Genomic DNA, 57,671 nt, shown 5'->3' with positions numbered 1-57,671 from the left:
CACGCCCCAGTCGACGAGGCCGACGAGCCACTCGTCCAGGCCGCTGGCGCCGACGCCGTTGCCGAGGGCGATGCCGCCGGCGACCAGCCAGAGCACCGGCCACTGCAGGGCGCGCAGGTCGTCGCCGGTCATCACCTGGGTGGCCAGCAGCACGACGACGGGCAGGAACCCGACCGTGGTGGACGGGATGCCGTGCAGCGGCTCGCTCAGCCACAGCAGGACGGTGAGGGCGGCGGTGGCGTAGAAGACGAGGGCCGGCGGGGTCCTCTTGAACTTGACCTGCAGGTCAAGGTCGAGCGCGGTGCGGCCGGGGACGTAGCGCCAGGACAGGAACAGCCACCCGACGACGAGCAGCAGCAGCGCCAGCGGGACGGCGGCCATCATCCACTCGACGAAGGAGACCCGTTCGTCGCGCTGGATGAGGGCGGCGAGGGCCAGCGCGTTGGGCGGGGACCCGACGGGGGTGCCGATGCCGCCGACGTTGGCCGCCAGCGGCACGGCGAGGGCGAAGCCGGTGCGGGCGGCCAGGGTCGGCAGGCTGGAGAGCACCGGCAGCAGGACGGCGAACATCGTGGCGGTCGTAGCGGTGTTGGACATGAACATCGACAGCACCGCGGTCATGAGCATGAGCGCCAGCAGCGCCGAGCGGGCGCTGCCCTTGAACGGGGTGAGGATGAGGGCGGCCAGGTTGCGGTCGAGGGCGTACTTCGCGGCGCCGTCGGCGATGAGGAACCCGCCGAGGAAGAGGATGATCACCGGGTCGGCCAGGCTGGCCCACACGTCCCGGGCGGACGTGGCCGGCTCCCCGAGCGGCACGAGCGCCTGCTCGCTGAGCGTGAGCACCTCGAGCAGGATGATGACCACGGCCGTGGCCACCAGCGGGATCGCCTCGGTGACGAAGAGGACGATCGCCATGAGGAAGATGCCGAGCATCCGCTCGCCGGGCTCGTCCAGCCCGGGCACGTCGACCAGGAGCGGTACGACCAGCGCGAGCGCCGCGAGGGGCAGCCCGAGTCGTCGCACGAGCGTGGCGGAGGGCATGGCGCCAGCCTAGACCGGGGGCCTTCCGCCCCCTCCGGGCGACCGGACCGCGCGTGTAGGGTCCGACAGGTGAACCCCGTGACCGTCGCCATCGTCAACGACTACGACGTCGTCGTCCGCGGGGTGGACGCGATGCTGCGGCCCCACGTCGACCGGGTGCGGGTGGTTGAGCTCGACATCGGCACCGAGCCCAGCAGCCCGGTGGACGTCGCCCTCTACGACACCTTCGCCCAGGCGCAGGCGGACGCCGACGACATCGACGCCTTGGTCGCCAACCCGATGACGGGCAAGGTCGTCGTCTACAGCTGGAACACCCAGCCCGCGCTGGTCCGCAAGGCGCTGGAGCGGGGGTGCGCGGGCTACGTGGCCAAGTCGGCCACCGCCGAGGAGCTGGTCCGCGCGCTCGAACGGGTGGCCGCGGGCGAGACCGTCACCCCGGGCACCTTGGACATGGAGGCCAGCGCCCAGCAGGTCGCCGCCGGAGCCGCACCCGACGACGACCACGGGCGCTGGCCGGGGCAGGAGCACGGCCTGTCGGCGCGCGAGGCGGAGATCCTCGGGCTGATCACCCAGGGGCTGACCAACGACGACATCGCGGCCCGGGCCTACCTGTCGATCAACACGGTGAAGTCCTACATTCGCAGCGCCTACGCCAAGATCGGCGTGACCCGGCGGCCGCAGGCGGTCCGCTGGGGGATGGAGCACGGCATGCTGCCGACGAAGGGCCGCGAGCTGCGGTGAGCGTGCGGCCCGCCCACCTGGGCGCCCTGGAGATGGCGGAGGGGTATGCCGGGGGCCGGCTGAGCCCGGTCGAGGTCGCCACCGACGTGCTCCAGGTCGTGGAGGGGGGGGAGCCGGAGCTCAACGCGTTCTGGGTGCGGGACGAGCCGGAGCAGGTGCTCGCCCGAGCTCTGGCGGCGCAGGAGCGGTGGGCCGCCGGGGCCCCGCTGAGCCGCTGGGACGGCGTTCCGGTGACCCTGAAGGAGAACATCGCCCGGGCCGGCGTGCCGATGCCCGCCGGGTGCGCGGCGGTCGACCCGGTCGTGCCGGAGGTGGACTCGCCGGTGGCGCGCCGCTGCGACGAGGCCGGGCTGGTCGTGCTGGGGTCCACGACGATGCCCGACTGGGGGATGCTCTCCTCCGGCCACTCCAGCCGGCACGGGCAGACCGTGTCGCCGTTGAACCCCGACTGGACGACGGGCGGCTCGAGCTCCGGCGCGGGGGTGGCGGCCGCTGCCGGCTACGGGCCGCTCCACGTGGGCACCGACATCGGCGGGTCGATCCGCCTGCCGGCGACCTGGCTCGGCCTGGCCTCGCTCAAGCCGAGCGCGGGACGGATCCCGCTGAACGCGCCATACCTGGGCAGGGTCGCCGGGCCGATGGCCCGGCGGGTGGAGGACCTGGCGGCGCTCATGGACGTCCTCTCCGGCCCGGACCCGCTCGACTGGACCAGCCTTCCCGCGCAGGACGTGGCGTGGACCGACCTGGACGTCGGGGCCGATGGGCGATCGTGGTCGCCGCACGGACTGCGGGTGGGGGTGTGGACCCGTGCCGGGTACGGCGTGGAGCCCGAGCCCGAGGTGGTCGCCGCCACGAGGGCGGTGGCCGACCGGCTCGCCGACGAGGGCGCCGAGGTCGTCGAGGTGGCGCCGTGGCTCGACCAGGGGGTACTGGACGGGGTCAACCGGTTCTGGCAGGTGCGGTCATGGGCCGACCTGTCCCGGCTCAGCCCGGAGCGGCAGGCGCTGGTGCACCCGTTCGTCGCAGAGTGGGCTCGTCAGGGCGAGGGGCTGAGCGGGGTGGACGTCATGGACGCCTACCACGCGTTCGCCGACCTGCAGGCCCGGACGGTCGCCGCGTGGGCACGGGAGGGTGACCTCGACCTGCTCGTCAGCCCGGTGGCCCCGTGCCCGGCCTACCCGGCCGAACTGCCGATGCCCTACCCGGAGGAGGGGCGGGGCATGTGGCACATCAACTTCACCCTGCCGTGGAACATGACCGGTCAGCCGGCCGGGACGGTGGACGTGAGCCGGACGGACGACGGGCGTCCGATCGGGGTGCAGATCGTGGGGCGGAGGTTCGACGACCTGGGGGTGCTGAAGGCGTTGCGCCGGCACAGCCGCTAGCGGGCTCCGCCGCGGGACGACCGCACGCCGGCCGGCATCGTCGCGCCCTCGGCCAGCTCCTCGACGATCTCGCGGATCCGCCTTCGGAACGCGTCCTCCCCGAAGCTGCGGACGTGCTCCAGCAGCGCCTCGCTCGACCACTCCTGCCGAGCTGCGGCGTCGACGGCCCGGCTGATGTCCACGGGCGTGCTGCGCTCGAAGAAGACCCCGTTGAGTCCCGGCACGACCGTGTCGAGATAACCCCCGGCCCGCAGCGCGACCACGGGCAGTCCCCAGGAGTTCGCCTCCAAGGGCGTCAACCCGAAGTCCTCCTGGCTGGGCGCGACAAGCCCGACGGCATGGCGGTAGGTCCACCGCAGTTCGGAGTCGGTCAGGCCTGAGACCAGCCGCACGTTGCCGGGGAGGTCCGCGAGCAGGGCCTGCCGGTGGGGGCCGGCCCCCACGACGACGAGGTGCTCCGACCGTCCGCGGAACGCCTCGACGGCCTTGTCGACGTTCTTGTAGGGCAGGAGCCGGGAGACCACCAGCCAGTAGCCCTCGTCGACCAGGTCGGCGAGCTCGGGGTGCGGGACCTGGTCACCGTCGGTCCTCAGCCCCGGCGGCGGCGGCAGAACCTCGGCGTCGATGGAGTAGGCGTCAGCGATCCGCTGCTTGACAACCCGCGAGTTGGCCAGGTAACGATCGGCGCGGGACGCGGCCGCCTGGTCCCACCGAGCCAGCCCGGGGGTCAGTGCGGCCAGGCCCGCCTTGACGAGAAAGCTGGCGTCTTCGCCGAGGTACTCGTCCGGCTGATAGAGCCAGCGCGCGGGGTTGTGGCAGTAGACGAGCATCTTGCCGGTCGCCCGGAAGCCGTGGGCCCACCCGCTGCTGGAGGCGATGGTGACCTCGGCATCGATCTTCGTCGCACTGACCGCCGGCGCGAGGCCGGGCAGGGCCCGCCTATGGTCGCTGCCCAGGCCGGGCATCCGATCGAGAGGGGTGGTGATGATCGTGCGGTCGGCGAACGCCGGGTAGGTCGCCGCCGGGTCGTACATCGTGGTGTAGATCGGGGCGTCGGGGAACTCGCGGCTCAGCGCGAGCACCACCCGCTCGGCCCCGCCCCGCTGCGTCAGGTAGTCGTGGGCGATCGCCACCGGATACCTGCGTGCTCTGGCCACCGTCTCCTCGTCCTGTCGCGCCTGCCCCCGAAGCAACTCCACGGTAACCCAGGAGCCTGCCCTCCGCCTTTTCGTCTAGGCTGCTCCCGGCCGCCGGGGGCGGGCGGCACACCACTGAAGGGAGGCACCGTGACCACCACCAGGCCGTTCGACCACGTCCTGCTGACCCGCTTCAGCGCGGTCCTCGACCCGGCGGGCCGGCCACCCGACGAGGACTGGCTGCACTACCGGCTCGGATTCTTCTACGACGCGTGCCTGCCGTCGGTCGCCGGCCAGCAGGGGGCCGACTTCACCTGGCTGGTCATGCTCGACGACCGCTGCCCGGACGACTTCCGCGCCACCGTCGATGAGCTCGCCGAGGGCACCTTCACCCCGGTCTGGACGCACGAGCGTTTCCGGCGCGACTCCTTCGCCCGGCACGTCACCGGGCGGACGCGCGCGCCATACCTGATCACCACCCGTCTCGACAGCGACGACGCCCTGGCCGTGGACTTCATGGCCCGCGTGCAGGCGCAGTTCGCCGGGCAGGACGGGCTCTTCGTCAACTTCCCCCGGGGGATCCAGATCGACCGGTCGGGGGCGGTCTACCGCAGCGACATCGTCTCCAGCCCGTTCCTGTCGTTCGTCGAGCGACGGCGTGAGGACCGGTTGCCGCAGACCGTCTACGTCGCCAAGCACGCCCGGGCCCGCGCCCACGCACCGCTGCTGCAGGTGGACGCGCCGGTGATGTGGGCGCAGGTGGTGCACGACGACAACGTGTCCAACATCGTCAACGGACGGCAGGTGCACCCGAGGGTCGTGGCGCAGCGGTTCCGGTTCGACCTGGGCTACGACAAGGGGCTCGGGGGTATGCGGTTGTGCCGCGCCCAGGTGCGCCAGGCGGTCGACCTGGGTCGGCTGTGGGCGGCGCACCCCGGTGAGCTCACAAAGTGGGCTGAGGCCACCGCCTGGACGCTCCGGGGCGACCACCTGCATCCGCGCACCCCCGGCGCCCCGACCGTCACTGACACGGTGCAGCGGTGGGAGCGGAGGACGCGTGCGCGCCTTCGGGACCAGCGGTGGTGGGCCAGCGACGTCGCCAACCGGCTCCTGCCCCGCCGGGAAGGGGTTGTCGCCGGCGACATCGATAAGGTGCTCGACCGGGACGGCGTCGTCCTGCTCGCGGAGTGGTCACCGGCGCGGACGGTCCGGGACGACGCCCTGCGGGCGGCAGCGGCGTATGCCGCTGCCGGGCTCGGGGTGCTGGTGCTCGCCGCCCGCGACCCGTGGCACCGGGTGACCCCTCCCGACCTCCCGGAAGGTGTCGCCGTCGCGCGGCGACCCAACACGGGCTACGACTTCGGTTCGTGGGCCGCCGCCCTGCGCCTCTGGCCCCAGGTCGCGGCCAAGGACCTGGTCGTCCTCACGAACGACTCGCTGGTCGGACCGCTCGGACCGGTCGAGCCGCTGCTGACACGGGTCGGGCGGTCGACGGCCGACGTGTGGGCAGCCACGTCCGCGTCGGCCCCGGCCGACCATCCCCAGAGCTTCTTCCTCGCCTTCCGCAACGGTTCGTTGGAGCACCCGGGCCTGCGGGACTTCTTCCCTGCCGTGCGACCCCAGCGGTCGAAGCGGGACGTCGTGACCACCTACGAGATCGGGTTGACCCACGTGATCGACAAGGCGGGCCTGAGCCGGGAGACCGGCTGGTCGCAGGCAGACCTCGGGCTGCCGCCGTCGACGGTCGTGCCGTTCGGTGGGTGGAGGGAGCTGGTCGAGGCGGGCTTTCCCTTCGTCAAGCGGGTGCTGCTGACCGGGCCACAGTTCGCGGCGGCCCGCCCAGCTGTCGAACGCGTCGTCCGAGAACGGCTCGTTCAGCCACCGTCGGACACGAGCCGTTCGAGGTAGGTGCCGTAGCCGGACTTGCGCAGGGGTTCGGCACGTTCCAGGAGTTCCTCGTCGGTGAGCCAGCCTTGGCGCCAGGCGACCTCCTCGGGGCAGCCGACCTTCATGCCCTGGCGGGCCTCGAGGGTGCGGACGTAGTCGGCGGCGTCGTTGAGGGAGTCGAAGGTGCCGGTGTCCAACCACGCCGTGCCCCGTGGTAGGGCCTCCACGTGGAGCTGGCCGGCGTCCAGGTAGCGGCGGTTGAGGTCGGTGATCTCCAGCTCCCCCCGCGCCGAGGGTGTCAGCTGGCGGGCGTGGTCGACGACGGTCTCGTCGTAGAAGTACAGGCCTGGCACCGCATACCTCGACCGGGGTTCGGTGGGTTTCTCCTCCAGGGAGACCGCGACGCCGTGGTCGTCGAACTCGACGACGCCGTAGGCGGTGGGGTCGGCGACCTGGTAGGCGAACACCCCCGCACCCTTGAGGTTCTCGAACCTTCGTAGGCGGGTGCCCAGGCCGGGCCCGTAGAAGATGTTGTCGCCCAGCACCAGGGCGCTCGGTCCGCCGGCGACGTGGTCGGCGCCGATGAGGAACGCCTGCGCCAGCCCGTCCGGGGAGGCCTGGACGGCGTAGGTGAGGTTGATGCCGAACTGGTCCCCGTCGCCCAGGAGGCGGGTGAACTGGTCGGCCTCGTGCGGGGTGGTGATGACCAGCACGTCCCGGATCCCGGCCAGCATGAGCGTGGACAACGGGTAGTAGATCATCGGCTTGTCGTAGACCGGGACCAGCTGCTTGGACACCCCCAGGGTGATCGGGTGCAGCCGCGACCCCGTCCCCCCGGCCAGGATGATCCCCTTCATGGCTTCGTCCTTCCTTCCAGGTATGCGGTCAGCCCGGTCATCTGGTCCACCGGTGCGAACCCGGTCTCCTGGATCTTCGTGAGGTCCAGGACCGATCGGGCCGGGCGCGGCGCGACCGGACCCGTCGCCCCGGCCGTGTACTCCTGTGTGGTCACGGGGGCGACCCGGTCCGGGTCGTGCCCGGTGAGCTCGAACACCTTCCTGGCCAGGTCCGCCCACGAGGTCGGGTCCCCGGTCGAGGTGACGTCGTAGGTCCCGTACGGGGCACCCGTGGCCAGCAGGTGGCTGGTCGCGGCGGCCAGGTCGGTGGTGAACGTGAGCCGGCCGACCTGGTCGTCCACCACGCGCGGATCGACGCCGCGCTCGGCGAGGTCGGCCATCGTGGACACGAAGTTCTTGCCCTGACCCACGACCCAGGAGGTGCGGATCAGGTAGTGCCGGGGGGCCACCGTCACGGCGAGGTCGCCGGCGGCCTTGGACGCCCCGTACACGCTGGCAGCGCACAACGGGTCGTCCTCGACGTAGGAGTCCTGGGTGCCGTCGAAGACGTAGTCGGACGAGTAGTGCACCAGGGTGAACCCGTGCACCACGGCGGCGCGGGCCAGGGCCGTCACGCCGTTGGCGTTGGCCGCCCACGCCGACCGGCGGCCCTCCTCGGTCTCGGCAGCGTCCACAGCGGTGTACGCGGCGGCGTTGACGACCACGTCGACGCCGGTGAAGTCGAACGCCTCGACCGCGGCCGGGTCGGCCAGGTCCAGCTCGTCACGGCTCAGCCCCACGGCGCCGGGCAGCGTGTCGATGAGCACCTGACCGAGCTGGCCGCCCGCACCAAGGACCAGGGTGCGGGGCGGAGCGACCGGTGTGACGTGGGCCAGGGTGGGGTGGGTCTTGTCCTTCTCGGAGATCTCGGCGTCCGCGAGGGGGATAGGCCAGGGGATCGCGACGGTGTCGTCGGCCAGGTTGAGCATCGTGTAGGCGGCGTCCGGTGACCAGTGGTCGTTGACCAGGTAGGAGTAGACGGTGTCCTCGACCAGGGTCTGGTAGGAGTTGCCGACCCCGCGGGGCACGAACACCGCGGTGCGCTCGTCCAGCTCTTCGGTGTGCACGGTCCCGAAGGTCGGGCCCTCGCGCAGGTCGACCCAGGCCCCGAACGCCTTGCCGTGCACGATGGAGACGAACTTGTCCCAGGGTTCGGCGTGGATCCCGCGGGTGACGCCGGCACGGCCGTTGTGGGCGACGGAGTGCTGCACCGGCCCGAAGTCGGGCAGCCCCAGGCCGGTCATCTTGGCCCGCTGCCAGTTCTCCTTGAACCAGCCCCGGGCATCCCCGTGGATAGGCAGGTCGACCACGAGCAGCCCCGGGATCGTGGTGCGCCGCACGGTGGGGTCACTCATGGTTGGTCACTGGCCCTTCTCGGCGTAGGCCGCCTCGACCTGCGCCTTCTTCGGCTCCCACCAGTCCCGGTGAGCGGCATACCAGTCGATCGTGCGTGCCAGGCCTTCCTCGAAGGAGGTGAAGGTCGGCTCCCAGCCCAGCTCGGTCCGCAGCTTGGTCGGATCGATCGCATAGCGCAGGTCGTGCCCCGGCCTGTCCACCACGTGGTCGAAGTCGTCGGGGTCGTGCCCCATGTGCTCGAGGATGAGGCGCACGACGTCCAGGTTGGACTTCTCCCCGTCGGCGCCGATCAGGTAGGTCTCCCCGATCTTCCCGTGGTTGATGATCGTCCACACCGCCGAGGAGTGGTCGTCCGCGTGGATCCAGTCGCGCACGTTGGCGCCGCTGCCGTAGAGCTTGACCCGGCCACCAGCCAGCAGGTTCGTGACCTGCCGGGGGATGAACTTCTCCACGTGCTGCCACGGCCCGTAGTTGTTCGAGCAGTTGGACAGCGTCGCCCGCACCCCGAACGAACGCACCCACGCCCGCACCAGATGGTCCGCGCCCGCTTTGGACGCCGAGTACGGCGAGGAGGGCTTGTAGGCGGTGGCTTCCGTGAACCGTTGCGGGTCGTCCAGCTCAAGGTCGCCGTAGACCTCGTCGGTGCTGATGTGGTGAAAACGCACGTCGTGTCGGCGCACGGCCTCCAGCAGGGTGAAGGTGCCCACCAGGTTGGTCGTCACGAACGGCGACGAATCACGCAGACTGTTGTCGTTGTGCGACTCCGCCGCGTAGTGCACAACCGCACCGTCCCGCCCTATCCCTTCGACCAGCTGGTCGACCAGGAACGCGTCGCAGATGTCGCCCCTCACGACCTCGACCCGATCCGAGGGTAGCCCTCCGAGTGCCTCCGACGAGGCGGCATATGTGAACTTGTCCAGGACCGTCACGTGGACGTCAGTATGGGCCAGGACGTAATGCACAAAGTTCGAGCCGATGAACCCAGCCCCACCAGTTACCAGGATCTTCGCCATGAAGCCAGCCTATGGGAGCCGTCCTCCACGTCGAAACCGTCGCACGACTTGGCGAGCGACATAGGCGGGCCACAAGGCGAGCGACCAAGCCAAGTCGGTGGGGTTCCGAGACGACCGGAAGGAATCGAAAGCCTGGGCCCCGTAGATCTGTCCGATCCGTCGGAGACCCTGCAAAGGAACGGCAGCCCGGTGTCGCCAGAGGACACGAGCCGCTCCCTGCCACATTCGCCGGTAGTTGCGGCTGGCGTTGTCGTCGTGCAGTCGGTAGCGGACTAGCACCTCCGGTATGTGCGCCAGACGGCTTCGGCGTGCGATGTCCAACCACGTCCCCCAGTCCTCGCCGTGGGTGAGCGACTCGTCGAAGCCCCCGACCTCAAGGATGAGTGTCCGGCGGACTATCGCCCCAGACGTGTGCACGCTGTTCCCGCCGAGAAGCTGACGGTAGTTCCCACCGTGGCCACCCCACCCGGCACGGACCGCGCCGTCCTGATCGAGAACGTCAAAGTCACAGGAGCACAGCCCCACCTGCGGATCGCTCATCGCGGCTGTCTGGGCGGCCAGCTTTCCCGCGTACCACAGGTCGTCGGCGTCCAAGAACGCGACGAGCTCGCCCCGAGCCTCGCGTATGCCGCGGTTGCGGGCTGCACTCGCCCCTCGATTGTCCTGACGAATGACGCGTACGAGAGAATGGTCTGGAGCCTCCAGAGCGATCGTCGAGCCATCGTCAACGACGAGCACCTCCAAGGGCGGGGGATCCTGGCTCACGGCAGAGAGGACGGCCGCTCGAAGAAACTCGGGCCGCGTGTTGAAGGTCGGAACCACCACGCTCACCGTCGCTGAGCCCATATTCGGATCCTATCCAGCCAGCTGGCTGGGCACCTCCTGCACCGCGATGGCGAGTGACAGTGCGCTAGCGTGGAGGCATGGATAGGCGGGCGCGCGGGGCCAACAACTCCGCGCGTGCTTCGAACCGATGGCGGTTAGCCCCCCTTGGCTTCCGCTTCCGCTGATTCCGTGCGCCCGCTCCACGTCATCACCCCCGGCGACCATTACTCGCCTCAGACAGGGAGTGCCATCCCAACGGTCGTTCATGGCCTCTGCGCACATGGCCCTGCCGACGCGGCGAAACCCCACGTTGCGGTCGCGCGAGGCACCAACCCCATCCGCTACACCAGCGCTGACATCATCGAGTACGAGAGTCCAACTCCCATCCGGTACCCCCTGGGTCTCTCGTCGACCCGCGCGGACGCTGCTACCGGCCGCGTCGGGCTGCCGCGGTTCTCGGCTAGGCGTTCGTACCGCGCAGTTCTCCATGATCAGGACGCATGGGCATCATCCCTCATCTTCGGGCACAACGCTCCTCAACTGGTTCCCCTCGTGGACACCTATCGACACATACCTATCCTCTATGCGCACAATCAGTTGCTCCGCACGTACAGCAAGCGTGAAGCTGGACGCACCTTGAGTCCCGCTGCTGCAGTGATCTGCGTGAGCGATTTCTTGGCCCAACAGACCGTGGCTCATCTGCCCCCGCATCTCCACGGTCGGGTCCGTGTGGTCCCGAACGGTGTCGATACCGGCCTCTTTTTTCGACGGACGCCACTGCGGAGCTCCGACGTCCTCACAGTGACATTCGTAGGGAGAATGATCCCTGAGAAAGGAGCCGATGTCGTGCTGGAGGCTCTGGCTATGCTCAACCGGGATGATATTAGACTCACCTTAATCGGATCAAGGGGCTTCAGTGCCACCGATCCCGTCACTCCATTCGAGCGAGCAGTTCGAGCACGCGCATCGGAGTTGGGAGGAAGGGTTGAAGTGCAGCCATTTCTCCCGCGTGATCAGGTCGCCGAGGCGCTGGGCTCAACCGACGTCGTCGTGGTGCCATCCCGCTGGCCGGAACCCTTCGCGCTGACTGTGCTTGAGGGCATGGCGAGCGGAGCGGCTGTGGTCGGGTCGGCAGTCGGCGGCATACCGGAGTCCGTCCGAGGAGATCATGGGTTCCTGGTGCCTCCGGGGGACGCTGTCGCCCTGGCAGAAACTCTGGAAGCGCTGGCCGACGATGAAGCGTTGCTACGCCGTACCGCAGAGTTCGGAGTCCGCTACGCCACCGACCACGATTGGCGCTACGCGGCTAGGACGCTGCACCGGCATGTTTTGGAGCTGGTCTGATGCACCGCGTGCGTCCGCTGGATCCTCTCGTTTCGCTCGTGATGGTCACGAACCGCCGGTCAAGGTTCATGCAGGAGAGCCTCTCCAGCATGAAGAACCAGTCTTACCCCCACGTGGAACTCATTGTTGTGGACGATGGGTCTCCCGAACCAGGCGCGCTCCAGGACGTTCTGGGACAGGACGTTCGCTACCTGAGACAGCCCCCTTCGGGGGTCTCGGTCGGACGCAACCGTGGCGTCGCACTCGCCCGCGGCGAGTTAGTCGGCTTCTTCGATGACGACGACCGCTATCCGTCCGACTGGGTGAGCAGTCACGTCGTCCGTCACGTTCAGGAGCCTGAGACTGTCTTGACCTATACCGGCATGCGACTGATCGACGAGCACGGTGAAATCATGGCGATTGACCCTCAGCGGCAAGGCGATATTCACGACACCTATCGAAGGACGGTCGGCATCCTGGCCGGGTCGATGATCGTGAAGCGGGAGGCGTTCTGGGCTGCCGGCGGATTCAACCCCCTCATCAGATTTGCGGAGGACCTAGATCTCGTCCTGCGGCTAGCCCATGTAGGGGCTTTCAGATATGTGGACGGGGTTCTCCGCGACTACCGAACCCATGAAGACAACGTGACTCGTCGGCACCACGACCTCGCGGGCAGTATCAGGACGGTCATCGAGTTTCATAGCCACCTCATGGAGATCGCCGGCCGACTAGACCTCGTCGAAGATCTCCGTGTGAGCAACGAGGCGAACGACCGATACGCAGGCTGGCGGGCGTTGCGCGCGTCTCGAGATCACCTTCGGTCTGGGAGGCCAGGAGGGGCAGCGTCCGAGCTGGCCTGGCTGGCCGCGTTCGCGCCCAAGGCGCCCATCACTGCGATACGCAAGAGGATCAGGACCGCTCGCGCGCGTCAGGTCGATGAGACCGCACGGAAGTAGTCGCCGGCCCGATCACGTTCGATCTGGAGGATCCGCGCCGTTGCGGCGTCGTCGGCCTGGAGCGCGCCCGGCAGCCCGCGGGCGGCACCACTTGGGGCTTCTACCTGGAACGTTCCCAACAGCGTCCGGACCCGAGACCCCGTGGCGTCAACGCCTTGCCGCGGAATCACGATGAAGGGGGTTCCGAACAGGATCGAGAATGCTGCAGCGTGGAAGGAGTCGGTGATGACCAGAGCCGCCCTGTCGATCTCCCTGACGAACCGGACCGGCCCGCTCACATAGTGGTGGGGCTGGCTGCGGTCCAGGAAGCTCACCACGCGGGCGTGCAGGCGATTGGCCGCCCTCTCAACTAGCGCCCCCCGCTCTGCTGACTCCGTCCCCAGGAAGTAGGTCACCACGGACCGCCCCCGAGACCGAGCACGCCCCGCACCGGTCAGGCGTCGCCACCGCTCCCGGCTCAGCAACAAGACTGGATCGACATGCACTGGGACCTCACGGCCGGTCATCCTTCGCACCAGTTCGGCGCCCTCTATCTCTCGGACCGAAATTGCCCGCAACTGTGAAAGGTGGTGAGCGTAGCGACTTTCGACCTCTGGCGCCAGGGCGGAAACTCCGAAACTTGCCGCGTACGAGACACGCTTCTCGGGCGGCGCAAAGGTCAGGAAGTCTAGGTCGGTACCTCTCCACCTGGGGTTCCAGACCTGGTCGCTTCCTACAACAAAAAGATCGTATGACTCAGCCAGGCGAGCAGGATGGTCAGCGTCTTGGTCGATCCAGTTCTCCGTCGCCTGCAAGTATCGGCGGTCGAACCGTCGCATGCCTGCACCACGGAGATAGCGGCCTATTGTGCGAGAGGATTCTTTGATATGGATCGGCGAACCAACGAGGTATCGAAGCGCAGGTTTGGACCTAGGGACCGAAGCTGAGGCTTCCGCGCGGTTCAACAGCGTCGTGGGAGTGAATCCCTGGTCTCGTAAGAACTCCTGGAGTGCGTAGTTCTGTAAGCGGTTCCCGTAGTTCTGGTCATCATTAATCGTAACGATTCCGACGCGCGTCAACGCTCCCGACTTCCTTGACGGACACGAACTCGCATATTTTGGGCGGTCGAGTCTCGCACGTGAGAAGATCGTCGAGAGAGACGGTCAAGCGTTCTGTAGGCGACGATGAGGGCGCGCATGGGAAGGAGATACGCACCGAGCCGCTCGGTGCGCGTTGCGACGGTGAAGCACGCCCGGCTAGCGGTTGCCATAGTGCGTCTGAACGCCACAAGCTGTCGTCGAGCGCCTTCATACGCGAAGAGATCGAGGGTTGACGCTCGCGTCGGAGGCACCCAGCGTCCGCGGGCCCGGTCCATCGTCACACGCGTGGCCAGGCCTGAACGTCGGTGCCTGAAGTTGCCGCCCTGAGACGCGAGCGCCTGGTCGGGGGATGAGTGGTCCAGGACGATCTCACCGCGATCACGCCCTTCCCGAAGTATCGAATCGAGCACATTGTCGCGCGACACAACCATGTTTGTGCCCTCCCAGTCAGAGCTGAATTGCGGCAGCCAGGCGTCACCGAAGGTGATGTCTGCGGCTTCGGCGAAGATGTCGTCACAGAAGTCGCATGCCTTCAACTGGAAGGCCGTATGGCCCCAGTTTGTACCGACAAGTTCCCGATTTTTGATAACCCGTAGCCTGTCTTCGCCGCGTCCACGCGCGCCGAAGGCGTAGCTCGACACGGGCGCCCCTGCAACCTTGACCCTGAAATCTACTTGGTCGAGGTCAGCTGGCGAGACGCCGACCTGCCAGGCCAAGGATGCTGCATATCGCTGGGTTTTGAGGTGGCCGCAGACGAGTCCGACGAAGAAGGGCAGTTGAGCGCGAAGCACACTGTCCTGGGCCGTGAGCTGTCGGAGACTTGAGACGAAACAAGAGACACCTACGAAGGCATATCTCTTGCCGTTTCCGCGGATGGCTCTGACGGCGTCGACATAGTTCGTCGCCGAGTAGTGCGACTTGCGGCAAACCTCGAGTTCCTGGACCGTGGTCGAGACGCGGTAGGAGAAGAGCACGCCTTCAGCATCGCGCTCTTGTGGACCCACGTGTATGACGCCGTCTACCAGACCTTTTTCCAGCAGGCTCCGCAGCAGCCAGGTCGTCAGACCGCCCGAACTACTGTCGACGATCTGCGTCCTCGACCGGATACGCCCCGTATAGACGGCCAGCCGGTGACCGACCGCCGTGTCCTTAGGGAGTGCTCTCCACTCCTGGAGCGAGGCCAAAGCGTCGACATCCTGACGGTCATAGCTGAACGGGCACACTGAGGAAGCAGTCAACTCCTGGGCGAGGTCCACCGCTGACAGGTCGGCGACGTAGCGGCCATCTTCGGTGAGCCGCAGCCTCGCCCCATCGCCCGCAGCGAGGACGCAGGCGCCGCATCCCACGCACACGTCATGTTCTATGACGTCAAGTATCGAGGAGGCCATGCTGCGCTCCTTCCCGCTTCCTGCGCTCGCCTTGAATGAACTCTTGCTTTCGAGACGCACGTTGCTTCGACCGCCTGTGGGTGACGGCCCCCATGATGCCACGCCCAGGAGTGAAGCAGAGGAATGTCATGCCCGGTCGACTGCCGCGCGGGATGGTCACCTCCCGGCCCTCTGATAATGCGCGGTCAGCCCCAGCGCACCTCGGGCTGGGCGGCGGATCCAGCTCGGCAGCCCACGGACGATGGCGTGAACGTCCTCAGGTGACATCCCGACGCGCGCGAACCGCACCACAAGAAGGTGCGCCACTGCGGCCGCCGACCCTGCTCCGATGGCCACAGGAACCGGTGAAAGTTCGGCATCCCGTACGACCAGCCACACCAGGGTCGAGACGAGGATGCCGACCACCATCCCGCCGACGTTGTGGAGGATGTCGCCTAGGGATAGTCCAAGAGCGCGAGCTTCGCCCATGCTCACCAACACGGTCCGCGCGAGCATGGCCGCGACGCAGCATATGGTCGCGCCCCACACCCCGATCAAGGGAATGAGGAGCAGACCCAGCCCGATGTTGACGACCAGGGTGACGACGCTGATCCAGAGCACGCGACGGCCTCCGAGCCTGGCCATCAGGAAGGCGTAGTGAGGGCTCCCGACGAGAGTGACCCCGCTGGCGACGCCGAGCGCCATGACATGGTCACGGGCGAGCGTGAAGTCGACGCCATAGATCAGAGGGACCAAGACCGCCAGAGCGGGAAGGGCACAAGCCACCAACAGGCCACCGATTGCGCTGGTGACTCGCGAAGTCCGCAGGAAGGCGTGCCGCACGGCGGGGCGGTCCACCTCAGACAGTCCTGATACGGCCGGCAGCAAAGGACCCACCAGGGCCTGCGCGGGTGCGTAGACGTGCCCGGCCAGCCCGAAAGCCAGACTGAAGACTCCCATCGCTACCGGGTCTGCAAACCAGTCCAGGAGGACGACTTCGATCCGGTTGCTCGTCAGCGCGCCGAGGATCCCTGCGATACCGGTGGGCACGGCGAAGCGCCAAAAGTTGCGGGGCAGTGTCCAGGGTCCTCGCGGTCTGAGGACGGCTCGGCGGTAGCGGCGCGAGATGCTGAGCAGAGGTAGAGCAAGCAGGACACCGCTGGCGATCACCCGAGCGCTCCAGACGGAGTCCGCCGAGCCGATTGCGAGGACGGCGACCACCACGGCCGTCTGCGTGAGAAGGTTGCCGATCATCGTGAGCTGGGCGGTCCGGTCGGTGCGGTTCTCGATGGTCAGGGCGGGCCTGGCATTCCCGAGGAGTGCTGGTGCTCCCACCCCGAAGACGAGAGCAACCACCAGCAGCCAGAGTTCCACCTTGACCAGGGCCACCACGGCGAGCGCGACCAGGGGGCCCGACACCAGCAACCGGAAGCCTTGTGCGCCGGAGAGGTAGCGCTGGACGTGAGAGACACGGCCGGCTGCGTGGTCCTTCGCTCCGAACTGGATCAATGCCGTGGTCACCCCCATCCCGGCGATGACACCGGCGAGCGTGATCACCGTCGTGAGGTAGGCAAGTCGGCCGTACCCTTCCACGCCCAGGACGCGCGCCAGGAGGATGTTGACGGCGAACGCGATGGGGAGTGAAACGAGGGTGTGAAGCCCGGTCCAGAGGGCCCCGCGAATGGCACGGTGCTGGAGCTGGCCCCGATCGAGGGGAGGGCTTCCCGAGGACGTCTCTGTCACGCGGTCCTCTCTCGCCGGGTCACCCGTCTCGCCTCGGTCGCCCGTGCGCCCGACAGCAGGTTTGTCGTGTGGTGCCCCACCGATCGATGCCTCCATCAGGCACCAGTATGCGGCCGGACCTGGCCAATACCCCGATACAGCCTGAGGTACTGGTCCACCACTGCCTCCCAGCTGTAGCTACGGACCGTCCTCGTGCCCCCCTCAGCCAGCGTGCGCCATAACGCGTCGTCGTCGAGCAACTGTGTGATTCCAGCGGCCAGCTCGCGAGGGTCCCGTGGATCGACGAGAAGCCCGTCGTAGCGGTCCGTCACGAAGTCTGCTGGCCCAGCGATCGACGTCGCCACCACGGGCGTACCTGCCGCCCACGCCTCCAGAACGACCAGGCCGAAGGCCTCCTTGCGACTCGGGACAACCACGACGTCAGCGTCTTCCATCGCTTCCATGACCTCGTCGGGGCCGCGTGCTCCCACGAGATGGATGCGGTCCGCCACGTCCAGCTGTCGGGCCAGTTCCACCAAGGCCTGCCGCCGGCTACCGTCACCGACGATCGTGAGCACGGTCCGCGCGGGCAGCAGCGGGACGGCACGGATGAGCAGATCAAAGCCCTTGTTGTCCTCGAGCCTTCCGGCGGCGATCACCGCTCGACGTTCCTCTCGGGGTGGTCGGGACGTGGGTCGGCCGAGGCGAACACCATTGGGCACGACCGTCACCTTCACCGCCTCGAACCGCTCCCGCAGGTCTCCGGCCACGCCGGGTGCACAGGCTGTGACGACCTCAGAGCCGCGCAAGGCTCGTTTCAGGCCGGTGCGAAGGACGACGGACCGCTCGAACACGTTGTGGTCGTCGGCGAGAGTCTCGCCGTGACTAGAGACAACCATGGGAGTCCGTGTCAGCCCGCTGAGCAGGTGCGCGTAGATGCCGTTGGGCCCGAAACACTGCACGTGCAACACGTCTGGGCGCAGCGACCGATACGCCTGGACCCATCGTCGTAGCGCGACCGGGATTTCGACCGCCCACCGCAGAAAACCCCGAGGGGAACTCCTGGGCAGTGGGCTGGGGAGGTATCGGACCTTCACGCCGTCGAGCGTCCTGATACCAAGCGCCTCACCACGGTCGACCGTCCACACCTCCACACGGTGCCCGCGTGCGAGCAGCTCCTGCGCCACCTGTGCGGTGTGCTGCTCGACCCCTCCGATGTGAGGAAAGAACGAGCTGGAGATCAACGCGACGGTCGGCTGCTCCTGCACCGGCCAACCTCCTCATCACATGTCTTCGGCGCGCTCCACGGTACTGTGCGCCCGAGGGAACATGGGAGGTTGGACGGATGACCGCATCTGTCGTGATCGCGACGACCGCCGTCGACACCCCCATGGGCGCACAGGCATACCAGGAGGCGATCGCCGCCCGCGCGCAGTCAGCGCTCACAGCCCGGTGCCCCGAGGGGCGCGTGATGCGGAGCGTCGCCCGGTCCCTCCGTTCCCCGTTGCCGGGCACCGTGCGCCTCCCGATGGGACTCCTCGGTCGCTCGACGGCGAGGACGAGGCGGGCCATCGGCCGGGTCGTCTACCCCCGTCGCGCCGTCGTTCACCGGATGGACCTGCTCCTTCCACCTCCTCCGGGCCCAGACGTCCTCACCCTCCACGATGTCGTCGCCTGGCTGCTTCCCGACGAGGAACGACCCGCTGACGCGGCCCCTGCCGAGCTCCGGTCGGCCGACACCGTGATCTGTGTGTCTGCCTTCACCGAGTCCGAGGCGCAGCGGCTGCTGGGGCTGGAGAACACGGTCGTCGTCCACAACGGAGTGGACGCCAGGTTCTTCGACCCGCAGCCACTCGACCATGGTCGACGGACATCGCTCGGCCTGCCTGGCCCCTACCTGCTTTATGCGGGCGGCTCAGCCTCACGCAAGAACCTGCCCGGGCTCGCGGCCGCATGGCGTGCAGCGGCTGGGGCGCGGCCCGACTGGTCCCTCGCCCTCGCCGGGCCCAGGTCCGCCGACCGCTCCGCGCTCTTTGCCGAGGTCCCTCGGGTCATACATCTCGGACGTCTGCCGGACGACGTGATGCCAAGTCTGGTGGCGGGCGCCGGGGCCGTTGTCGTTCCCTCGACCTACGAGGGATTTGGCCTCCCGGCACTGGAGGCGATGGCAGCAGGCGTCCCCCTCGTGAGCAGCAATGCGTCATCGCTCCCGGAAGTGGTCGGGGACGGCGGTCTCCTCGTGGACCCGACGCCCGACGGGCTCGCCCAGGGGATCCTGCACGTCACGTCCGGAGATGCCGAGCTCACCCGCATGGTGCAGCGCGGGTCCGCCCGAGCGCGCGAATTCACCTGGGAACGGTCGGCGGCCGAGCACGCAGCCGTGTGGGCCCGCTACCTCTGAAGAGCAGTTGGCCGCGCCGCGGCTCGTGGAGCGAGAGCCGACATCTAGGTCGACCTCACCAGTTGAGAACGCAGCGCCGAGGCAAGACCCTCACCCACCCGCGCCAGGTCGAAGTCCGAGCGGGCGCGGGATCGACCTCGCTCGCCGAGCGTGTGCCGCAGGGTGCTATCGCTGGCGAGCTGACGGATCGCGCGCGCCAGCGCATCAACATCGTATGGCTCGACGAGCAGTCCCGCGTCAGAGACGACGAACGGCATCGAGCCGCTCAGCGTCGAGAGAATCGGCAGACCCGCGGCCATCGCCTCGATGAGCACGTAGCCGAGCTGCTCCTCCCAATAGGGAGTCGGCAGGCTTGGCATCGCCAGCACGTCGGCGGAGGCGAGCACCGCGGGCACGTCCTCCTTCGCGACCCACGGAGTGAAAGTCACGATGTCGTCCAGCCCCAACGCCGATACCGCACGACGTAGCTGACGCTCCGCTCCGCCTGAGCCGACCATCGCGAGACGCGCACGCCCGGTGTCCGGACGAGCCCTCGCAAGCGCGCTCAGGAGGGGGACCAGGCCCTTTTCGGGCAAGAGTCGGCCGAGGTATACGAACACCACGTCGCCCTCGTTGGCCTTCCAGCTCTGGCGGAGGTCGAGCCGCGGGGAGACCCGGTCGAACCGCGACGTATCCACTCCGAACGGCTGGACGACGATCCGGTCTGCCGGCACGCCCTCGAGCTGGAGCGCCTCGGCCGTCCGGGGTGTGCGCGCCAGGAAGAGGTCCGCAGCTGCGTGCACGGCAGCCTTGCGCGTTGCGGCACGGTGTTCGTTGTCATAGTTGAAGGCGATGTTCTCCGACTGCGTCACCACCATCTGGAACGATCCGCCCGCCGATCGAAGCTGCGCCACCTGGGCCGAAGAGGCCAGGTGCGACTCATTGACGACGACGACATCGACGTCCTCGACCAACCCGCGCAGCCCGAACGCGTAGTCCGGGTCGATGCGCCTGTCGATCGCCCTGCGCAGGCGACGGCTGAAGGGATTGCCACCTCGCGCACCCGGAATCCGGCGAAGCACAGTGCGATCGTCAGTAGCGTCCATGACTGCGTAGCCTTGCCGCGACATCGTGCCGGCGAACTCTACTTCGATGTCGTGCTCGCGCATGGCGGCGTAGTTCACCACCATGCGCTCCTCCAGACCCTCGAGTACCACGAGGGACCTGACCTTGGTCATCTCTTCGGGCCCTCCTTGATGGGATGCGTTCTCTGCCCAATGCGTGGATCTCGGACCAGCGCAGCCAGGACGGCGTCCGTCCGAACTGCAGCGCGTTCATCGGAAAAGTTCCGAGCACGCTGGGTCGCCCAACGACTCAGGCGTGCGTACTGTCCGACGATCCGCACGACACCCGACGCGAGCGCCGCCGGTTCACCGGCGCGATACGAGAGGTCGGTAGCGCTCCCCGCCAACAACTCGTGCGGGCCGCCACCGGCGGTGGCTATTGGGGGCACGCCCGCTGCCAGCGCCTGCACGATCACCTGCCCGAACGGCTCAGGCACCGTCGAGCAGTGGACGAGCACGTCGTGCGACGCCAGCAGTGCCTGTACGTCGTCCACGTGCCCAAGCAGGCTCACGCCCGGCTCCTCGGCAGCCAAGGCGGCCACCTTCGCCGCATACCCGTCCTCTCCGAAGTGGGACCCTCCCGCGATCGTGAGCGTGGCTTCGATGCCGAGTTCGCGCAACGACGCCAGGGCCCGGATCGCGACGTCGGGAGCCTTCCACGGCGACAGACGCCCGAGGAAGAGGAGCCGCACCGGCGTGTGAGGCCGCGTTCGCGCCGGACGATCGAGCATCTCCTCGGTCACCCCGCACATCGAGTAGACGACGTCGACCTTGTCGATACCGACCCGCAAAGCCTCGCGTACCGTGCCTGCGGTCCACTCCGAGTTCGCGATGTAGTGGCTGACCCGCCGTCGAGTCACATGCTTGGTGAGCGCCAGCGCCAGCGGCGACATGGCGCTGTCGGTGAGCCCGTCCCGCACCCAGTAGACGAGACGAGTCCTGCGGGGCGCGACTAGGGCGGTGAGGAAGGCTGCGCGCATCGAGTTCGCGACCACCAGACCGCCGCCTCGCAAGGCTCTCCGCAGCCCGCGCACTCCCGGCGCGTGCACCACCTCGCGGTCGAGCCCCTGCCAGACGCCGCCGGTCTCCATCGTCACCAGCCGGACCGGCAGCTCGGTGGCCTCGAGATAGCGGCGGAGCGCCAGTTCCCCACCGCCAGGCTTGTTGGTGTGCGAGACGAACGTCACGGGTCGAGCGTCACGCACGGCTGCCTCCCGCAACCCGCTCGATCACGGTCGCCATCTGCTCCACCCGCAGGCCCCACGTCGGTGTGTCGTCAGGTAGCCCGCGCGTCCACGTCACCGGCGCTGCGACCGCCCTCGCCACAGCGTCGGGAAATTCATCTGCTGACACCGCCGCCACGAGGGGATCCTCGGCGTCTACGAAACCTGGCACCGGCGTCGACACGATGGGGCGGCGCGCAGCCCTGTATTCGTAAGCCTTGATCGGATCGAGCGAGGCGGTGAACTCGGTGAGGACATGGGGCACGAGCAGCACGTCGGCGTGCTGCAGGTAGCCGGGAACCTGCTCTCTCGGGCGGGGGCCGAGGACGAGCACATCTGCGTCGCGCAGTGCAGCGAGATCGGCGAGCGGCAGGGGTGCCGGTCCGACGAGGACCACAGACCCCGCTCCGTCCGGACGACTGCCTCGCTCCGCCAGCCTGCGGGCAGTCGCGAGGCACAGCTCCACGTCAACCCTGTCCCGATGCGCGGTGCCCAGGTAGAGAGCGACCGGGCCGGACGGCAGGTCAGCGGGCCGCGCCTGCAGAGACCGGTAGGGCTCGAGATCGACCGCATTGGGGATCAGCACGACTTCCCGCTGCCCCGATTTGGAGCGCCGCAGACCCTCGGAGCACACGACGACCTCGCGGCACTCCGCGAAGAGCTTTCCCTCCTGGCGACGCAACCGGTCCAGCTCTGCCGCCGGACGGTCGGCAACCAGCCAGTCATCCGTGATGTCATAGAGCGCGGGCCACCCGGTCAGCTCGAGCACCTCGACGCCCCCGGGGTCGTTGACCCAGAGGGCGGGGCTCTTCATCCCCAGCCGACGGGCCGTCCGCGCGATGGCCCTGGCGCGCCGCAGGTCCCCGCCACGGTCGATCCTGCGCGGCAAGGACTTGACCGGACGCAGGGCCCAGACCTCGCCGGCCACACCCTCCAGGTGGACCTGTCGCAGGCCGGGCCGCTCCGGGCGGCGACGGTGCCGCAGGCTGTGCAGGACATCCACCGCGGGCTCGACAAAGAGGACGCGGTCAACATACCCAGCCCGCAGCAGCCCGGCGACGAGGTGCTGGTTGCGGCGCCAGACCTCGTCCCACACCTCGAGCGAGATCACGACCAGGTCCGTCACCCCAGCACCGCCCGGTAGACCGCCTCGGTGCCGGCCGCCTGAGCCTCCGGGGTGAAGTCGGCCCGCTGCACCTGCGCGAGCTGCTCGCCATACCCGTCCCTGAACGCTGCGTCTGTGCAGAGTCGGGCGAGCATCGCGCCGGCGTCCTCGACGCTCCCCGGCGCGAAGAGCTGCGCGTCGTCGGCCAGCCCGACCGTCTCGGGGTGCGCGCCGGCGTAGCTGGCGAGCACGGGCAGGCCGTGCGCCATGGCCTCGAGGACGCTCAGTCCCAGCCCCTCGACCGCGCACGGGGCGATCAGGGCGGACGCGGCGCGCATCAGCTCGGGAACGTCATCACGAAAGCCCAGGAAATCTGTCCGGCCAGAGATGCCGAGCTCCTCGGCCAGCGCCTCGAGCGCGGGGAGCTCGGCCCCTCGACCCACGACCTGCAGCGTCCACCCGGACGGCGCTCCGGCAGCGAACGCTCGGAGGGCGACGTCGGTGCTCTTCTCCGGCTGCAGACGCTGCACCACGAGCACCACCGGCCGCCGATCGACCGAGGTCGTGGCCACCGGCTCCACCCCCGGGTAGACAACCGTCGCCTCACCGTCGATGCGGTCGGCGACGTAGCGGCTGATGGCGATCTGCGCACCCACGCGTCGGCGGATCACGACGCCGGACAGCCGGCCGACCGGGGTAGCACCTCTGGCTCGCGCGAAGTGGCGGGTCACGACGATCGGGCTGGTGGCCGCGACGCTGGCCGCCAGCTCGCCAGCCGTCATGTGGGCGTGCACGATGTCGGCACGACGGATCCGGCGCAGGTTCCGCGCCACCTCGGTCACCGTGCGTCCCTGGATGGTCCGGACAGAAGTGTCGGCAAGGGCAGAGTGCATCATCGACTCGTCGCCACCGATCACGATCACTGCGTGTCCGACCCGGCACTGTGCCGCCGCCAACGTCGCGACATGGCGCTCGACCCCAGAGAACCCGTCCGACCGAACGGCGTGCACGATCCGCACTCAGGACACCTCTGCGCGCACGAGATCTGCAAAGAGACCGAGGTAGGTGTCGGAGATGCGGTCCCAGGTGTGGCCGGCAACGCTCTGGCGAGCTGCTAGTCGCATGGCGGGAAGGTCCGCGACGCTGAGCCGAGCCAGAGCTGCCGCGATGTCCTGCGCACTTCCGTCGGTGAGGAAGCCGTTGCTTCCGTCGTCGATCACGTCCGGGGCGACCCCGACCGGTGTCGACAGCACGGGAACCCCAGCGGCGAGCGCCTCGGTGACAACGAGTCCGTAGGACTCGTAGGCACTCGGCTGGGCGAGGAGATCGGCCGCCCAGAGGTAGGGCAGCGGGTCGTGGGGACCGACGGCGTGCAGCCGGCGGTCGAGGCCGTGCTGTCGGGCCACTCTCCCCAGATGGTCGAGCATGTCTGGAGTTCCGCCGACGACGACGAGATGATGACGCTCGTGTGCCGCTGAAACGGCCTCGACGAGCGGGAACAAGCCCTTCCGTTCGAACTCGTTGCCCACGAAGACAGTGACGAGCGACTCGGGGTCGAGATCGAGACGAGACCGTGCCTCGAGCCGCTCCTCGGGGGTAGGCGGCCGGAACCGACCTATGTCGACACCGTTGCCGATGACCACGGTCCGAGGGGCAATCCTCGAGTACACCCGACGCAGCGCGTCCTCGTCGGCGCGCGTCAGGTTGACCACGACCCGATGGACGTTCGCCCGGTAGCGCACCCGATCTCGGGCCGCCGTGAAGAGGTGCAGGGGATTGCGGACCATCCGCCACCGGTAGTGACCGCGGGCCCGCATCGCCATCTCGAGAATCCCGTGGTTCACATACACATCACCGACGAGCGCGTCGTTGTGGCAGATCACCACCGCGTCATCCGGGAGCTGGGTGATTGCCCTCTTCGCTCGGGCGGTTCCGACGGTGCTGAACGCGATCACCCGCACCATGTGGCGCAGTCGGCCGACCATGCCGCTGCCTGTTCCGGTCAGCCAGTGGAGGCCCGCCTCCTCCGGGCCGAAACGCCGCACGTCGTGCCCCTTGCCACGCCATGCCTCCTCGAGGCAGTGCACCACGCCCCCGACACCGGTCCCTGCCTCGAACTCCGGTGAGATCTGCAGGATGATCATCCACCCACCCCGACAGCATCGCTCTGCTTGGACGCCGTGCCCCTGACCCCGTGCCCATGACCGACACCCAGGCACACACCGATCAGCAGGAAGGGCACGGAGACGGAGATGCTCACCCAGAACAGGTCGAACTGCGCCACCGCGATTCGGGACAGGGCCAGCGCGAGGGCGAGGGTGCCGAAGGCCGCGTCCATCCGGAAGAGCACGACAAGGGTCCCGACCCACAGCACCACGAAGCCGGCGAGCCCGACCAGGCCCGCCGAGGCAGCCACCTCCAGGAAGGCGTTCGGCGGCTGGAACGCTCCCGGGGCGCCAGGCTGCGTCCAGTAGCGCAGCCCGTGCCCGACCCAGGGCGACTGCGTCCAGATCTGGAAGGAGTCGACATACCACTCCAGCCTCTGGAACCACGAGTTGTGCTCGTTGCCCGAGGCGATCTGGTCCCTGATCATGGTGAGGATCACGTAGCCGATGGGCACGATCGCAGCGATCGCGATCGTGGCCCGCCGTCGTTCGTCGTGCTTGCGCAGGGAGACGACCAGCAGGCCGACGGCCAGCCCGACCATGGCCTGACGCGACTGGGAGACCGCGATCGCTCCGAGGATGACCAGGAAGGCAGGCAGCGCCCACCGCTTGCCCCAGCCCAGCCAGGACGGCCGGGCGTAGAGGATCAGGGCCGGCGAGACGAGGAGCGTGCCGATGAAGTTCTTGTGCATCGGCCACGGGTAGCGGGGGTAGACCGCGCTGAAGTTGCCGCTCGCATACTGCAGCAGCCCCTGGGCGATCGTGGGGACAGCCAGCAGCAGACAAGCCACCAGGAAAAGTGACAACCCGAGCCTGGCGTGCCCGCTCGCACCGACCGCCCACCCCACGAGCAGCGCGCCCGACACGAGCAGCCAGGCGTGGAACCACTCGACCGTGTTCGCCGTGAACGGATTGGCGATCAACGTGAAGAGCGTCAGCACCTGATAGATGACATTGAGCCACAGCAGGGAGCGCAGCTCCGGGCTGAAGGGTCGCGGCGAGAGCAGCACCGCCGGCCAGAACGCGAGCGCGAGCATCGCGTCGGACACGGTGAGGTCGACGCCTCCACCAGCCGCGCGCGCCACCACCACGATCATCGGCATCGCGAGCAGCGGCAGCGTCACCGGCTGCACCAGGGCTGCGATCCCCACCAGCACGAGCGCCGCGACACCGAGCGCCACTATCGGCTGCTCCGGCACGAGCCAGGCGACGCCGAGCGTAAGCACGAGGGCGCCGACGACGAGGGCGCCGACGCCCACGCGCTCCAGAATCTCGCGCCAGCCGACGGTCATGGACCCACCATCTCGCGTGCGGGCCGCTCAGGTCGAGGGAAGCGCTCCCGCTCGACCCGTCGAGGACCCTGCCGCAGCAGCGCCGCACGCTCCCGCGCGGCACGTCCGCGCTCGCCGGGAAGCACCACAGACCGCACCGCGGCACCCGCCCACTGGGCCGCCCTGGCCGCCTGCCAGCCCGCCTCGCCGAAGTGCTTGCGCAGGTAGCGCTCCTGGCCGGCATGGAAGTACGTCTCCCGCCGCACCGGGTCGTTCGAGGTCGCGGCCCCCACGTGCATCGCCGTCACCTCCGGGACCAGCCGGTGCCGCCAGCCCATCAGCGCGGCGCGGCGCGCCCAATCGGTCTCCTCGGCGTAGAGGAAGAAGTCCTCGTCCATGCCTCCGACCTGCGCCAGCGCCTCTGCGCGCAGCATCAGCACCGAGCCGATCACGTAGTCCTGCCGCCGGTCGTTCACACTGCCCAGCCCCACCGCCTCGACCCACGAGCGCACCGGCGTCGGGAACGGCCACGCCACCCGCGCCGCCCTCCCGTCGTCGTCCACCTGGCCGGGCGCGACGCTCGCCAGGTCCGGCTCCGCCCTCAGTGCACGGTGCAGCGCGCGCACGCCCTCGACCGAGACCACCGCGTCGGGGTTGAGCAGCAGCACGTCGGACCCGGGCCGCACCCGGTGCGCCAGCGCGTGGTTGACGCCCGCGCCGAAGCCGCCGTTCCACCCGGGGTCGAGGTAGCGCACCCCCAGCTCGTCGCACAGCTCTCGGATCTCCGGCAGCGAGGAGTTGTCGACCACGGTCACGTCCAGCTCGCGCACCGGCTCCAGCGCCGCGCGGAGCAGCCCGGCCGAGCCGTAGGCCACGACGACCACCTCCGGGTCGGTCGTGTCAGCCACCTCGCCGCGGGCCGAGTGCGTCATACGACGGTAGACCTCGTCGTAGCGCTGAGCCACCTGCTCCCAGGAACACTCGTGCGCCCGCTCCAGACCAGCCTGACGCAGCCGTTCCCAGAGCCCGGGCTCACGGCCTACGCGCAGCAGCGCCTCCCCCAGGGCGGCCGGGTCGCCCTCCGGCACCACCAGTCCCGCCTCCCCGACGACATCGGGCAGCGCCCCGCTGTCGCTCGACACGACCGGCACACCAGCCGCCATCGCCTCGACGACGACCCGGCCGAACTGCTCGACCCACCCCGGCGTGGTCAGCGACGGCACCGCCAGCACGTCCATCTGCTGCAGCAGACCGGGGAGCTCCTCCTGGGTCGCAGTGCCGGCGAAATGCACGCGTTTTCGCAGCCCAGGCTCGTCACCCCGCTGCCGCAGCTCGTCCTCCTGGGGTCCGGCACCGACCACGGTCAGCTCCAGCTCGGGGTGGGCGGCCACGGCGTCGAAAAGCACGTCGACCCCCTTGTGCGGGGCGAGGCGACCGACATACCCGACCTGCACCGGAGCATCGGCAGCCGGGGGCTGCCGGTCGGCCGGGGAGAACCGGTCGACGTCGACCCCCAGCGGGATGATGTCGGGCACACCGGGGAAGCCTTTCCGCCGGCAGATCTCCCCCGCTTCGGTGTTGCACACGATGACTGCACGTGCGTGCCGCAGCGCCCACCGCTCCCACCAGCGGAAGGGGATCGGGTAGCGCTTGTCGATGTTCTGCGCGGAATAGAGCGCGTAGGGCGCCCGGTTGCGGCGGAGCCGGCGCATCACGAGCGTCATGAACGTGCTGACGGCGAACGGCTCCTCGTGCAGGTCGAGCACGTCCCACCGCTCCCCCAAGGCCAGCCAGATCGGCCGCGGGTCGTAGGCGAACAGGGCCGGGTGGCGTCCGACCGTGGCGACCGGGACCACATCTACGTCCTTCTCCCGGGGGTCGGGTCGGAGGGTGACGACGGCGCCCCCCTCGTCCCACCGACGGGCGGAGAGCAAACGGACGTCGTGCCCCAGCCGACGCAGCTCGCGCTCCCTGGCTCTCCAGGCTGTCATCACCCCGCTGTGGAAAAGGCGGAGGACGCGCATACGGGTAGGATACGGGTGATTTCGTCGACGGGAGGAGGGCCCCGTGACCGTCCGTGACTTCCTCACCACGCTGCGCCAGCGGTGGAGGTTGGTGCTGGCGACGATGCTGGTGGTGGTCGCGGCCACGGCCCTGGCGACCCTGCAGACCCGTCCGATCTACGAGTCCTCCACCCGCGTCTACCTCTTGGCGAACAACCAGAGCGACTCGGCCAACGTCTACAACATGCCGGCGGCCGAGCTGGCCACGGTCATTCAGGTGGCCACCTCCCCGATCGTGCTGGACCCGGTCCGCGAGCAGCTCGGGGTCGCCCCCGGCACCATGCTCAACGTCTCGGCCGAGCGCTCCGGCGACACCCCCCTGCTCGACGTACGGGTGCGGGCGCACGACGCCCAGGTCGCCGCCGACGCCGCGACCGCGGTGCCGCAGCAGCTCGCGGCGGTCGCGCGCAACTTCTCACCCATGCTCGCCACCAGTGGTCAGTCGGTCAGCGCCGAGACGATCGTCCCAGCATCGGTGCCGAACCGCCCGATCGAGCCCGACCCGGTGCGCAACCTCGCCCTCGGCGCGCTCGCCGGACTGCTCCTCGGAGTCGCCTTCGCCGTGGCCCGCCAGGCCCTCGACCAGCGGGTCCGAGAGGTGCGCGACATCGACGCCCTCTCCGACCGCCCGGTCCTTAGCAGCGTGCCCTACCGCAAGGACGACGACCCCCACGCGCTCTACCTCGACATCGACCCCTTCGGGCCGCAGGCCGAGGCCGTCCGTCGTCTGCGGACCAACATGATGTTCGTCGACGTCACGACGGGCAAGCACTCCTTCGTCGTCAGCTCGACGCTGCCCGGGGAGGGCAAGACGACGACGGCGATCAACTTGGCCCTGGCGATGTCCGACGCCGGGACCAAGGTGCTGCTCATGGACGCCGATCTGCGCCACCCCTCGGTCGCCACCAACATGGGCCTCGAGGGGGCCGTCGGCCTCACCACCGTGCTCCTCGGCGACGCCGAGCTGGAGGACGTCGTCCAGCGGTGGGGCGGCACGAACCTGCACGTGCTGGCCTCCGGCGAGACCCCGCCCAACCCCAGCGAGCTTCTCGGGTCGACCAAGATGCAGGACCTCTTCGACCGGCTCAGCGAGGACTACGACTTCATCCTCGTCGACACCCCGCCCGTCCTGCCGGTCACCGACGCGATGGTCATCGAGAAGCTCACCGGCGGGATGCTGCTGATCGTCGCCTCGGGCGAGACCCGCAAGCGGCATCTGTCCGAGGCGCTGCGCACCCTGGAGACGACCGAGACCCACATCGCCGGGTTCGTGCTGACCAAGTCCCCTCCGCAGCCGAGCGCCTACTACAACTACTACAACGGGGACGACGCCCCCACCCGCCCCGAGGGCGCCAGGAAGCGCCGCCGTCGCCCTAGCCGGCGCGACCGGCGCATGCAGGCGTCCCGTCCGCACGCCGAGGCGGCGGCCCGGGCCCGGGCCGACCGGGCCAGGCTCACGGAGAGCAGCGAGGGGCTGGAGTTCCGCGCCCGCAGCCGCCGGCGCATCGACGAACGGGCCGACCAGAGCTAGACCGGCCGACCGACGACCGCGCCCAGACGCTGCAGGTCGTCGAGCACCTCGACCAGGACCTCGTCGTCGAGCTCTTCCGGGGTGACCTGCAGGGCGTCGGCCGTCCGGTCGCGGAGCTCCGGCAGATCGGTGCTGAACAGCGACGACCGGGCAACGACCGCTGCCGCCCCGGTCACGACGTGGATCTCACCCGTGCGCACGGGTGCGAGGTAGACCCTCCCCCCGTGCTCCCCGTCCTCGGGCCGGTCCACCATCCCCCACCCGTCCGCCAGGACCCACCGGGCCTGTCCGGGGCTCACCGCGGCCCGCCCGGTCGGGCGCGCCACAGCTCGACGGCCGCCCGCCGGCCACGGTCGAAGAACTCCACCGCGACCTCCCAGGCGGTGGGCTCGTGCCCACGGGTGTTCGCCAGGTGCTCGGTGTTGACCATCGGTGCCCGTACGACGAGGCCTACCTTGTGCAAGACCGTGGGCTGGGCCTTGACCCGGGCCCGCCACTCGGCCACCCGGCTCCCGTCCCGCGAGACCGCGTGCCACAGGTCGTGCTCGCGGTGATCCCGGACCCGGTCCAGCTCGTCCAGGGCGGCGGCCCAGCCCACCTCTGCACCCACCTGCGGGACGAGCGCCACGACCTCGCCGCCCAGCCCCGGATCGTCGGCCAGCTCGGCGAGCCGGGGGGAGGTGCGCACCGTGGCCCCGTTACGGGCCTCGTTGAGCGCGAAGACCAGGGCCTGCCCTACCTCGTCCGGCACCGGGCAGCCGACGGCGGCCAGGTCTCGCACCTGGCGCCTCGACCAGAGCACGTCGAACGCGGCGTCGCCGGGCCTGGTTCCGGGGAAGAACCGGTGCACGTCGGCATACCCCAGGTGGTCGTGCCAGTAGGTCTGGGCGTGCCCGAAGGGCGACCCGGTGCGGAACCTCGAGCGACGGCGCCACCCGGCGGCCTCGACCGCCCCCACGAACCGCTTCACCTGGCTCGGCCGGACCAGCACGTCCGCGTCGCTGCCCCCCGACGCCCTCGAGCGCCACAGCGGCTCGAACGCGATCCCCTTGATGTGCAGCAGGTCGACCCCCTCCCGGTCGGCCAGGTGCTGCAGCGCGGCGTGCGCGAACTCGATGCGTACCTCCATCGGCACCTCGGCGGTCGGGACGTCCTGCACGCGCCCATCGTGCCACCCCGCCGGCGGCCCTCGATCTCGACAGGCGAGGACGACGCCCGCCGCATACCCTGGCGTGCATGCCCGCCCAGACCGAAGTCGTCGTCGTCGGGGCCGGTCTCGCCGGTCTCACCTGCGCTCTCACCCTCCAGGAGCACGGGGTATCCGTGCGCGTCCTCGAGGCCTCCGACGGGGTCGGTGGCCGCGTGCGCACCGACGTCGTCGACGGGTTCCGGCTTGACCGCGGCTTCCAGGTGCTCAACCCGGCCTACCCGATGGTCAAGGAGCTGGTCGACCTCAAGGCGCTGGACCTGCAGAAGATGACCGCAGGCGTCGCGATCCGCTCCACCCGCACCGAGGAGCTGCTCGTCGTCGCCGACCCGCGCCGCGAGCCCCAGCTCCTCGCGCAGACCCTGCGCTCGGGCAAGCTGCACCCGGCCAGCGTGGCCTCGCTCGCCCGGTGGGCGGCACCGGCCCTGAGCACGAGCAACCTGCTGGCCAACGTCGAGGACGACGTGCCCCGCCACCGGTCGATGGACGACGCCGGGTTCGTCGGTCCGCTGCGCAAGATCGTCGACGGCTTCCTCGCCGGCGTGCTGCTCGAGGACGACGGCAGCACCTCGACCGTCTTCACCCAGCTGCTCGTCCGCACCTTCGCCCTGGGCACCCCCGGACTGCCGGCGCAGGGCATGCAGGCGCTGCCCGAGCAGCTGGCCGCGAGGCTGACCACCCCGGTCGAGCTCGGCAAGGAGGTCGCCGAGGTCGGCTCCGGACAGGTCCGGACCGTCGACGGCGAGGAGATCACCGCCGACCTCGTCGTGGTCGCCACAGACCCGACCACCGCGGGCCACCTGACCGGACGGCCGGTCAAGCCGGGCAAGGGGTACACCACCCACTGGTATGCCGTGACCCACCCGCCCACCGACCTCAAGGCGGTCGTCATCGACCAGCGGGAGAACCCCGGCCCGGTGGTCGTCTCCTCCGTCGTCACCAACGTGGCCCCCGGCTACGCCCCCGACGGGCGGGCCCTCGTCCAGGCGAGCAGCCTCTGGCGGGGCGGGCAGGACCCCGTTACCGACGAGGACGTGCTGCGGCACGTGGGTGGGCTCTACGGCGTGGACACCACCGACTGGCAGCTCCTGCGCCGCGACGACATCCCCTACGCCCTGCCGGCCGAGCCGGCACCGTTCCAGGAGCGGGCGGCGATGGAGGTTGCCGAGGGCCTCATCGTCGCCGGCGACCACATGGACATGGCCTCGATCGACGGGGCGATGACGAGCGGGAAGCGGGCGGCCGAGGGCTACCTGCACCGGCGGGGCCTGCTCGACTAGGCCGGCTGACGGCGGTCAGCCGACCAGCGGCTCCGGCATCTCCTCCGGCGCCGGCTCGTCGACCCGGCCGCCGCTGAGCTTGTCGACCACCATCGCGATCGCACCGTCACCGGTGACGTTCGTCGCGGTGCCGAAGCTGTCGATGGCGATGTAGGTGGCGATCATCAGACCCACCTGCGGCTCGGTGAAGCCGAGCATCGAGGACAGCAGGCCCGACGCGGCGAAGATCGCGCCGCCCGGCACGCCCGGCGCGGCCACCATCGTGATGCCGAGCATGAGGATGAAGCCGATGAAGATCGGCGCGTTGATCTCGATGCCGGCCAGCACCATGACGGCCAGGGAGAACGACACGATCTTCAGCGTCGACCCGGCCAGGTGGATGGTCGCGCACAGCGGCACGGTGAACGACGCCACCTGCGGGCGCACCCCGATCTCGATCGCCTGGCGCAGCGTCACCGGGATCGTCGCCGCCGAGGACGAGGTGCCCAGCGCGGTGAGGTAGGCCGGCGACATCGTCTTCAGCGCCTTGAGCGGGTTGCGGCCGGTCATCGACCCGGCGACGGCGTACTGCAGGAGCAGCAGCACCGCGGTCATCGCGAAGACGAGCACGATGACGCCGAGGAAGGTCGCGATCACCTCCGCGACCTGGCCGGCGACCGTCATGTTGAGGAAGATGCCGAAGATGTAGACCGGCAGCAGCGGGATGATCACCTTGGCGATGACCGTCTCGATGATCGTCCGCAGCTCGTTGAACCCGCGCTGCAGCCCGTCCGTCGGCAGCACCGTCAGCCCCAGGCCCACGACGAAGGACAGCACGAGCGCGGTCATGACCCCGAAGACCGGTGCCATCTCGACGGTGAAGTAGGGACCGAGCAGCGCCTCCTCGGGGTTGGTCAGCTCGGTGAAGTCGCCCGCCTGCAGCATCCGCGGCAGCAGCGCCCAGCTGATGAGGAAGGCCATGAGCCCGGCGAACACCGTTGAGCCGTAGGCGATCCCAGCGGTGACCCCGAGCCACTTGCCAGCCCCGCGGCCCAGCTCCCCGATCGCCGGGGTGATCAGCCCCACGATGATCAGCGGGATGATGAACCCCAGGAAGCTGGAGAACAGCCCGTTGAAGGTGACGAAGACCCGCACCACCGCCTCGGGCAGGAACAGGCCGAGGACGATCCCCAGCACGATGGCGATCCCGATCCGGGGCAGCAGCCCGAGCTTCCTCATACCGGGATCGTCCCACCGCCGCCGGTCGGGGCAAGTATGGGGTGGCTCGCCTACCGGCGGGTCACCTCAGGGGTGCGGAATACTGGGCGTATGACGGACACCAGCCGCACCCCGGCCAGCCCGCCCACGCTCGCGGTCATCGGCGCCGGGTCGGTCGGGGCGACCATCGCCTACGCGGCGCTCGTCCGCGGCACCGCCCGCCACGTCGTCCTGCACGACGTCAACGCCGCCAAGGTCGAGGCCGAGGTCCTGGACCTCAACCACGGGCTGGCGTTCACCCCCATGGGCCAGGTCGAGGGCAGCGACGACGTCGAGGTATGCCGTGGGGCCCGCGTCGTCGTCGTCACCGCCGGGGCCAAGCAGCAGCCCGGGCAGAACCGGATGGAGCTGGCCGAGTCGACGCTCAACCTGACCCGCACGCTCATGCCCCGCCTCGTCGAGGTCGCCCCGGACGCGACCTACGTCATGGTGACCAACCCGGTCGACGTCGTGACCACCGCCGCGCTCAAGGTCACCGGGCTGCCGGCCAACCAGCTCTTCGGCTCCGGCACCGTGCTCGACTCCTCCCGGCTGCGGCACGCGATCGCCACCCGGCTAGGGGTCGCCGTGACCAGCGTGCACGCCAACGTCGTCGGCGAGCACGGGGACACCGAGTTCCCGCTGTGGAGCTCGGCCAGCGTTGGCGGCGTCCCGCTGCTCGAGTGGGACGCCCTGCACGGCGGCCTGGACGAGACGACCCGCGAGGAGATCGCCGAGGACGTCATGCGCTCGGCCTACCGGATCATCGCCGGCAAGGGCGCGACCAACTACGCCGTCGGTCTGGCCGTCTGCCGGATCGTCGAGTCCGTCCTGCGGGCCGAGCACGCCGTCCTGCCGGTCTCGACCTGGCTGGACGACTACCGCGGCATCAGCGACGTCAGCCTCTCGGTGCCGACGGTCGTCGACCACCGGGGCGCCGGCGAGCGCCTGCTCGTGCCGATGACCGACGAGGAGATCGGGCTGCTGCGGCGCAGCGCGGACTCGATCAGGGCGACGGCCCGGCGCTTCGGGTTCTGACGTCCTCCGCCAACCGGTCGAGGACGACGACGAGCGGGTCCGACGCGGGGATCCGCACGTCGCAGGACGAGACCTCCGTGCGCCGGCCATCCTGCACCCAGGCGTAGCGCACGGAGGTGCCGTCGACGTCCGCCTCGCACCGTCGCGCCGGCTCGGTGAGCTCGGCCAGCCGTGTCGTGGCGGTGGCGGACTCGAGGGCGGCGACCCGACGCCGGCTGAGCACGCCCGACCACTCCCCCGTCTGGTCGGTGAACTCCCATTGGTCGCCCGTGACGACCAGCAGGGACCCGCAGGGACCCTCGGCGCACATGCCGCCCCACGTGCGGCGCTCGACGGACTCGACCTCCCCGATCCCGTCGCCGGGCGGGGCGCACCCGCCCAGCAGGGCCGTGGCGGCCGCGGCCAGGGCGCACGGCCACCCGCCGGGGCGGACCCGCCTGGCGCGCGAGGGCATACCGGTCAGGTGGTGACCGCCGAGGCGTCCTGCCGCGCCTGCTCGCGCTCCACCTTCGCCTTGGGCGCGTAGTAGAAGATGCCCGCGCCGAGGGCGACGAGGAAGACGAGGAGCATCGCGAAGAACAGCGGCCAGATGCCGGTGAGGTAGATGATCGGCACCGCCAGGGCGGTCACCATGCCGCCGCCGAAGAACGGCTCGAAGATGAGCTGCTTGTAGCCGAACGCCTCGAACGCCGGGCTCTTGGCGTCGGGGTCGGTGATCCGCATGAGGATCAGGCCGGTCGCCGTGACGCCCATCGACTGGCCGAAGTCGCCGATGCCGCGCTCGAACCAGTAGCGGCCGATGATGCGCGGCGCCAGCCACAGGAAGAGGGCCACGTTGACGCCGATCCCGGCCAGGGCCAGCAGGGTGAACGCACCGATGTTGGCGCCGATCGCCATCAGCGAGAGGGTGCCGATGGCCGCGACGATGAGGAAGTCCAGCGCCCAGCCCTGGATGCGCAGCATCATCTGGTGGTCGATGAGGTGGTCCACCTTCAGCGCGGCGGCGATCGCCTGCAGGATCACCCCGCCGATGAGGGCGAGCGGGAAGAGCGGGACGTAGGCGAAGATCTCCAGCGGGGTGCTGTCGTTGAGCATGACCGAGGAGTAGGTCTGCGCCTCGATCCACCGCAGCGCCTCGAGGATCCCCCAGCCGATGAGGATGGCCACGGCGACCAGGGCCATGTGGAGCGACAGCGGCTCGACCGAGGCCGGGCGGGAGGTCATCTGGGCGGCCGGGTAGTACTCGTCCTTGCTGAACAGGCCCTTCTGCTCGTCGACGGACGCCTTGACGTCGCCCTTGAGCAGCTCGGTGCGGCCGGTGCGCACGCCCCAGTTGATGAGCGCGATCCCGATGACGACCCCGCCGACGATGCCGACGGTCGCCAGGCCGACGGCCAGGTCGGCGCCCTCGGTGAACCCCAGCTCCTCCATCACCCCGCGCATGCCGGCGGCGGTGCCGTGGCCGCCCTCGAAGCCGATCTCGATGAGCGCTCCCGTCATCGGGCTGGCGCTGAAGACGGGCACGAGGATCAGCGCGGCGAGGAGGAGGCCGACGACGTACTGGCTCGAGCCCAGCGCGACGCCGAGCGAGAGCTGGGGCCCGACCAGGTTGGCGGCCCGCTTGGGGCTGGGCAGGTCCTGGCCGAGGAACATCGTGGCGAAGACGACGCTGATGAGCAGGCCGGGCAGGGCGACCCAGACGGTGCGCATCTCCTCGGTGAACACCCCGGCCTCGGAGAGCGCGGGGACGAGCTGGCCCAGGACCTGCGGGCCGAGCAGCAGGATGAGGAAGCCGCCGATGATCGAGCTGGGCAGGAACAGCCGCTGCACCCAGCCGACCTTGACGCGGATGACCTTGCCCAGGAGCAGGAACAGCCCGAGGATCAGGAGTGCGAAACCGATCTGGTTGGGAGACATGCCGATCACCTTCGTCCGGGGTCCGTTCCGGCGAGTGTGGCACAGGGCGGGTCGGCGCGCTCGTCAGCCGGGAGAGACGACCAGGGCCGCGTCGGCCGCCCCCTCGCCGCATCCCGCCGACAGGCCCTCCAGCCGGTCGACCGGGACGGCCACGGCGTCCAGCTGCACCGGCCCGCCGACCTCGATCGTCACGTCTTCCCACGTCACCGACGGCCTGCTGCCGGCGGTGAGCTCGCTGCCCTCCGGGAGCACGAGGAGCGCCGGCGGACCCTGCCGGTCGACGGACAGGCATCCTCCCGGGCCGGTGACGAGCTGACCGGTGACCGGGGAGGACGCCCCGGAGGGGACCTCTCCGGCGGTGACCAGGACGATCCCGCCGTCGGTCGTCGTCCCGACCGGCAGCGGACCGGTGTCCGCGGAGATCGTGCCGGCCGCGTCGTCCGGGACGGTGTCGACGACCGCCGGCGGTTCCGGGTCCTCGGTCTCCTGCTGGGCGCAGCCGACCAGGGCCAGGACCACGGCCGCGCCGCCGAGGGCCCGCGCGACCCGCGCCGGCCCGCCGGTCGGCCGTGGCGTCACGAGGTCCGCAGCTCGCGCTTGAGGATCTTGCCGGTCGCGCCCTTGGGCAGCTCCTCGATGAGGTGGACCGTCCGCGGGTACTTGTACGGCGCCACCTGCGAGCGCACGTGCTCGATGAGCTCCTCCTCGGTCGCCTGCGCACCCGGCGCGAGCACGACATACGCACTGACTTCCTCCCCCAGCTCGGGGTGGGGCACGCCGACGACGGCGGCCTCCGCGACCGCCGGGTGCTCGTAGAGCAGCTCCTCGATCTCGCGCGGGTAGACGTTGAGCCCGCCGCGGTTGATCATGTCCTTCTTGCGGTCGACGATGAAGTAGTAGCCGTCCTCGTCGACCCGGGCCAGGTCGCCGGAGTGGAACCACCCGTCGGCGTCGATCGCCTCGGCGGTCGCCTCGGGCTTGCCCCAGTAGCCCTTCATGATGTTCTCGCCGCGGATGCAGATCTCCCCGATCCCGCCCTCGGGCTCCTCGCCCTCGCCGACGGCGCCGGCGAGCTTCATCTCCACCCCGCGCACGGGTATGCCGATCGAGCCCGCCTTGCGCTCCCGGTCGGGGTGGTTGAACGAGGCGACCGGGCTGGTCTCGGACAGGCCGTAGCCCTCGAGGATCTGGCAGCCGAAGGTCTCCTCGAACCGGCGCATCAGCTCCACCGGCAGGCTGGCCCCGCCGGAGACGGCCGTGCGCAGGGTGGACAGGTCGGGGACCCGGCCGGCGGAGGTGGCGGAGGCGAGCATGGCGCCGTACATCGTCGGGACGCCCTCGAAGACGGTGACCCGGTCGCGCTCCATGATCTCCAGCGCCCTGGCCGGCTCGAACCGTGGGATGAGGGTCAGCGCCGCGCCGGTGCTCACCGCGGTGTTGAGCGCGCAGGTCATCCCGAACACGTGGAACAGCGGCAGGCAGCCCATGACCACGTCCTCGGGGCCGAGGTGCAGCAGCGTCTCGGTCGTGGTGGCCTGGTTGGTCTGCAGGTTGTCGTGGGTCAGCTCGGCGCCCTTGGGCCGGCCGGTGGTGCCCGAGGTGTAGAGGATGACCGCGGTGTCGTCGCCGGCACGCTCGACGACCTCCTCGACCGGGTCGGTGGCCTCCTCGCCGTGGACGTAGGAGCTCAGGCCCTCGGGGCCGACCGCGAGCACGGGGACGCCGGCGGCCTCCGCGGCGGCGGTGACCTCGTCGCCGGGCAGAGCGACGAGGAGGCTGGCCCCGGAGTCCTCGAGGTAGTACTGGATCTCGCGCCGCTTGAACAGCGGGTTCATCGGCACGACGATCCCGCCCAGCCGCAGCGTGGCGTAGTAGATGACCGGGAAGGCCGGGACGTTGGGGAGCATCAGCGCGACCCGGTCGCCGACGCCGATGCCCCGGCTGCGCAGCCACCCGGCGAGCTGGCGGGCGGAGGCCTCCAGCTCGGTGTAGCTGAGCCGGACGTCGTCCAGGACGATCGCGGGGCGGTCGCCGTGCCGCTCGGCGGTGCGGGTGAGGTTGGTGGCGAGGTTGGCACTCATGGGTTCATCCTGCCCGCCGGGCCACGGCGGCCGCAGCCACCCCCGCCGCGACGAGGGTGGTGAGGCAGCCGATCGGCAGCGGCAGGCAGCAGCCGCCGACGGTGACGCGGGTGTTGCCCCGGCGCCAGGTGCGGCCGGGGAGCGGGCCCAGGCCGCCGGGCTCGGAGGTCCACCCCTCCGGCTGCTGGGCGCGCCGGCGCACCTCGTCCTCGGCCCAGGGGTCGGCCGGTTCGGCCCCGGGCGGCTGGTCGGGATCGGGGAGACCGTCGCGGGGACCGGGGCTGGGGAAGGTCATGTGGCCGATCGTGGCACCGTCACCGCGGTTCGGCAGGTCGAGGCCGCTCGGCAGGTCGAGGCCGTGCCGCTCTCACATCCGGTGGTCGGTGTGCTCCTTGACCGGCAGCATCGCCAGGGCGCCGGCCGCGAGGATGAGCACGATGCCGAGGATCCCCCAGTACTGCGTGTTCTCCTCGCCGGTGACGCGGGCGCCCAGCCAGATGCCCAGGCCGAAGGCCGCCGGGGACAGGAACGAGACCACCCGGCCGGTCGTGGCGTAGAGCCCGAAGATCTCGCCACTCTTGCCCTCCGGGATGAGCCGCGCCAGGAACGATCGGGACGCCGCCTGGGCTGGCCCGACGAAGACGGTCAGCCCGAGGCCGAGCACCCAGAAGACCGTCTTGCCCCCGTCGTGGAGGAAGAAGATCAGCAGGCCGAGCACGACGAGGGAGAACAGCGACAGAAGGATGACCTTCTTGGGGCCGAACCGGTCGTCGACCGCGCCGAACCCGATCGTGGCCACGCCCGCCACGATGTTGGCCGCGGCGCCGAAGATGATCACCTCGCCGGCGCTCATCCCGAAGGTCCCGGCGGCGAGGACGGCGCCGAAGGCGAAGACCCCGGCCAGCCCGTCGCGGAACAGCGCCGAGGCCAGCAGGAACCAGACCGTATGCCGCGAGGTCCGCCACAGCCGGCGGACCGTCCCGAAGAGCAGCCGGTAGGAGTCGACGATCCCCACCCGGGGCGCCCGCGGCACCGGACGGTCCTTGAGGGCCGTGAGCGCCGGGATGGTGAAGAGCGCGATCCAGATGCCGCACATGAGCATCGAGACCCGGATGTCCAGGCCCTCGTCACCGGTGACCCCGAACAGCCCCACCTCGGGGGAGATGAAGAGGAAGTACATCGCCAGCAGCGCCACGATGCCGCCCAGGTAGCCGAACCCCCAGCCGTAGCCGGAGACCCGCCCGACGGTCCGCGGGGTGGCCACCTGCTCGATGGTGGCGTTGTAGTTGACCCCGGCGATCTCGGAGATGACCGAGCCCACCCCGAGCAGGACCAGCCCCAGGGCGAGGTATGCCGGGTCAGGCTTGACGAGGAAGAGCGCCGCGGCGATCAGCGCCAGCAGCCAGGTCTGCCAGCGCAGGTTGCGCACGGTGCGCCCGGACCGGTCGGAGTTCTGCCCCAGGACCGGGGCCAGCGCAGCGACGAACAACCCGGCGACCCCGGTCGCCAGGGCGAGCATCTGGGAGGTGTAGTTGGTCGAGCCGAAGCTCTCGCCGGTGATGTAGACCGCGAAGACGAAGGTGGTGATGACGGTGTTCCAGGGCTGGCTGCCCCAGTCCCAGAACGCCCAGGCCGTGATCTTGCCAAGACCCGCTCCCCCGGACGCCTCGAGGGAGGTGGTGACCTTGGCGGGGTCGAGGGTCCCCGTCGGGGCGGGGTCGGCCGGCCGGCGCTCGCCCGGGCCGGTCACGGTGTCGTCGTCAGCGGTGGCCACGGGACCGACCGTAGAGGATCGGGCCCGCGCGGGGGGCTCGGCACGGCCGGAGCCGTCGAGGTCGGGCCGTCCGCGAGGGGATGGCTCAGGCCGACGGGACGACGATCGTCCCGGTGCCGCCCTCGACGGCGCGGGCGATCGACGGCAGCGAGGTCACCACGGCCCGTGGGCCGCCGCCCTCGACGAACCGGGTCACCGCGTCCACCTTGGGAAGCATCGAGCCGACGCCGAACTCGCCGGCCTCGATGTGGCGCCGCATCGTCGCGGCGTCGACCTCGCCGATCGGCCGGGCCTCCGGGGTTCCCCACCGCAGCACGGCGTGCTCCACGTCGGTGGCGATGACCAGCAGGTCTGCACCGACCTGGCGGCTGAGCAGGGTCGCGGTGAGGTCCTTGTCGATGACGGCCTCGATCCCCTCGTAGCCGCCGGCGGCCGACGCGACGACCGGGATCCCGCCGCCGCCGGAGGAGACGACGAGGAAGCCCTGCCCGACGAGCGCCTCCACCGCGGGGGCATCGACGATCTCCCGCGGCTCGGGCGAGGGCACGAGCCGCCGCCAGCCCTTGGCCCCCTCGTCCCGCCACGACTGGCCCTGCTCGACCATCCGGGCGGCGTGCTCGGCGTCGTTGTAGGGGCCGACCGCCTTCGTCGGTGCGTCGAACGCCGGGTCGTCGGGGTCGACGAGCGTGCGGGAGACGAGGGTCGCGACCGGCCGGGGCGTGCCGACCGCGGCGAGCCGGCGCTCCAGGGCGTTCATCAGGGTGAAGCCGATCGTCCCCTGCGTCTGCGCCCCGCACCAGTCCAGGCTCACCGGCGTCAGCAGGTGGGCGGACAGCTCGTTCTTGAGCAGGATGTTGCCGACCTGGGGCCCGTTGCCGTGGGTGACGACGACCTCGTGACCGGCGGCGACGAGCGTGGCGATGTGCCCGGCGGCCTCCTCGATGGCGGCCCGCTGGTCGTCCGGGCTCGAGCTGCCGTCGGTGGCGGTCATGGCGTTGCCCCCGAGGGCGACGACGATCCTCATGCAGGTGTCCTTCGGTCGGTCCGGCGACGGTGCCGGAGGGTCATCGGGCGTGCCTGCGCAGCAGGTCGGTCCAGGTGGTGGGCGGGCGGCCGAGCAGCCGGGCCAGCGGCTGCGGGTCGGCGGTGAAGCCGGTCCCGTCGTAGGCCCGGAACATCGCCTCCAGGTCGGCGGCCGCACCGGGGTCCAGCCCGGCCCCCGGGCCCGCCCGCCACTCCTCGACGGTCGTCGCGGCGGCGGTGACCGGCCGGCCGAGGACGCGGGTGGCTCGCGCCGCCAGGTCGGCGACCGTGAGGTCCTCAGGCCCGGCGAGCACGTGCGTCGACCCGGGCTCGAGCTCGCCGGCGAGGGCGGCCGCGGCCACCTCGGCGACGTCGTCCAGGTCGACCAGGCTGAACGGCGCGTCCAGCCGGTAGGGCACCTCGATGCGCCCGTCCAGCGCCGGCGCCAGCAGGTTCTGCTGGTAGGCGCACGGCCGCAGCACGACCGCGTCGGGCCGCACCGCGCGCAGCTCGCGCTCGGCCCGCCCCTTGCGCACGTGGTGCGGCATCCGGGCGTCGTCGGGGTCGGCGACCGAGTGGTAGACGATCTGTGCGACGCCCTCCTCCTCGGCGACCCGCGCGGCCCGGGCGACGATGTCCACCTCCGCGGGGTGCAGGTTGGGCACGATCAGGTATGCCGCGTCCGCGCCGCGGAGGGCGTCGACCAGCCCGTCCCCGGTCAGGAGGTCGGCGACGGAGCGGTCGACGCCGTCGGGCAGCCCCGGGGCGTCCGTCCTGGACTCCACGTGCCGGGTGGTGCCGCGGACGTGCAGGCCGCGACGCAGCGCCGCGCGGGCCACGGCGCGACCGGTCTTGCCGGTCGCGCCGAGCACCGTGACGGTCGCCGCGTCCACGCCCGTGCTCAGAGCCAGTCGACGTCCGCCGAGGTGGCCCCGCCGGCCAGCTGGGCGTAGCCCGGGCCGCGGTCGAAGAACGGCTCCTCGCCGCGCCCGTCCCGCAGCTGCGCGCGCAGCTGCTCGGTGGCGGCCGCGTCGATCACGGGGTCCTCCTTGGTGCCGGAGGCGACCACGCCGTAGTCGCGGCGGGCGCCCTCGAAGGAGACCTTGCCCCAGCGCAGGTCGCGCTCGACCTCCTCGACCGGGCGCTCCAGCGGGTCGCCCCAGCCGCCGCCGCCGGTGGTCCGGATCCGGATCACCTGGCCGGCCTTGACGGGCTCGGCGTCGGCGAGCGCATCGACATACCTCTCCTCGGGACCGCCCGGGTCGATGCACACCTCGAAGGGGCGCCCCGCCTTGCCACCCTTGACGCCCCAGCAGGCCAGGATCGAGCGGTCGGCGATGGACATGAAGTTGGCGTCCTTGAGCATCCGGATGTGCTTCTCGTAGCCCAGGCCGCCGCGGTAGCGCCCGGGGCCGCCGGAGTCGACGGCCAGGCCGAGGCGCTCGACGAGGAACGGGAAGCGGGACTCGGTGAACTCGGTCGGCAGGTTGCGCGAGTCCGGGACGACGTGGATGGTGTCCTCGCCGTCGGCGTAGTAGCGCCCGCCGGCGCCGCCGCCGAGCACCTCGCGCATGAGGTAGTCCTTGCCGTCGCGGTCCTTGCCGTAGACGCCGGTGTAGCGGATCGTCTCCTGGTCGGCCGGCATCTTGCCGTCGACCGCCTTGGCGATGACGCCGGCGAGCACGCCGAGCAGGCGCAGGATGACGAAGGTGCGGGCGTTGGTCGGCGCCGGGAAGATCGGGGTGAGCAGGGTGCCCTTCTCCGGGAACTTCATCTCGATGAGCGGCACCACGCCCTCGTTGACGTCCAGCTCGCCCATCCGCTCGGGGGTGTCGGCCAGGTTGCGCAGGATCGGGGCCAGCCACTTCTTGAGGAAGTTGCCGTCGGCGTAGTCGCCGCAGTGGTTGATCGGGCCCTTGGCCTGGGGGGCGGTGCCGGTGAAGTCGATGGTGATCTTCGGGCCGTCGCCCGGGCCGCCGGTGCTGGTCTTGGTCAGGGTGATCCGCTGGGTGTGCAGCTTGGGCTCGTCGACGCCGTCGTGCTCGGCGTAGTCCTCCCAGACGTACTCCCCGTCGGGGATCTTGGACAGGATCTCGCGCCGGTAGGTCTCGGTCGTCTTGTCCAGGATCGCCTGGAAGGCGGCCTCGACGGTCTGGCGGCCGTAGCGCTCGAACAGCTCGGTGAGCCGGGCCGCGCCCATGAGGCAGGCGGAGCACTCGGCGTCCAGGTCGGCGGCCAGCGACTCCGGCATCCGGGAGTTGCGGGTCATGATCCGCAGCGCCGCCTCGTTGGGCACGCCCTGGTCCCACAGCTTGATCGGGGGGACCATGAGGCCCTCCTCGTAGACGCTCGTGGCCGCCGACGGCATCGAGCCGGGGGTGGCCCCGCCGATGTCGTCGTGGTGGCCGAACGCCTGGACGAAGCAGACGACCTCGCCCTCGTGGAAGACCGGCACGGTGACGCACAGGTCGGGCAGGTGGCCGATGCCGCCCTCGGACTCGTAGACGTCGTTGTGGAAGAACACGTCCCCGGGCTTCATCGTCTCCAGCGGGAAGTCGCGGGCGACGGGGTGCACCAGCGCGCTGTAGGACCGGCCGGTCAGCTTGCGCAGCTGGCGGTCGTGGATGCCGGCGCGGAAGTCGTGCGCGTCACGGATCATCGGGCTGCGCGAGGTGCGGGCGATGGCGGTCTCGACCTCCATCTCGACCGAGGCCAGGGTGCCCTGGACGATCTCGACGACGATCGGGTCGACGGCCGGGTCGGTGGTGGGGGTGCTCATGCCTGCTCCTCCTGCTGCGTGCCGGCGACGACGCCGCCGCCGGGCTTGGTGATGACGAGGTTGCCCCAGGCGTCGACCCGGACCTGGAAGCCTGGGTGGACGGGGACGGTGGAGCCGAACTCCTCGATGACGGCCGGGCCCTGGAGCTGGTCGCCGTCCCGCAGGTCGGGGCGCCAGTAGACCAGGGTGTCGACGTAGCCGTCGGCCGCGTCGAAGCAGACCGGGCGGGTCGAGGTGCGGGCGCGCTCGGCGTCGCCCTCGCCGGTGCCGATCTGCGGGATGGACGGCCGGGTGATCGGGCCGACGCCGGTGACGCGCAGGTTGACCCACTCGACCTCCTGGCGGTCGTCGCCGCGGAAGTCGTAGCCGTAGAGCGCCTTGTGGGCGTCGTGGAAGGCCTCGGCGACCTGGTCGGCGGCGGCCTCGTCGAGCTCCTCCACCGGGACCGGCACCCGCACCTCGAACGCCTGGCCCACGTAGCGCAGGTCGGCGGTCCGCTGGAACTGGTGGTCGGCGCGGTCGAAGCCCTCGAGGTCCAGCGCATGGGTGGCACGGGCGGTGAGGTCGTCGTAGGCCCGGTTGAGCTGGCCCAGGTCGAGGTGGACGTGCTTGGCGACCATCGTCTGCACGTAGTCGTTCTTGACGTCCACGGTGAGCAGGCCGAACGCCGAGACGTTGCCCGGGTTGAGCGGGACGATGACGCCGGCCAGGTCGAGGATGTCGACGAGGCGGCAGGCCAGCAGCGACCCGGACCCGCCGAAGGTGGCGAGCATGAAGTCGCGCACGTCCAGGCCACGCTTGACCGAGATCTGGCGCAGGGCGTTGGCCTGGTTCCAGGCGCTGATCTCCAGGATGCCGGTGGCCGCGTGCTCGACGTCGAGGCCGAGCCGGCCGGCGATCTCCTCCAGGCCGGCCCGGGCCGCGTCCACGTCGAGGGGGATCTCGCCGCCCAGCAGGTGCGGGGGGATCCGACCGAGCAGCAGGTGGGCGTCGGTGATGGTCGGGGCGCCGTCGGCGCCGCCCTTGCCGTAGCAGAGCGGGCCGGGGTCGGCGCCGGCCGAGTGCGGGCCGACCTTGAGCGAGCCGTCCGGGGAGATCCAGGCGATCGAGCCGCCGCCCGCGCCGACGGTGACGACGTCGATCATCGGGATCTTGGAGGGGTAGGCCCCGACCGAGCCCTCCGTGGTCAGCGTCGGCTCGCCGCCGAGCACGACCGAGACGTCGGTGGACGTGCCGCCGCCGTCGCAGGTGAGGACCTTGTCGAAGCCGGCCAGGCCGGAGACCATCGCCGCGCCGAGCGCGCCGGCCGCGGGGCCGGAGAGCACGGTGGTGATCGGCTGGTGGACGACCTCCTCGGCGGAGAGGACGCCGCCGTTGGACTTCATGATGTAGAAGGGCATCGCCCGGGGGCCTTCGGTCCCCGTGGACCCCCCGGAACCCTCTGCGCCCTTGACCTCGGTGCCGGTGTAGGACCGCAGGCGCTCGGAGATGTTGGCCACGTAGGCGCTGACCTTGGGCTTGACGGCGGCGTCGACGAGGGTGGTCATCGAGCGCTCGTACTCGCGGTACTCGCGCAGCACCTCGCTGGACAGGGAGACGACCGCCTGCGGGTGCTCCTCGGCGAGGATCTCGCGCATCCGCGTCTCGTGGGCGGGGTTGGCGTAGGCGTGCAGGAAGTTCACGCCGAGGGTGTTGATGCCCTTGTCCTTGAACCAGCGGGCGACCGCGCGGGCGCCCTCCTCGTCGAAGGGGCGGACCTCGTTGCCCTCGAAGTCCATCCGGCCGCCGACGGTCTTGACGAGATCGGCCGGGACGATGCGCTCGGGCTTGACCCAGAAGTAGGAGTTGCCGTAGCCGTCCGGCACGGCCTGGCGGGCGATCTCCAGGACGAACTCGTAGCCCTCGGTGGTGATGAAGCCCAACGGGTCGAGCTTGGCCTCGAGCAGCTGGTTGGTCGCCACCGTGGTGCCGTGGGAGACGGCGGTGACGTCCTCGCCGGTGGCGCCGAGGATCTCCAGCACCTTGTCGACGCCGTTGATGAAGCCGTCGGCCGGGTTGCTCGGCGTGGACGGGGTCTTGGTCGTGGTGATCGTCCCGGCGTCCTCGTCGAAGGCGACGACGTCGGTGAACGTCCCTCCGGTGTCGATGCCGATCCTGATCCGGCGGTGCGTCGCGGTGCTCATCCAGCGTCCCTTCGGGTGGAGGTTGCCGGTCGGTCGGGGGTCCGTGCCGGCGCGTGCGTCTGGGTCGAAGTCAACCCTCCCCAGGCCGCGTCATCCCCGGCAAGATGTGACGACGAGTCATCGAGCGTTCGGCAACAGTCGCTGTCGGTGCCGGGTGACAGACTCGTCCGGGTCCGCACGCAGGGTGCGGCTCGGAGGAGGAGGACCCATGTCCCGCGTCGTGCACTTCGAGATCCAGGCCGAGGACGTCGAGCGTGCGAAGACGTTCTACGCCGACGTGTTCGGCTGGACCTACGAGGACTACAGCCAGATGGTCGGCTCGCCCTACTTCGGCATCGTCACCGGGTCCGGCGACGAGCCCGGCATCAACGGCGGCCTGCTGCCGCGGCCGGCCGCCACGCCCGGCGAGGGCCAGGGCACCAACGCGTTCGTCTGCACCATGGGGGTCGGCGACTACGACGTGACCGAGCAGAAGATCCTCGAGGCCGGCGGTCGGGTGGCGCTGCCCAAGTGCGCGCTGCCGGGGATGGCGTGGCAGGGGTACTACCTGGACACCGAGGGCAACACGTTCGGGATCCACCAGCCGGACCCCGAGGCCCGCTGACTCGACGAGCTGGCTGCCGACAGCCGTCGGCCGCGCAGCGGGTCGACACCCGGCACGTCCCTGCCGACCAGGGTCAGGGACCGGCGGGGCCGGTCAGCAGCTCCCAGATCCCCTCGGCCTCGGTGAGGTCGTCGTCGAGGTTCACCACCAGCTCGGTACGACCCAGCGTGAACGCCCGTCCGGTGACGGTGGACGTGGTGGCGTCGCGGCCGTGCAGGGCGGTGCGCTCGACGATCTGGCCTCCCATGGTGGACCCGGAGGGAGAGATGCTGGTCACCCGGTCACCCACGCCCAGCACGCCGTCGTCGGCCAGCAGCGCCAGCTGGGCCGCGGTGCCGGTGCCGGTGGGGCAGCGGCACACCACCCCGGGGTGGACGTAGGTGGCGCTGGTCATCTGCAGCCCGTCGGCACCCTCGGTCACGGGGCCCGCGAGGTTGACGAACGCGAGCGGACCGGTGTCGCCGTGGTCGGGGTGCACGAGCTGCAGGTCGGCGGAGGCGACGAGGCACAGCGCCAGGCCGAAGTCGGCCAGCACCGGTCGCTCGGGCTCGGTGAGGGCGAAGCCGTGGGCCGCGGCGTCGACGACGGAGTAGAAGCAGCCGGACCAGACCAGGTCGTAGGTGACCTCGCCGAACTCGGGCAGCTCGGCGGTGCGCCCCCGCTCGAGCACCCACGCGGGGTCGCAGGCGAGCGTCACCGAGTGGACCCGCCACCCGTCGTGCTCGACCTCGGCGCGGACGAGCCCCGCGGGCGCCTGCAGGTGTACCACCTGCCGCCCGGGCGGTCCCATCGGCACGTAGCCGCTCTCCAGCAGGGCCGTGGCGACGCAGATCGAGTTGGAGCCCGAGAAGTAGGGGTAGCCCATCGCCTCCATGACCACGTAGCCGGCCTGCGCCTGCGGCAGGTCGGCATCCACCACGACGTTGGCGCACATCGCCGGCTCGCCGTAGGGCGGGGAGAGCAGCAGCCGGCGCAGGGCGTCTCCCTCGGACTGGAGCCAGGCCCGCTTGGCCGGCACGCTGTCGCCCGGGACCTGAGGGATGCCGCCCACGACGACGCGGCTGACGTCGCCGCCGTAGTGGGTGTCGATGAGTCGGATGCGGCGACGGTGCTCAGGCGGCATGGTGCGCCCCGACCTCGTCCCACCGGGCGTCGGGCACGACGACGAGGTTGCCGACGAAGCCCTTGGCCATGAACGCCCGCTGGGCGTCGTGGAACTGGCTCAGCCGGTAGGTGCCGGCGAGCAGGGGGCGGACGGCGCCGGACTCGATGTAGCCGACGAGGCGCCGGAACGCGGCTCGCGTCCCCTGGGAGGAGCCGTGCAGCTCCAGGTGCTTGAGGTAGACGGTGCGCAGGTCCAGCTGCACGACCGGACCGCCGATGGCGCCCGCGGTGGTGTAGCGACCCTCGGGCCGCAGGACGCGGAGCAGGTCGTTGAACAGGTCGCCGGCGACAAGGTCGGCCACCACGTCGATGGCGGCCCCGCCGGTCGCCTCGGCCACCGCCTCCACGAGGTCGCCCTCGCCGCGCAGCACCACGCCCTCGGCGCCGATCGCGCGCACGGCGTCGGCCTTGCCGGCGCTGGTGACCGCGTAGGGGATGGCGCCCCGGGCCCGGCACAGCTGGACGAGCCCGGAACCGACGCCGCCGGAGGCTCCGGTGATGAGCACCCGTTCGCCCTCGGCCACCCGGGCCCGGTCGAGCATGTGCTCGCCGGTGAGGTAGGCGCAGGAGAACGTGGCCAGCTCGGCGTCGTCGATGTCGCGCCGGACCACGTGGGCGTGGTCGGCTGGCACCACCTGGTACTCCGCATAGCCGCCGTCTCGCCCGTGGCCCAGGTAGTCGATGTCGGCGAGGCTGTCGTCGTCGCGGTTGTAGATGGAGAAGTCCACCATCACCCGCTCGTCGACGCGGGCCTCGTCCACGCCGGCGCCGACGGCCACGACGCGGCCGACGGTGTCGGTGCCCTGGATGCGGGGGAACTGCAGCGTCGAGCGGCCCCGGCGCCAGGTCGACACCGCCACGGGGTCCTCCTCGAGGCCGTAGGCCCCCTCGCGCACCCACACGTCGGTGTTGTTCATCCCGCAGGCGCTGACCTCGAGCAGGACCTCACCGGGACCGGGCTCGGGCACGGGCACGTCGGTCCGGTGCTCGAGCCGGTCGAGGCCGCCGTGGCCGGTGAGCACCACGGCCTGCATCGTGGCCGGGATCATGCGGTCATTGAAGCAGACCGGGCCGGTGCCCGGGGCGGATCGGACGGCCCCGGTCGGCCGGACGGCGCGACCGGTCGTGGCCCCGGGGAGGGCCACATCTGGTCGCGCCAGGCGGTAGTTGGCTCAGCGGCGGCGCAGGCGGGCGCCCAGGGCGACGCCGACGAGCGCGATGGCCGCGCCGGTGACCATCGGCACGAGCTGGCCTGACGCACCGGCCGGACCGACGGCACCGGCCGACGACCCTCCCGACGACGCGCTGCCTGCGACGAGCGGACGGGCCGGGGCGACGGCGTCCGTGTCCGGCCCCCCGGCCTCGGCCTGCCCGGCCTCCTCCGCCGCGGCCGAGCCGCCGCGCGCGAGGTCCTTGTCGATGTTGGTGAAGAACTGCGTGGCCAGCCGCTTGGCGACCGAGGAGAGCATCCGCTGGCCCACCCCGCCGACCGGCCCGCCGACGGTGGCGTCGGCCGTCCAGGCCAGGTCGGTGCCGCCCTCGTCGGCCTGGCTCAGCCTGACCTCGACGTCGGCGTTGACCGTCCCGGGGCCGCCGGCGCCGGACAGCGAGAGCACGAAGCTCTCCGGCTCGGTCTCCTGCGAGAACACCGCCTCCCCGTCGTAGGTGCCCTTGATCGCGGCCACCCCGGCGGTCACGGTCATCGCGAACCTCCCGGGCCCGACCTCCCGCAGGCTCTGCGCCCCGGGCAGGCTGCGCTCCAGGACGCCCGCGTCGTGGAAGGCCTCCCAGGCGGTGGCCGGGTCGACGGACAGGTGGTTGGTGCCGGTGATCTGCATCGGGGTCTCCTCGGGGGTCAGGCGTGGGGGGTGGCGGCCGCGCCGTCGTCGGCCGCGGGCTCGTCGGCGTGCCGGCGGCGCAGCTCCCACAGGTCGTGCGGCGAGATGGGCATGCGGGTGATCGGGATGCCCTCGGCGTCCTCGATCGCCGAGGCGATGGCGGCCGAGGCGGGGATGGTGCCCGCCTCGCCGGCGCCCTTGATGCCCAGCGGGTTCAGCGGCGAGGGGGTCTCGAGGTGGTCGGTCTCGATCTGCGGCACCTCGGTGGCGAACGGCATGAGGAAGTCCATGAACGAGGCGTTCATCAGCTGTCCGTCCTCGCCGTAGGCCAGCTTCTCGTAAAGCGCCCCGCCGATGCCCTGGGCGACGCCGCCGTGGACCTGGCCCTCGACGATCATCGGGTTGAGCATCGGGCCGCAGTCGTGCACCACGCAGTAGCGCAGGACCGTGATGTCCGCGGTGTCGGGGTCGGTCTCGACGACGGCGGCGTGCATGCCGTTGGCGAAGGTCGTGCGCACCGGCGAGAAGAAGTCACTCTCCTCCAGTCCCGGGTGCTCCTCGTCGGCGATCGGCGGCTTGGTCTCGTCCACCTTGCCCCCGAACTGGGTGGCCGCCCGCGCGGTCTCGTCGAAGGCATACCGCAGGGGGTTGGCCAGCACCGCGACCATGGGGAGCGGGATCTGGGAGTCGGGCGCGCCCTTGACCTGCACGATCCCGTCGACGATCTCCAGGTCGTCGGGGTTGGCCTCCAGGGCGTCGGCGGCGATCTGCAGCGCGCGCTCCTTGACCTTGCGGGCGGTGAGCAGCAACGCGTTGCCGCTCATCACCGCGCCGCGCGAGCCCCACGTGCCGACCGAGTAGCTCATCCGCCGGGTGTCCCCCGTCGTGACGTGCACGTCCTCGACCTTGACGCCGAGCTCGTCGGCCACGATCTGGGCGAACACGGTCTGGTGGCCCTGGCCCTGCGTGGTCAGCCCGGTCGAGACGTTGACCCGGCCGTTGGTCTCGATCTCGATGTGCCCGCCCTCGTAGGGGCCGGCCCCCGTCCCCTCGACGTAGCAGGCCATCCCGATCCCGACCCGGCGACCCTGGGCCCGGGCCTCCTCGCGGTAGGCCTCGAAGTCGTCCCAGCCCACGAGCGCCTTGAGCTTGTCGAGGCTGGTCGGGAAGTCGCCGGAGTCGTAGATGCCCATCCGGCCGTCCTGCAGCACCATGCCCAGGTCCCAGGGGAACTCCTCGGGCTGGATGAAGTTGACCGAGCGCACCTCCGTGCGGTCCTTGCCCAGGCTGCGCGCTACCGCGTCGATCGTGCGCTCCATGAGGTATGCCGCCTGCGGGCGCCCCGCGCCGCGGTAGGGGGTGACGATGACCGTGTTGGTGTAGAGCGAGGTGTAGGTCACCGAGAAGTTGCGCATCCGGTAGGGACCGGGGATGTGCGTGGCGGTGTTGAGCGGCACGATGACGCCGTAGGGCAGGAACGCCCCGTGGTCGTGCCACAGCTGCACCTCCATCCCCAGGATCTGGCCGTCGTCGTCGAAGCCGACGCGCACGTGCTGCAGCTGCTGGCGCTCGTGCGCCGAGGAGATGAAGTGCTCGCGCCGGTCCTCGACCCACTTGACCTGGGTCTGCATCCGCATGGCCGCGGCGGCGACCGCGACGTCCTCGGGCCAGGGGTGGTTGATCTTGACGCCGAACCCGCCGCCCACGTCGGGTGCGACGACGTCGACCTTCGACAGCGGCAGGCCGAGCTTGGCGGCCAGCGCGGCCCGCAGGCCGGTCGAGGTCTGGGTGGAGGCGTGGACCTTCAGCCGGCCCTCCTCTGCGTCCCAGCGGGCCAGGATGCCCTTGCCCTCCATCGGCATGCAGGCGCTGCGCTCGATGTCGAGGTCCAGCTCGAGCACGTGCGGGGCCGCGGCGATCTGCCCGGCGGCGTCGCCGAGGTGCTGCTCGTAGTAGGCGCCGACGTTGCCGGGGGCCTCCTCGTGGACGAGGCGTTCGGCCGCGCGGGCGGCGGCGACGCCGACGACGGCGGGCCGCACGTCGTACTCCACCCGGACGCGCTGGGCGGCGTCCTCGGCGACGTAGCGGTCGGTGGCCACGATCATCACGATCGGCTGGCCGACGTGGTGGACGGCGTCGCGGGCCAGGGCGTAGCCGGTGACCGGGTGCTGGATGCTCGGGTGCGGGATGAGCATCGGCAGCGGGTCGGCCGCGGTGCCGGTCTCCTGCAGGTCCTCCCACGTCCAGACCGCCACGACGCCGTCGACGTCGATGGCCCCGGTGACGTCGATGTCGACGATCCGGGCGTTGGCGTGCGGGCTGCGGACGAACGAGGCGGCCAGGGCCCCGTGACCCAGGTCGTCCAGGTAGCGGCCGTCGCCGCGGACGAGCCGGGGGTCCTCGCGGCGCTGGACGCGCGAGCCGACGGTGCGGGTGCTCATGCCTGCTCCTCCCGCCGGATCTCGGCCGCCCGGCACACCGACTTGACGATGTTCTGGTAGCCGGTGCAGCGGCACAGGTTGCCGGCGACGGCCTCCCGGGCCTCCTCCTCGGTGGGGTCGGGGTTCTCGTCGAGGTAGGCGGTGACCGTGGTGATGAACCCCGGGGTGCAGAAGCCGCACTGCAGGCCGTGGCACTCCACGAACGCCTGCTGGACCGGGCCCAGCCCCCCGTCGGTGCCGCCGAGCCCCTCGACCGTGGTGATCTCCGAGCCCTGGGCGGTCGCGGCGAACATCAGGCACGCACGGACCGGCTGCCCGTCGAGCAGGACGGTGCAGGCCCCGCAGACGCCGTGCTCGCAGCCGACGTGGGTGCCGGTCAGGCCGAGGTCGTGACGGAGCGCGTCCGACAGCAGCCGTCGGCCGGGGACGCGGACGTGGTGCTCGGCGCCGTTGACCCGCAGGTAGACGTCGAGCAGCTCCTCGGGCTTCGCGTTGCCGCCGGCGGGGTCGAACGCCGCGCGGGGGACGGTGGTGACGACCCGGCCGCGGACGGAGTCGGAACGGTGCCGGGCCGGGGCGGGCGTGCCGGGCCCGTCGGTGGGGGTGCTCATGCGCTGACCTCCTGGTCGGGGGCGGCCGCGCCCGCGAGGGAGGACAGCAGCCGCTGGGTCTGGACGACGGCGAGGTGACGCCGGTAGTCGGCCGAGGCGTGGATGTCGTCGACCGGGTCGACGTGGGCGGCGACCGCCTCGGCGAGGGCGTCGGCCAGCCGCCGGTCGCGGACGTCGTCGAGGGAGGCTGCGCCGAGGACGGGGGTGAGGTCGAGGACGCCGGGGACCTCGCTGACCGAGACGTAGCCGGCGCGGGCCGCGCGGATGCGTCCGCCGCCGGTGCCGCCCGACGAGCCCGCGTCACCGGCCTCCTCGACCTGCACGGCCAGGGCCACGCCGGCGAGCGCGTAGTCGCCGTGCCGCCGGGCGATCTCGGTGAACCCGGTGCGCGTCCCCGCGGGGAACCGGCCGAAGCGCGCCTCGACGGCGATCTCGTCGTCGGCCACGCAGGACTCCATCGGCCCGACGAAGAACTCCGCGGCCGGGACGACCCGCTCGCCGCCGGCCGAGCGCAGCAGGACCGACCCGTCGGTGACCGCAAGGATCGTCGGCATCTCGCCGGAGGGGTCGGCGTGCACGATCGAGCCGACGGTCGTCCCGCGGTTGCGGATGGCGGGGTGGGCCACCCAGCTCAGCGCCTGCCGCAGCAGCGGCTGGGCCGTGCGGGCGGCCGAGTGCGACAGCAGGGCGGCGTGCCGCACGAGCGCCCCGACGACCACGGCGTCGTCCTCGACGGTGACGTGGTCCAGCCCGGGCACCCGGTTGAGGTCGACGAGGTGGGCCGGGTTGGCCAGCCGCATGTTGAGCACGGGGACCAGCGACTGCCCGCCGGCGAGCACCTTGGCGTCCGGGCCCAGCTCTGCCAGCAGGGCCAGGGCCTCGTCGAGGTCGGCCGGCGCGTGGTAGCCGAAGGGGGCCGGTTTCATCGGTCGATCACCTGTCCTGGGGTGCGGGGTCTGGGTCGGTGGTGCGCTGCTCGGGGTCGGTGCCGGGAGGAACGGAGGGTATGCGGTCGCGCCGGGCCGGGCGGGCGCACCCCCCGGGTCCCACGACCGGGCACGCGACCCGGCGGCGCGACCGCATACCCCGTCGGGGTGCGCGGGCCGGGTGCCCGGTCGGGCACCCGGCCCGCGAGGAGGTCAGCGACCGCGGGGCTGGTCGTCGTCCAGCGGGTCGACCTCGGTCGTGGGCCGGTCCTCCACGATGAGGTGTCCCTCGGAGGTGCGGCCCAGGATGCGGTGGCCGTAGAGCCCGTAGTCGTCGGCCAGGCCGAGGTTCTCCAGGTTCTGGTTGCCGGGCGGGTCGGCGAAGGTCGCGGTGCCCAGCTGGTCGTCCTTCATGGAGGCCGGCATGAGGGCGCGGACCAGGTGGTAGGCCGCGATCGTCACGATGGTGCCGAAGGCGATGCCGGCCAGGGAGAACGAGTCGCCGATGTTCAGCGAGGTGTCGCCGACGGCGATGATGATGCCGGCCGCGACGGGGACCAGGTTGATCGGCTTGGAGAAGTCGACCCGGTTCTCCACCCAGATCTTGGCGCCGAGCAGGCCGATCATGCCGTAGAGGACCACGGTGATGCCGCCGAGCACGCCGCCGGGGACGGCCGAGACGAGCGCGCCGAACTTCGGCGAGAGGCCGAAGAGGATCGCGACGAGGGCCGCGACGTAGTAGGCCGCGGTCGAGTAGACGCGGGTGGAGGCCATGACGCCGATGTTCTCGGCGTAGGTCGTGGTCGGCGAACCACCGACGGAGGTGGCCAGCATGGTGCCGATGCCGTCCGCGGCGACCGCCCGGCCCATGACCGGGTCGAGGTCGTGGCCGGTCATCTCGGCGACCGCCTTGACGTGGCCGACGTTCTCGGCGACGAGGGCGACGACGGCCGGGATCATCAGCAGGACGAAGGTCAGCTGGATGTCGGGCAGGTGCCAGCCGACGACGCCGGCGGCGTTGTCGGTGGCCGGCGGCAGGCCGAACCAGGGCGCCGAGACGACGCCGTCCCAGTTGACCCGGTCGTGCGTGTCGACCTCGCCGGTGCCCGCGTTGTAGGCGGTGATCGGGCCGGTGAGCACGTCGGCCAGCCAGGAGGCGACGTAGCCGAAGATCAGGCCGAGCAGGACCGAGACACGGCCCCAGAACCCGGGCAGCACGGTGGCGAGCAGGATGGTGACGACCATCGTCGCGAGCGCGATCCACTGGTCCTGCGGCCAGTAGATGTCGGCCACGACGGGCGCCAGGTTGAAGCCGATGAGCATGACGACCGCGCCGGTGACGACCGGCGGCAGGACCTTGGTCAGCGTGGCGGCGCCGACGAAGTGGATGAAGACACCGGTGATCGTCAGCACGACGCCGGCCACGAGGATGGCGCCGGTCACCTGCTGCGGCGTGCCGCCCTGGGCCATGACGGCCGCGACACCACCGACGAACGCCGCGGAGGTGCCGAGGTAGGAGGGCACCTTGCCCTGGACGATGAGCAGGAACGCGATGGTCGCGATGCCGCTCATCATGATCGCCAGCTGCGGGTTCAGGCCCATGATCAGCGGGAACACGAACGTGGCGCCGAACATCGCCACGACGTGCTGGGCCCCGAGGCCGATCGTCTTGGGCCAGCTCAACCGCTCGTCCGGGGCGACGACCGCCCCCGGCGCCGGGGTGCTGCCGTCCCCGTGAAGCTTCCAACCGAATGCCGACACTGCCGCTCCTTCGTCCGTGAGGCGGGTCACGGGCCACCGGCTCACCGGTGAGCACGCCTCTGTGACGCACGACACTAGGCCCGCTCGAGGTTCCGGTGAATCGGCACACTGTGACGTCTGCCTCGGGTCCCGTCGGGCACAGTCTGCCCGAGGGGGTATGCCGTGCCCGCCCGCCGCGCCGCAGGGTGGTGGCGTGGGGTGCTGCTGCACTCACCTGCGGGCCCGCGGACCGGCCGCCCCGGCCTGGCCGATCCTCTCGCGTGACGGCTTCGAGCCCCTCCCGGGGCCACAACTCGTCGGGCGAACCGCCGGGCGGGCCACATCGACACCCCCGGGCCAGCTCCGCTCAGTGGTGGTCGAGCTGGCGGGCCTGCAGGGCCAGCATGATGGCGAACCGCAGCCGGGGGTCGGTGGTGAACGGGCCCAGCATCCGCTCCAGCTTGCCGATCCGGTAGCGCAGCGAGTTGTAGTGGAAGTGCAGCGCCCGGGCGGTCGAGGCGACGTTGAGGTTGTTGTCCAGGAGCACGGTCAGGGTCGTGCGCAGGTCCTCGGCGTCCTCGGACCGGTCATCGGCCAGCGGACCGAGCGTCTCGGCGACGAAGCTGGCCAGCTCGGCCCGGTCCTCCACCTGCGACAGCAGCCGGAAGACACCGAGGGCGTCGAAGTGGGTGATCGCCCGGGCGCCGTGCAGCCGTCGGCCCACCTGGACGGCCTTGCGCGCCTCGGCGTAGGCCCGCGGCAGGTCGTCCAGGCCGGTGATCGTGCGGGAGACGCCGGTGGCGAACGCCCGCCGCCCGCCGCCGCCCCGCCCGTGGACCTGACCGGCCATGAGCCGGACGCGCTCCGTGACGCCGGCCGGGTCCAGCTCCTCGGGCACCCCCAGGAGCACGACGACCTCCTGGCTGAACCCGGCCACGGCGGCCGTCTCGTCGTCGGCGCCGGCCACCCGCTCCCAGGCGGCCCGGAACCGCTCGGGCAGCGTCCGCGAGACGGGGTCGTCGTCGGGCGCCTCCTCGGCCTCGGCGACGACGACGGCCAGGGGGCGGCGCAGGTCCCAGCCCAGCTCGGCGGCGTGGGCCGCGACCCGCTCGGCGTCCCCGGCCCGGCCGAGGAGCGCGTCGCGCAGGAAGTCGGCGCGGTACTTGCCCTCCACGGCCGCGACGGCCTGCTGCTTGGTGATCGCCAGGGCGGCCGCGGTCGTGGCCTGCCCGACGACGTGGTTGTCCTCGGCGGTGAACGGGTCCTCGCGCAGCAGGACCAGCCGGCCCAGGTCGGCCCGGCCGCCGGTGACCCGGGCGACCAGCCGGTGGACACCGTCGAAGTCGACCGAGACGCCCGGCACCTCGGTCTCGACGACGAACCGGCCGGTGGGGTCGAACCCGGGCAGGTCGGCCCACCGGGCGGGCAGCTCGCCGGCGTGGGCGAGCACCCGCCCGTCCATCGTCGTCACCAGCGCCGTCCGGGCCAGGTGGCGCACGACCCCCTGGCAGACCTGGTCGAGGTCCCCGCCCTCGATGACGACGCCGACGAGGTCCTGCAGCACCTGCTCGGCCCGGGCGAGGGTGTCGGCCCGGCGGTTGATGACGATGGTGAGCACCTGGTTGATGACGTCGTCGAAGCCGAGGTCTTCGGGGATGGTCACCACCGGGAAGCCGCGCCGGTCGGCCTCCGCGAGCGCCTCGGCAGGCAGCTCGTCGACGTAGCGGGCCAGCTTGATCGCCAGCCCGGCCAGCCCGTGGTCGTCGAGGTCGCCGATCCACTGCGCCATGTCCGACTCGACGTGGGCCCGCAGGGGGTATCCGGTCGTCAGGAGCAGCTCCCGCTGGCGGACCCAGGGCAGCACGTCGGGGACCTCCATGACGTTGACGCTGCCGACGACCCGGTCGAGGCCGTCGCCGCCGGCCAACAGCTTCGACCCCTGCATGACCGGCAGGGCGAGCACCTCGTGGACCGACATGCCCGAGGGCCCAGGGGACGGCGGCACGGGCGAGAGTTGACGATCCATGCCCGGATCGTTGTCATTTCTGACCGGCACCGCAAGTGCCGACCGCTGAATACTGTGGCGCAATGCCGACCGCCAGCGCCGTCGCGCCCCTCGCCCGGCCGGGACGGACCGTCCGCCCGGCCGCTGCGGCGACCCTGCGCCCGGCCGCGGCATCGACCCTCGCGCCCGCCTGGCTGCACGGCACCCCCGGCCCGGCCCAAGTGGTCGCGGTCTT

Annotated in this window: 49 protein-coding genes (2 of these 49 cut by a window edge); 11 read left to right on the top strand and 38 right to left on the bottom strand. The window is 70.8% G+C overall.

What is annotated here, in order from left to right:
• Positions 1-1,041: the 5' portion of an SLC13 family permease gene (locus FJR00_RS04705; protein ID WP_141337681.1), read on the bottom strand. It extends 339 nt beyond the left edge of the window; only the first 1,041 of its 1,380 coding nucleotides appear in the window; the start codon lies at positions 1,039-1,041; the stop codon falls past the left edge of the window.
• 69 nt (positions 1,042-1,110) lie between these two features.
• Here FJR00_RS04705 and FJR00_RS04700 point away from each other — a divergent pair, with 69 nt between their 5' ends.
• Together FJR00_RS04700 and FJR00_RS04695 are read left to right on the top strand one after the other, a co-directional pair.
• Positions 1,111-1,782, top strand: coding sequence for a response regulator transcription factor (locus FJR00_RS04700; RefSeq protein WP_238330301.1), 672 nt, complete (start codon positions 1,111-1,113; stop codon positions 1,780-1,782).
• Positions 1,779-3,167 (top strand): amidase, encoded by a 1,389-nt coding sequence (locus FJR00_RS04695; RefSeq protein WP_238330300.1) that lies wholly within the window; start codon positions 1,779-1,781, stop codon positions 3,165-3,167. Before FJR00_RS04700 ends, FJR00_RS04695 begins: the two co-directional genes overlap by 4 nt.
• Here the strand turns inward: FJR00_RS04695 and FJR00_RS04690 are convergent.
• Positions 3,164-4,366, bottom strand: a complete 1,203-nt coding sequence (locus FJR00_RS04690; RefSeq protein ID WP_238330299.1) for a glycosyltransferase — start codon at positions 4,364-4,366, stop codon at positions 3,164-3,166. The two genes, FJR00_RS04695 and FJR00_RS04690, sit on opposite strands and share 4 nt — an antisense overlap.
• Before the next feature lie 87 nt (positions 4,367-4,453).
• Between FJR00_RS04690 and FJR00_RS04685 the strand changes: the two genes are divergently transcribed.
• Positions 4,454-6,211 carry a glycosyltransferase gene (locus FJR00_RS04685; protein ID WP_181409491.1) on the top strand — a complete coding sequence of 586 codons (1,758 nt, stop codon included), beginning with the start codon at positions 4,454-4,456 and terminating at the stop codon, positions 6,209-6,211.
• Here the strand turns inward: FJR00_RS04685 and rfbA are convergent.
• Genes rfbA through FJR00_RS04665 form a run of 4 tightly spaced genes read right to left on the bottom strand, consistent with a single transcriptional unit; the run spans position 6,178 to position 10,301 of the window.
• A complete protein-coding gene (rfbA, locus tag FJR00_RS04680; RefSeq protein WP_141337678.1) occupies positions 6,178-7,047 on the bottom strand; it encodes a glucose-1-phosphate thymidylyltransferase RfbA in 870 nt (289 codons plus the stop codon). The two genes, FJR00_RS04685 and rfbA, sit on opposite strands and share 34 nt — an antisense overlap.
• The gene (locus FJR00_RS04675) at positions 7,044-8,441 is read right to left on the bottom strand and encodes a sugar nucleotide-binding protein (protein WP_141337677.1); all 1,398 of its coding nucleotides are present in this window, start codon (positions 8,439-8,441) and stop codon (positions 7,044-7,046) included. The genes rfbA and FJR00_RS04675 overlap by 4 nt, the downstream gene beginning before the upstream one ends.
• Before the next feature lie 6 nt (positions 8,442-8,447).
• Positions 8,448-9,455 carry a dTDP-glucose 4,6-dehydratase gene (rfbB, locus tag FJR00_RS04670; protein WP_141337676.1) on the bottom strand — a complete coding sequence of 336 codons (1,008 nt, stop codon included), beginning with the start codon at positions 9,453-9,455 and terminating at the stop codon, positions 8,448-8,450.
• A gap of 9 nt (positions 9,456-9,464) precedes the next feature.
• A complete protein-coding gene (locus tag FJR00_RS04665) occupies positions 9,465-10,301 on the bottom strand; it encodes a glycosyltransferase family 2 protein (protein ID WP_141337675.1) in 837 nt (278 codons plus the stop codon).
• A 168-nt stretch (positions 10,302-10,469) separates the two neighbouring features.
• Between FJR00_RS04665 and FJR00_RS04660 the strand changes: the two genes are divergently transcribed.
• Together FJR00_RS04660 and FJR00_RS04655 are read left to right on the top strand one after the other, a co-directional pair.
• Positions 10,470-11,624: a glycosyltransferase family 4 protein gene (locus FJR00_RS04660; protein WP_181409490.1), complete on the top strand. Its 1,155-nt coding sequence runs from the start codon at positions 10,470-10,472 to the stop codon at positions 11,622-11,624.
• A gap of 41 nt (positions 11,625-11,665) precedes the next feature.
• Positions 11,666-12,559 carry a glycosyltransferase gene (locus tag FJR00_RS04655; RefSeq protein WP_238330314.1) on the top strand — a complete coding sequence of 298 codons (894 nt, stop codon included), beginning with the start codon at positions 11,666-11,668 and terminating at the stop codon, positions 12,557-12,559.
• Here the strand turns inward: FJR00_RS04655 and FJR00_RS04650 are convergent.
• The 4 genes from FJR00_RS04650 to FJR00_RS04635 all read right to left on the bottom strand — a co-directional run bounded on the left by FJR00_RS04650 (position 12,532) and on the right by FJR00_RS04635 (position 17,995).
• Positions 12,532-13,617: a polysaccharide pyruvyl transferase family protein gene (locus tag FJR00_RS04650; protein ID WP_181409489.1), complete on the bottom strand. Its 1,086-nt coding sequence runs from the start codon at positions 13,615-13,617 to the stop codon at positions 12,532-12,534. The two genes, FJR00_RS04655 and FJR00_RS04650, sit on opposite strands and share 28 nt — an antisense overlap.
• Positions 13,614-15,026, bottom strand: coding sequence for a Coenzyme F420 hydrogenase/dehydrogenase, beta subunit C-terminal domain (locus FJR00_RS04645; protein WP_141337671.1), 1,413 nt, complete (start codon positions 15,024-15,026; stop codon positions 13,614-13,616). Before FJR00_RS04645 ends, FJR00_RS04650 begins: the two co-directional genes overlap by 4 nt.
• A 156-nt stretch (positions 15,027-15,182) precedes the next feature.
• The gene (locus tag FJR00_RS04640) at positions 15,183-16,844 is read right to left on the bottom strand and encodes a lipopolysaccharide biosynthesis protein (RefSeq protein WP_141337670.1); all 1,662 of its coding nucleotides are present in this window, start codon (positions 16,842-16,844) and stop codon (positions 15,183-15,185) included.
• Entirely contained in the window at positions 16,844-17,995 is a 1,152-nt protein-coding gene (locus tag FJR00_RS04635) for a glycosyltransferase family 4 protein (protein WP_141337669.1), read from the bottom strand. The genes FJR00_RS04640 and FJR00_RS04635 overlap by 1 nt, the downstream gene beginning before the upstream one ends.
• Before the next feature lie 77 nt (positions 17,996-18,072).
• Between FJR00_RS04635 and FJR00_RS16700 the strand changes: the two genes are divergently transcribed.
• Positions 18,073-19,128: a glycosyltransferase family 4 protein gene (locus FJR00_RS16700; RefSeq protein ID WP_141337668.1), complete on the top strand. Its 1,056-nt coding sequence runs from the start codon at positions 18,073-18,075 to the stop codon at positions 19,126-19,128.
• Between the two features lie 44 nt (positions 19,129-19,172).
• Here FJR00_RS16700 and FJR00_RS04625 read toward each other — a convergent pair whose 3' ends face one another.
• The 7 genes from FJR00_RS04625 to FJR00_RS04595 are packed head-to-tail and all read right to left on the bottom strand — an operon-like array spanning position 19,173 to position 28,019.
• Positions 19,173-20,345, bottom strand: a complete 1,173-nt coding sequence (locus tag FJR00_RS04625) for a glycosyltransferase family 4 protein (RefSeq protein ID WP_141337667.1) — start codon at positions 20,343-20,345, stop codon at positions 19,173-19,175.
• Complete coding sequence (locus FJR00_RS04620; RefSeq protein WP_141337666.1) at positions 20,342-21,418, bottom strand: glycosyltransferase family 4 protein; 1,077 nt, start codon at positions 21,416-21,418, stop codon at positions 20,342-20,344. Before FJR00_RS04620 ends, FJR00_RS04625 begins: the two co-directional genes overlap by 4 nt.
• A gap of 10 nt (positions 21,419-21,428) precedes the next feature.
• Complete coding sequence (locus tag FJR00_RS04615) at positions 21,429-22,580, bottom strand: glycosyltransferase (RefSeq protein WP_181409497.1); 1,152 nt, start codon at positions 22,578-22,580, stop codon at positions 21,429-21,431.
• Positions 22,577-23,578: a glycosyltransferase family 4 protein gene (locus FJR00_RS04610; protein ID WP_141337665.1), complete on the bottom strand. Its 1,002-nt coding sequence runs from the start codon at positions 23,576-23,578 to the stop codon at positions 22,577-22,579. Before FJR00_RS04610 ends, FJR00_RS04615 begins: the two co-directional genes overlap by 4 nt.
• Entirely contained in the window at positions 23,579-24,703 is a 1,125-nt protein-coding gene (locus FJR00_RS04605) for a glycosyltransferase family 4 protein (RefSeq protein ID WP_141337664.1), read from the bottom strand. It lies immediately after the preceding gene.
• Positions 24,700-26,016, bottom strand: coding sequence for an O-antigen ligase family protein (locus FJR00_RS04600; protein ID WP_141337663.1), 1,317 nt, complete (start codon positions 26,014-26,016; stop codon positions 24,700-24,702). The genes FJR00_RS04605 and FJR00_RS04600 overlap by 4 nt, the downstream gene beginning before the upstream one ends.
• Positions 26,013-28,019, bottom strand: coding sequence for a glycosyltransferase (locus tag FJR00_RS04595; RefSeq protein WP_141337662.1), 2,007 nt, complete (start codon positions 28,017-28,019; stop codon positions 26,013-26,015). The genes FJR00_RS04600 and FJR00_RS04595 overlap by 4 nt, the downstream gene beginning before the upstream one ends.
• A gap of 43 nt (positions 28,020-28,062) precedes the next feature.
• Here FJR00_RS04595 and FJR00_RS04590 point away from each other — a divergent pair, with 43 nt between their 5' ends.
• Positions 28,063-29,589 (top strand): tyrosine-protein kinase domain-containing protein, encoded by a 1,527-nt coding sequence (locus tag FJR00_RS04590; protein ID WP_141337661.1) that lies wholly within the window; start codon positions 28,063-28,065, stop codon positions 29,587-29,589.
• On the opposite strand, the gene FJR00_RS04585 is transcribed toward FJR00_RS04590, so the two are convergent.
• Positions 29,586-29,888 (bottom strand): hypothetical protein, encoded by a 303-nt coding sequence (locus FJR00_RS04585; RefSeq protein WP_141337660.1) that lies wholly within the window; start codon positions 29,886-29,888, stop codon positions 29,586-29,588. The genes FJR00_RS04590 and FJR00_RS04585 overlap by 4 nt on opposite strands.
• Positions 29,885-30,748 (bottom strand): nucleotidyltransferase family protein, encoded by an 864-nt coding sequence (locus tag FJR00_RS04580; protein WP_141337659.1) that lies wholly within the window; start codon positions 30,746-30,748, stop codon positions 29,885-29,887. Before FJR00_RS04580 ends, FJR00_RS04585 begins: the two co-directional genes overlap by 4 nt.
• Before the next feature lie 77 nt (positions 30,749-30,825).
• Between FJR00_RS04580 and FJR00_RS04575 the strand changes: the two genes are divergently transcribed.
• The gene (locus FJR00_RS04575; protein ID WP_141337658.1) at positions 30,826-32,076 is read left to right on the top strand and encodes an NAD(P)/FAD-dependent oxidoreductase; all 1,251 of its coding nucleotides are present in this window, start codon (positions 30,826-30,828) and stop codon (positions 32,074-32,076) included.
• Positions 32,077-32,091: 15 nt separating this feature from the next.
• Here FJR00_RS04575 and FJR00_RS04570 read toward each other — a convergent pair whose 3' ends face one another.
• On the bottom strand, positions 32,092-33,294 hold the full coding sequence (locus tag FJR00_RS04570) for a dicarboxylate/amino acid:cation symporter (protein ID WP_141337657.1): 1,203 nt from the start codon (positions 33,292-33,294) through the stop codon (positions 32,092-32,094).
• A 90-nt stretch (positions 33,295-33,384) separates the two neighbouring features.
• On the opposite strand from FJR00_RS04570, the gene FJR00_RS04565 reads away from it, so the two are divergent.
• Entirely contained in the window at positions 33,385-34,350 is a 966-nt protein-coding gene (locus tag FJR00_RS04565) for an L-lactate dehydrogenase (protein ID WP_141337656.1), read from the top strand.
• Here the strand turns inward: FJR00_RS04565 and FJR00_RS04560 are convergent.
• From FJR00_RS04560 to FJR00_RS04515, 10 genes are all read right to left on the bottom strand, one after another.
• Positions 34,319-34,804 (bottom strand): hypothetical protein, encoded by a 486-nt coding sequence (locus tag FJR00_RS04560; protein ID WP_141337655.1) that lies wholly within the window; start codon positions 34,802-34,804, stop codon positions 34,319-34,321. The two genes, FJR00_RS04565 and FJR00_RS04560, sit on opposite strands and share 32 nt — an antisense overlap.
• A gap of 5 nt (positions 34,805-34,809) precedes the next feature.
• Positions 34,810-36,267, bottom strand: coding sequence for a sodium/glutamate symporter (locus FJR00_RS04555; RefSeq protein WP_141337654.1), 1,458 nt, complete (start codon positions 36,265-36,267; stop codon positions 34,810-34,812).
• Between the two features lie 63 nt (positions 36,268-36,330).
• Positions 36,331-36,846, bottom strand: coding sequence for a hypothetical protein (locus FJR00_RS04550; RefSeq protein WP_141337653.1), 516 nt, complete (start codon positions 36,844-36,846; stop codon positions 36,331-36,333).
• Positions 36,843-38,348, bottom strand: a complete 1,506-nt coding sequence (locus FJR00_RS04545) for a long-chain-fatty-acid--CoA ligase (protein WP_141337652.1) — start codon at positions 38,346-38,348, stop codon at positions 36,843-36,845. Before FJR00_RS04545 ends, FJR00_RS04550 begins: the two co-directional genes overlap by 4 nt.
• A gap of 4 nt (positions 38,349-38,352) precedes the next feature.
• A complete protein-coding gene (locus FJR00_RS04540) occupies positions 38,353-38,643 on the bottom strand; it encodes a hypothetical protein (RefSeq protein WP_141337651.1) in 291 nt (96 codons plus the stop codon).
• Between the two features lie 72 nt (positions 38,644-38,715).
• Positions 38,716-40,122 carry an MFS transporter gene (locus tag FJR00_RS04535; protein ID WP_238330297.1) on the bottom strand — a complete coding sequence of 469 codons (1,407 nt, stop codon included), beginning with the start codon at positions 40,120-40,122 and terminating at the stop codon, positions 38,716-38,718.
• A gap of 85 nt (positions 40,123-40,207) precedes the next feature.
• Entirely contained in the window at positions 40,208-41,146 is a 939-nt protein-coding gene (locus FJR00_RS04530) for a carbamate kinase (protein ID WP_141337650.1), read from the bottom strand.
• Positions 41,147-41,186: 40 nt separating this feature from the next.
• Entirely contained in the window at positions 41,187-42,038 is an 852-nt protein-coding gene (locus tag FJR00_RS04525) for an NmrA family NAD(P)-binding protein (protein ID WP_141337649.1), read from the bottom strand.
• Positions 42,039-42,046: 8 nt separating this feature from the next.
• Positions 42,047-43,924 (bottom strand): hydantoinase B/oxoprolinase family protein, encoded by a 1,878-nt coding sequence (locus tag FJR00_RS04520; RefSeq protein ID WP_141337648.1) that lies wholly within the window; start codon positions 43,922-43,924, stop codon positions 42,047-42,049.
• Positions 43,921-46,107 carry a hydantoinase/oxoprolinase family protein gene (locus FJR00_RS04515; protein ID WP_141337647.1) on the bottom strand — a complete coding sequence of 729 codons (2,187 nt, stop codon included), beginning with the start codon at positions 46,105-46,107 and terminating at the stop codon, positions 43,921-43,923. The genes FJR00_RS04520 and FJR00_RS04515 overlap by 4 nt, the downstream gene beginning before the upstream one ends.
• 208 nt (positions 46,108-46,315) lie before the next feature.
• Here FJR00_RS04515 and FJR00_RS04510 point away from each other — a divergent pair, with 208 nt between their 5' ends.
• Positions 46,316-46,711: a VOC family protein gene (locus tag FJR00_RS04510; RefSeq protein WP_141337646.1), complete on the top strand. Its 396-nt coding sequence runs from the start codon at positions 46,316-46,318 to the stop codon at positions 46,709-46,711.
• A 73-nt stretch (positions 46,712-46,784) separates the two neighbouring features.
• On the opposite strand, the gene FJR00_RS04505 is transcribed toward FJR00_RS04510, so the two are convergent.
• The 8 genes from FJR00_RS04505 to FJR00_RS16490 form a co-directional block, all read right to left on the bottom strand.
• On the bottom strand, positions 46,785-47,834 hold the full coding sequence (locus tag FJR00_RS04505) for a proline racemase family protein (protein ID WP_141337645.1): 1,050 nt from the start codon (positions 47,832-47,834) through the stop codon (positions 46,785-46,787).
• The gene (locus tag FJR00_RS04500; RefSeq protein ID WP_141337644.1) at positions 47,824-48,924 is read right to left on the bottom strand and encodes an alcohol dehydrogenase family protein; all 1,101 of its coding nucleotides are present in this window, start codon (positions 48,922-48,924) and stop codon (positions 47,824-47,826) included. Before FJR00_RS04500 ends, FJR00_RS04505 begins: the two co-directional genes overlap by 11 nt.
• 123 nt (positions 48,925-49,047) lie before the next feature.
• On the bottom strand, positions 49,048-49,713 hold the full coding sequence (locus FJR00_RS04495; RefSeq protein WP_141337643.1) for an SRPBCC family protein: 666 nt from the start codon (positions 49,711-49,713) through the stop codon (positions 49,048-49,050).
• Positions 49,714-49,730: 17 nt separating this feature from the next.
• A complete protein-coding gene (gene cutA, locus FJR00_RS04490) occupies positions 49,731-52,154 on the bottom strand; it encodes an aerobic carbon-monoxide dehydrogenase large subunit (RefSeq protein ID WP_141337642.1) in 2,424 nt (807 codons plus the stop codon).
• Positions 52,151-52,765, bottom strand: a complete 615-nt coding sequence (locus tag FJR00_RS04485) for a 2Fe-2S iron-sulfur cluster-binding protein (RefSeq protein WP_141337641.1) — start codon at positions 52,763-52,765, stop codon at positions 52,151-52,153. Before FJR00_RS04485 ends, cutA begins: the two co-directional genes overlap by 4 nt.
• A complete protein-coding gene (locus tag FJR00_RS04480) occupies positions 52,762-53,691 on the bottom strand; it encodes an FAD binding domain-containing protein (protein ID WP_141337640.1) in 930 nt (309 codons plus the stop codon). The genes FJR00_RS04485 and FJR00_RS04480 overlap by 4 nt, the downstream gene beginning before the upstream one ends.
• A 213-nt stretch (positions 53,692-53,904) precedes the next feature.
• Positions 53,905-55,452, bottom strand: coding sequence for a uracil-xanthine permease family protein (locus FJR00_RS04475; RefSeq protein ID WP_141337639.1), 1,548 nt, complete (start codon positions 55,450-55,452; stop codon positions 53,905-53,907).
• A 346-nt stretch (positions 55,453-55,798) separates the two neighbouring features.
• On the bottom strand, positions 55,799-57,457 hold the full coding sequence (locus FJR00_RS16490; protein WP_141337638.1) for a PucR family transcriptional regulator: 1,659 nt from the start codon (positions 57,455-57,457) through the stop codon (positions 55,799-55,801).
• A 62-nt stretch (positions 57,458-57,519) separates the two neighbouring features.
• Between FJR00_RS16490 and FJR00_RS04465 the strand changes: the two genes are divergently transcribed.
• A protein-coding gene (locus FJR00_RS04465) for an oxamate carbamoyltransferase subunit AllH family protein (protein WP_141337637.1) crosses the window boundary here: on the top strand, positions 57,520-57,671 show its start. Its footprint extends 838 nt past the window's final position; only the first 152 of its 990 coding nucleotides appear in the window; its start codon is at positions 57,520-57,522; its stop codon lies beyond the right edge, outside the window.

This window comes from Ornithinimicrobium kibberense, from assembly GCF_006519705.1.
Lineage (GTDB): Bacteria > Actinomycetota > Actinomycetes > Actinomycetales > Dermatophilaceae > Ornithinicoccus > Ornithinicoccus kibberensis.
Note: the sequence above shows the minus strand (reverse complement) of the source record. Positions and strands in the feature narration are given on the sequence as shown.

Coding starts and splice junctions, on each gene's coding strand:
- rfbA (WP_141337678.1), bottom strand. CDS start 7,047: ATGAAGGGGATCATCCTGGCCGGGGGGACGGGGTCGCGGCTGCACCCG.
- FJR00_RS04675 (WP_141337677.1), bottom strand. CDS start 8,441: ATGAGTGACCCCACCGTGCGGCGCACCACGATCCCGGGGCTGCTCGTG.
- rfbB (WP_141337676.1), bottom strand. CDS start 9,455: ATGGCGAAGATCCTGGTAACTGGTGGGGCTGGGTTCATCGGCTCGAAC.
- FJR00_RS04665 (WP_141337675.1), bottom strand. CDS start 10,301: ATGGGCTCAGCGACGGTGAGCGTGGTGGTTCCGACCTTCAACACGCGG.
- FJR00_RS04655 (WP_238330314.1), top strand. CDS start 11,666: ATGGTCACGAACCGCCGGTCAAGGTTCATGCAGGAGAGCCTCTCCAGC.
- FJR00_RS04645 (WP_141337671.1), bottom strand. CDS start 15,026: ATGGCCTCCTCGATACTTGACGTCATAGAACATGACGTGTGCGTGGGA.
- FJR00_RS04640 (WP_141337670.1), bottom strand. CDS start 16,844: ATGGAGGCATCGATCGGTGGGGCACCACACGACAAACCTGCTGTCGGG.
- FJR00_RS16700 (WP_141337668.1), top strand. CDS start 18,073: ATGACCGCATCTGTCGTGATCGCGACGACCGCCGTCGACACCCCCATG.
- FJR00_RS04625 (WP_141337667.1), bottom strand. CDS start 20,345: ATGACCAAGGTCAGGTCCCTCGTGGTACTCGAGGGTCTGGAGGAGCGC.
- FJR00_RS04605 (WP_141337664.1), bottom strand. CDS start 24,703: ATGATCATCCTGCAGATCTCACCGGAGTTCGAGGCAGGGACCGGTGTC.
- FJR00_RS04600 (WP_141337663.1), bottom strand. CDS start 26,016: ATGACCGTCGGCTGGCGCGAGATTCTGGAGCGCGTGGGCGTCGGCGCC.
- FJR00_RS04595 (WP_141337662.1), bottom strand. CDS start 28,019: ATGCGCGTCCTCCGCCTTTTCCACAGCGGGGTGATGACAGCCTGGAGA.
- FJR00_RS04575 (WP_141337658.1), top strand. CDS start 30,826: ATGCCCGCCCAGACCGAAGTCGTCGTCGTCGGGGCCGGTCTCGCCGGT.
- FJR00_RS04570 (WP_141337657.1), bottom strand. CDS start 33,294: ATGAGGAAGCTCGGGCTGCTGCCCCGGATCGGGATCGCCATCGTGCTG.
- FJR00_RS04565 (WP_141337656.1), top strand. CDS start 33,385: ATGACGGACACCAGCCGCACCCCGGCCAGCCCGCCCACGCTCGCGGTC.
- FJR00_RS04560 (WP_141337655.1), bottom strand. CDS start 34,804: ATGCCCTCGCGCGCCAGGCGGGTCCGCCCCGGCGGGTGGCCGTGCGCC.
- FJR00_RS04555 (WP_141337654.1), bottom strand. CDS start 36,267: ATGTCTCCCAACCAGATCGGTTTCGCACTCCTGATCCTCGGGCTGTTC.
- FJR00_RS04545 (WP_141337652.1), bottom strand. CDS start 38,348: ATGAGTGCCAACCTCGCCACCAACCTCACCCGCACCGCCGAGCGGCAC.
- FJR00_RS04540 (WP_141337651.1), bottom strand. CDS start 38,643: ATGACCTTCCCCAGCCCCGGTCCCCGCGACGGTCTCCCCGATCCCGAC.
- FJR00_RS04530 (WP_141337650.1), bottom strand. CDS start 41,146: ATGAGGATCGTCGTCGCCCTCGGGGGCAACGCCATGACCGCCACCGAC.
- FJR00_RS04520 (WP_141337648.1), bottom strand. CDS start 43,924: ATGAGCACCCCCACCACCGACCCGGCCGTCGACCCGATCGTCGTCGAG.
- FJR00_RS04515 (WP_141337647.1), bottom strand. CDS start 46,107: ATGAGCACCGCGACGCACCGCCGGATCAGGATCGGCATCGACACCGGA.
- FJR00_RS04510 (WP_141337646.1), top strand. CDS start 46,316: ATGTCCCGCGTCGTGCACTTCGAGATCCAGGCCGAGGACGTCGAGCGT.
- FJR00_RS04505 (WP_141337645.1), bottom strand. CDS start 47,834: ATGCCGCCTGAGCACCGTCGCCGCATCCGACTCATCGACACCCACTAC.
- FJR00_RS04500 (WP_141337644.1), bottom strand. CDS start 48,924: ATGATCCCGGCCACGATGCAGGCCGTGGTGCTCACCGGCCACGGCGGC.
- FJR00_RS04495 (WP_141337643.1), bottom strand. CDS start 49,713: ATGCAGATCACCGGCACCAACCACCTGTCCGTCGACCCGGCCACCGCC.
- cutA (WP_141337642.1), bottom strand. CDS start 52,154: ATGAGCACCCGCACCGTCGGCTCGCGCGTCCAGCGCCGCGAGGACCCC.
- FJR00_RS04485 (WP_141337641.1), bottom strand. CDS start 52,765: ATGAGCACCCCCACCGACGGGCCCGGCACGCCCGCCCCGGCCCGGCAC.
- FJR00_RS04480 (WP_141337640.1), bottom strand. CDS start 53,691: ATGAAACCGGCCCCCTTCGGCTACCACGCGCCGGCCGACCTCGACGAG.
- FJR00_RS16490 (WP_141337638.1), bottom strand. CDS start 57,457: ATGGATCGTCAACTCTCGCCCGTGCCGCCGTCCCCTGGGCCCTCGGGC.